The sequence below is a fragment of the Anabaena sp. FACHB-1391 genome (assembly GCF_014696755.1).
Taxonomy (GTDB): Bacteria; Cyanobacteriota; Cyanobacteriia; order Cyanobacteriales; family Nostocaceae; genus Dolichospermum; species Dolichospermum planctonicum.
Genome location: NZ_JACJQS010000015.1, coordinates 57,672 through 106,205 on the forward strand (window position 1 = coordinate 57,672; position 48,534 = coordinate 106,205).

Genomic DNA, 48,534 nt, shown 5'->3' on the forward strand with positions numbered 1-48,534 from the left:
TATTTTTACTGATGGCGGTGTTTGTTCTATATATCCATATAACTTAACAAATGCCTGATATAAAAGATTACTCTCATCAGTTTGTACCTTTTCCGCCTCCACACCAGAAACTTGAATCATTAAGCCATCTACATCGAGAGTAGTAAATTCAAATTGATTGTAAAGCTTTAAAGCTGCACCAATGCAATCAAAACCCGGACCCAAATTTGCAGTCGTGGCGGGAACTTTAACAGTAATGTGAGAAAATACAGCCATTGAGATTAATTCAAAATTCCAATATAAACTACCTCATCTTACAGAAACACTAAGTAAGCGTAAAGCACAGTAACTTTTATCGTGAGGATACACTGCGCTAACGGTATTGACTATGTTCTTTATTCCAGGACTTACGCAACTGGCACGATTCCTAGGTCGCGCTTCCCTATCGCCCAGAAACAGGGAGGCCATCACTATTTAGGGCTTGCTGAATAAGTTGTCTGTGAGGGCAGGGAACTCTTAACTCTTAACTGGGAACAGTTAGTAAGACATAGATTAAGGGATTAAAACCGAGTAATTTAACGTGAGATGCAGTTTTATCGGTTATAAATCAGCTAAATTTAATTTTAGCACCAATAATGGCGTTTTTTTACCTAGCAAAAAGTGGGAATTTTGGAATATTCATTGATATTACATAACTATATAGTTCTAGAAAGCTAGTCCTAAGTTAGCAAACAAATAACTATTGACCTTGAGGGATTTAAACCCGATTTTTTGATCATTTTTTAGCGAACTGCTTGCAGCAGCACTTCACTATGGTTATTTATCTGGACTTAATCCGCAAAAACTGAAACGACCAGATATGGTTCATACAGATGATGGTTAATTTGTACAGTGCGTAAGTCATATATTCCTAACTCCATGACTCCTTGATTTTCCTGTGAAGTATTTAAGTATGGTATTACATAAATACGCATCTGGAGGTAAAGATTGTATGGACAATTTAGGAATTGTCCATACAAGGGTTTTCGGTCACACCGCCTTTGATTTAATTTCTAGAAGATATATAATCTAAAACTGCTCAATGCCAATATTTTTCCAATTCACTTGACTAATATCGATCTATAGGGTTATACTCATTGACGTTCGGTGAAACATCGAAATAAAAAAAGACATCGCTTTTAATTATCCATTAGTCAAATATCGTAATTCATTTTTACATTGATTGCGAGGGGTAAGAGTTTTGAAAACTGTATAGTTTAGTTAATGTTTGGCGGATGACACGCCTCTTACGGGTATCGTATCACGTAGTATCCCCTGTCCGTTCAGGGTATGTTTGTGTCGACGTGCGTAACAGGAAGAAAAAACCAAAATCAGGTGCGTAAATTTATCTAGTTTTTGGGAACTTTTTTCCAGAGAGTATGATTCAATAAAAATGTGGTAAATTCAGTTAGTTAATCTGGGAGTATCTATGACATCATTGGTGGAATTAAAACCAAAGGTATTAAGTGATTCACAATCCAAAGTTGAGGGCGCGCGTTGGCTGATTATTGGTGGTGGAGATCATGCCATCAAATTTGTTCAAATGTTATTAGCTGATAAACCATCACAAGAATTAGTTATTCTCACGGAAAATCCCCATAATATCTCTGATATCTCCAACTTAGAAGAAACCGAAACCCAGATAACTTATGGTGGAAGTCTGAGCGATTTATCTGACTGGGTTCAGCAATCCTGGTCTGGCGTGGTATTGGGGACTCAAACAGGCCTCCATGAAACACAAGTGCAAACTCTGATGCAATTGCGACTGAAAGGTATTCCGGTTTATCGTCTACCCGATATTTGGGAAACCTTATATCAAAAACTCCCTTCTTCCCTACTTGAGGATGAGTGGTTTACCTTTAGTAAAGGCTTTCTACTAGTATCTAGTGATACTAGTAGAAAAATCAAGAGAGTTACAGATACAATAGTCACTATGCTATTATTTGTCTTACTATTTCCGCTCATGGTTTTGGTAGGACTGATGATTAAACTAGATAGTCCAGGTCCGATTTTCTATAGCCAATTGCGAACCGGACTCAACGGTAAACCATTTCGGGTTTACAAGTTCCGTTCCATGTATCAAGATGCTGAAAAACAGGGCGCACAATGGGCAAGCCAACGTGATTCCCGTATTACCAGAGTAGGACATTGGCTACGACTCCTGCGAATTGACGAACTACCCCAGATTTGGAACGTGTTGCGCGGAGAAATGAGCCTGATTGGTCCTCGTCCAGAAAGGCCAGAATTTGATGTCAAGCTCAAAGAAGCGATTCCTTACTACGAACTGCGTTATTTAGTCAAACCAGGAATCACAGGCTGGGCGCAAGTCCTTTATCCTTATGGTGCTTCCATAGAAGATGCCTACGAAAAGCTGTCCTACGACATATACTATATGAAAAACTATTCGCTCTGGTTGGATTTAGTTATCGCTTTTAAAACCATCAAAGTCGTCTTATTAGGTAAAGGCAGATGAATCAAAAAGTCTTGGTGACAGGCGGTGCAGGCTATATCGGTTCTCATGTGGTCCGTCAACTCGGAGAAGCTGGTTATGACGTAGTTGTCTATGACAACTGCTCCACAGGCGTGCCTAATTCCGTACTCCATGGTCAACTAATTATTGGTGATTTAGCAGATATAGACCGCCTTTACCAAGTCTTTGCCAAGCATCAATTTAGTGCAGTACTTCACTTTGCTGCCAGTCTAGTTGTCCCAGAATCGGTTGCGTACCCCCTTGATTATTACGCTAATAACACCCGTAATACCTTAAATCTGCTCCGCTGTTGTAGTGTCATGGGCGTTAACCAATTAATTTTTTCTAGTACGGCCGCAGTTTATGGCGAGCCTCAAGAAAATCCGGTAACGGAAAATACTCCAACCCTACCGATTAACCCCTACGGACGCTCCAAATTGATGAGCGAATTAATGATTCGAGACTACGCCCTAGCGTCTCCTATGCGATATATAATACTGCGTTACTTTAACGTCGCCGGAGCCGACCCTGGGGGAAGAATCGGACAAAACTCACCGAATGCAACTCACTTGATTGCAAATGTTTGTAATGCTGCACTTAAACGCCAATCAGAATTAAAGATATTTGGCACCGATTTCCCCACCCCAGATGGTACAGGAATCCGAGATTATATCCATGTTGAAGACCTGGCCACAGCCCATGTAGATGGTTTACGCTACTTGGAACAGAACGGAGAAAGTCAAATTCTCAACTGTGGCTATGGCAAAGGTTATAGTGTTAGGCAAGTTGTGGAACAGGCGAAAGCTATTTCTGGGGTAGATTTTCCCGTGATTGAATTAGAACGTCGTCCTGGAGATCCAGCCTGCGTAACAGCTTGTGCGGATAAAATTAGGCAGGTATTGAATTGGCAACCCAAGCATAATAATCTGGATGATATCATTTATAGTCATTTAGTTTGGGAAACCAGAAAGCTAAAAGATATAATAGATCCCACGGGTTAGGGCAACAGGTGAGAGGGTTGGGTAGGTGTCAGGTTAACTGTAGTAGAGACGTTCCATGGAACGTCTTTACATAGAGCAGACACTTTTAGAATGAAGCAGGAAGAAAAAACAGGAAGAATGTTAACATTAGTTAGCTTTTTTGGAGCGGATAACCTCTCACATTGACCACAGAAAGAAAAAAAATCTGGTAATTGTTAGCTTATGTTAGCTTTTTTTGCGGAACTTATTTATTCGACAAGATGTCTTGGCTGTAGACTAAATAAGTGATAAAATCAGTATATTTTATGAAATTAATATATGTCTATTAACCAAGAAGACCAGGATTCCATTGATATTCAACAGTATTGGCTGATCTTAAAAAGACGTTGGTTCGTCGCCTCAGTTGTGATGGCCTCCGTTATCTCAGCTACAGCCTTTATGACTTACACACAAAAACCAGTTTACGAATCACAAGGTAAGCTCGTTTTTACGAAAAAAGATGCAGCTTCATCCTTGTCAAGTCTATCAGACAAGATGGGAGAACTGGGCGGACTCACAAACCTCAGCAACCCAGTTGATACCGAGGCCGAAGTCATTCGTTCCAATCCCATTGTCACGAAAACTATTACCGAACTAAAGCTCAAGGGTAGAAAAGGCGCACCCATGACCACGGGTGATTTCCTGAAAATACTCAAGCTCAAAACTATCCGGGGGACGGATGTGATGGAACTTTCCTACAAGAGTACCGATAAACGAGAAGCCGCCAATGTAGTTAATTCCTTGATGAAACATTACCTGGCTAGTAATGTTAGCACTAACCGCGCCGAGGCGATCGCCGCCCGGGAATTTTTGTCCCAGGAGTTGCCAAAGGTAGAAAGACGAGTTACGGAAGCAGAAATAGCCCTACGTCGGTTTAAAGAAAAGAACCGAGTCGTGGCTTTGGATGTAGAAGCCAAAGTGAGTTTGGAATCCTTAGGAAAGCTAACTGAGTCCATTACCCAAAGCCAAGGGGAATTGGCCGCAGCTTATACTCGCTCCGTAGCATTACAAAATGAAATGAAACTGACTACACAACAAGCCGTTGATCTGAGCAGTTTAAGTCAATCCCCTGGGGTACAGCAGGTACTAACAGAATACCAAAAGACACAACACGACCTAGCGATAGCGCGAACCCTTTATACCAATGATAATCCCAAAGTTGTTGATCTATTACTGAAGGAAGCAGCCCAGAAAAAAGAACTAGAAGCGCGAGTTACCGAAACCGTTGGTAATTCCAACTCCTTACCCAAACAAAACTTGCAGATAGGAGAACTCAAACAGGCATTAACTCAGGATCTAGTCAAGTCAGAAGTAGAAAGATTGGCCTTGACAAACCAAGTCGGGGAATTACGGAAGGTATTTATAGTCAATAAAAGCCGTTTAGATAGCTTACCTCGACTCGAACAACAACAGTTACAGCTACAGCGACAGTTGATGGTAGCACAAACCACCTATCAAGAACTGCTGAGGCAATTCCAGTTAGTTCAAGTCATGGAGAATCAGAATGTAGGTAATGCCCGGGTCATTTCGGAGGCTTTAGTGCCTGAGATTGCCGTCTCTCCCAAAAAGCCCCTGAATTTAGCACTAGGTGGCTTTTTGGGACTCCTTCTGGGTGCAGGGACGGCACTCCTGTTAGAATCTATGAACCAAACCCTGAAGAATATTGAAGAAGCCAATCGGTTCTTGGGATTCCCCCTGCTGGGGACAATTCCCCAATATGGTGAAAAAAAGAGGAAAAATACCGTCGTGGAAGGTCTGCTGGAAGTGCCTTTACTGGATCAACCTTATTCACCAGTCAGTACATCCTTGGAAATGCTCAATACTAACCTGGGCTTCACCATTTCTGACAAAGAGTTACAGGTGATTTTGATCACTAGTTCAACATCTGGAGAAGGTAAATCTTTTGTGGCAGCCAATCTGGCGGTAGCCGCATCTCATGTGGGAAAACGCGTGCTGTTAATAGATTGTGATATGCGTCGTCCCCGTCAGCACCGCATTTGGGAAATACCCAACCTGCTGGGACTGAGTAATATCTTAGCCGGTCAAAACGAGGTAAAACCAGCTATCCACACAGTATTCTCTAATGTGGATATGCTACCAGCCGGAAAAATTCCGCCTAACCCAGTGACACTTTTAGATTCCCAGCGTATGGCTGACTTGATTGAGGAAACTCGTCAGGATTATGATTTTGTGATCATTGACTCACCACCCTTGACAGCCGTTACCGATCCTCTGATTATCGGCAAGTTTGCTGATGGGTTATTGCTAGTTGTCCGTCCTGGCCTGGTGGAATATTCAGCGTTGAAGTCCGCGAAATCATTACTCAATCAATCAAAAGTGCCTATTTTGGGCATGGCCGTGAATGGTGTTAGTGAGGAAAGCGGTTATGGTGGTTACTACTATTATAGAGGTTATAGGGGTTATTACCGAGAAACAGAAGAAACCAGTAAGAACAACAAGTCTGTGGAAATTAATCTGAAATAAGGCTTGACTTTATTCCCTGCCCATGCAACAATATAAAAGTGAGATGTGTTATAATTTGTTGGTTTGACACAAAAACAGTTTTTACATCTGTAGGATTAATTGAATGATCACCGTTTTGGGAGTTGAGCTTTGATGGTCTTAGGATCTCAGTTCCTCCCTCGCAACCTGCTCGTAACTGAGAAGGCCAAAGCAGGGGAAAACTATGTCTAATTATGGGATTCTGGTATTTTGATGCGATCGCTAACCAGTTCACAATTCAATAGATATCTCCGACAACAATCAATCCCCTAGCAATACTGCTTTTTAAGGAGCGATTCCTGCGGATCGCTTCCCTATGGCTAATTGCAAAGATACTCAAATTCTACGCTAAAATAATGATCTACTTTGATGAAATTATACTATGAATAATTTATAGGTTTCGCCAGTTCTGAACTATAGGATATAATTCTTGTAAACGATTTCCACAGTCGGCTACCCCAATCATAAAGATATGACCATCAGTGCCGTAAAAGATGTTACAAAAGATATTACATTAGAAAAGTTCTTAATGATGCCGGAGACCAAGCCCGCGTTAGAGTTCTTGGATGGAGATATTATTCAAAAACCTATGCCTAAAGGAAGACACAGCCGACTGCAAGGGAAACTTGGCAGCCAAATTAATTTGGTGAGTGAATCTAAAAAAATTGCCTATGCTTTTCCTGAACTCAGGTGTAGTTTTGGTAATCGTTCAATTGTTCCTGATATAGCAGTTTTTACATGGGAGCATATTACCTTCCTGGCAAATGGAGAAGTCCCAGATAGATTTGAACAGTCTCCAGATTGGGTAATTGAGATTCTCTCTCCTGAACAGAAATCAAATAAAGTAATTGGGAATATCTTACATTGTATGGAGCATGGGTGTAAATTAGGATGGTTTGTTGATCCTGATGATTTAAGTATTCTAGTATTTTTATGCGATCGCCAACCAATACTGTTGGAAAAAACCGATGTTCTGCCTGTATTGTCGGGAATAGAGTTAAAATTAACTGTTGATGATGTATTTGGCTGGTTGAAAATGGCTTAATCAAGCATTACCTTAGAGAAGGTAAGAGTTTTACTAATGAAGTTATCTCCTCGCCACCGATGTCAAATTAGTCCCTATGGGGATGCCATTGCAGGATATATGACTGAATCAACATTGATTGTTTAAACTAAATAACCCACAGATAGATAGTTTACACCAGATTTTGTTAAGCCACCGACACAAGACGAATTACTCTACGATTAATGAACTCTAATAGAATCGAAAAAACTATATAGAATCGAAAAAACTATATTGTTTTTGAGTCTCCTTATTTAATATTAGTAGAAGCTAAAAAAGACAACTTTGAGTAAGGGTGGGGACAATGTTTAGCCGAATTAATTGCCGCTCAGAAGCTAAACAATCAACCGTAACAATTACTATGTGGTATTGTTTTTAATGTTAAAATATGGGAATTTGGACAACTGCGAGAACAAGATTTTACTAAAAATATCTAAGAGTATAGTATATCTAATTTAGATAAATTAGATAAATTATTTGCCGGACTTAACTATGTTTTTGGACAAAGTTAGTTATTTACGCCAAGAAATATGCCCAAAATGAAAATTGGCTCATGCTAAGTAAATTAACTTTCAAAAAAAGTTGTCATTTCTTAAATCAAGTGATAGTATAAGTTTACTTATATAGTAAATGGGTAATTAATACAATTGTTGTTTTATTCCTGACTTTTTCCATTTTGTCCTTGTTGTAAGCTTAAATAGTCCTATTAAATAATAATAATGAGTTTAACTGCTAGTATCATAATTAGAACTTATAATGAGCAACGATATCTTGAAAAACTGCTCAAAGAAATTCAGAACCAGGTGGTAGATGATTTAGTATATGAAGTAATCATTGTTGACTCTGGTTCTACAGATAAAACGCTAGAAATAGCCCATAAATTTAATTCCAAAATTCTAAACATCAAAAAATCCGAATTTTCGTTTGGGCGTTCCTTGAATATTGGTTGTGCCGCAGCTACTGGAGATTACTTAATATTTATTAGTGGACATTGTGTGCCAGTTAATGAGTATTGGCTAATGAGGTTAATCAACCCGTTGATAGTCAAAAATATTGACATTACCTATGGTCGTCAATTAGGTGGAGAAACCACAAAGTTTAGTGAAAATCAGCTTTTTGATAAATTCTTTCCGAAAGATAGTCAAATTCCTCAGAAAAGTTTTTTCTGTAATAACGCTAACTCTGCGATCTTAAAAAGTGTGTGGAAAAAATATAAATTCGACGAATCTCTGACGGGATTAGAAGATATGTACTTAGGTAAACAAGTTGTTGCTGCTGGTGGCTTGATTGGCTATGTTGCCGAAGCAGCTGTTTATCATTATCATGATGAATCTTGGAGTGTGGTAAAAAAGCGTTACGAGCGAGAAGCGATCGCACTGCAAGAAATTATGCCAGAAGTGCAAATTAACTTGGGAGATTTTCTCAGATATTTTATTAGTGCGGTGTTACTAGATGCTGGTAGTGCGTTGCAACAGAAAAAGTTATCCAGTCAAGTTGGTGAAATATTTATGTTTCGGTTAATGCAGTTTTGGGGGTCATATCGCGGTAACCATGAACATAGAAAAATTTCTGCACAAATGAAAGAAATGTATTTCTATCCTCGAAATATTTCTAAGGAAAATTATTCTTAAATTTATTCTTAAATCATTATTCAGACACAACAAAAGCAGCCATCATGTCAAAAACACTAAAAATAGTTGCTCTTTTACCAATGAAAGCCAACAGTGAAAGAGTTAAAGGCAAAAATTTTAAATTTCTGCATAAAAAACCGCTTTTCCAATGGCTATTGGATAGCCTGACTGCAATTCCCGAAATCTCAAAAGTTGTCATCAATACTGATGCTCGTGCTATTTTAGCATCACATCAATTAGTTGATTCAGAAAAAGTACAAATAAGAGACAGAAAGCCAGAGATTTGCGGTGATTTTGTCAGTATGAATCTAGTCATAGGAGATGATATCGCTAATGTCCCAGCCGATGTTTATCTCATGACTCATACAACCAATCCTCTCTTGAGTTCCGCAACTATTCAAAAGGCGCTACAGCGGTTTTTAGATGCCAGGGAAAATGGCAGTGCAGACTCCTTATTTACAGTCAACCGCTTTCAAACACGGTTTTATCGAGAGGATGGTACAGCAATCAATCATGACCCTAATAACTTGATTAGAACTCAAGATTTAGAACCTTGGTATGAAGAAAACTCTAACCTCTACATCTTTACGGCTGAGAGCTTTGCTGCTACAGGTGCTAGAATTGGCAAAAAGCCGATTTTGTTTGAAACACCCCGTTTAGAATCTATAGACATAGATGATCAAACCGACTGGTATTTGGCAGAATCAGTTGCCCAGTTTATGGAATTTCAAACAATAGAAACAGCTTAAAATAATGAAATTAAAATTATGAAAGTTTTAGTTACTTGCCCACCAATGATTGGTTTGATTGACACATTCAAACCCGTGTTTAGTGCCAAGGGAATTGAAGTTGATTGCCCTCATGTTGTCCAAACTCTTTCAGTAGAAGAACTGAAATCTTTAGTTCCTCAGTATGATGGCTGGATAATTGGTGATGATCCAGCAACCAAAGAAGTATTTATGGCTGGTAAGTTGGGTAAACTGAAAGCAGCAGTGAAATGGGGCGTTGGTGTAGATAATGTGGATTTTGTAGCTGCTAAAGAATTGGAGATTCCCATTGCCAATACTCCCCGAATGTTCGGCACTGAAGTAGCAGATATTGCAGTGGGTTACGTTATTGGGTTAGCAAGACAAACGTTCTTCATTGACAGGGGTGTGAGACTGGGAAAATGGTTGAAGCCTTCTGGTATATCTGTGTCCGAAAAAACAGTAGCTTTATTAGGGTTTGGTGACATTGGCAGAAATACAGCCAAACGGTTATTAGCTGCTGATATGCGAGTTATTGCTTATGATCCTTATTTTCAACCAGCAGCGGGATTAGAAACTGTTGAATCTGCCCAGTGGCCTAACCGGCTAGATGAGGCTGATTTTATTGTCTTGACTTGCGCCCTAACTCCAGATAATTGGCATATATTAAATAAGGAAACTTTAGCTTTAGCAAAAAGAGGGCTGCGGATTGTTAATGTAGCACGCGGGCCATTAATTGATGAAGTAGCTTTAGCTGAAGCGTTGGCATCGGGACAGGTATATTCAGTAGCATTGGATGTTTTTGAAGTCGAACCATTGCCTGAAGAATCACCGCTACGACAATTTGAACAGTGTATTTTTGGCTCTCACAACGCCTCAAATACTGTGGATGCGGTTCATCGTGCTAGTGAACGAGCGATCGCACTTTTGTTTGACTTTCTGGGTGTAAGCTGATGCCGAAAAGTGTCCTTGTTACAGGAGCCAATGGTGGTATTGGTAAAGCGCTATGTAAAGTTTTTGCAGATGCTGGCTATTTCGTCATAGCCTCAGATCAAGTTACAGGGGATTGTGCTTGTGATGTTTTCATTCAAGCTAATATTGAAACACTGTGTATTGATCCAGAGTATCGCACCAATATTTTTGCTCAAATGCGCGGATACTTGAGTGAGCAAGGTCTATTTGCTTTAGTCAATAATGCTGCTGTTCAAATATTGGGTAAGACAGAGGAAATTCAAGTAGAACAATGGCGACGGACTTTAGATACAAATTTGATTGCGCCTTTTCTGCTAGTTCAGGGTTTGTTACCAGAATTGAAAAAAGCTAGGGGTTCAGTAGTTAATATTTCTAGTGTTCATGCTATAAGTACAAAGCCAGGATTTGTTTGTTATGCCACGAGCAAAAGTGCTTTAGTGGGGATGACAAAGGCTATGGCAGTAGATTTGGGGGCTGACCTGCGGATTAATGCAATCTGCCCTGGCGCTACTGCTACACCAATGCTATTGGCTGGATTTGAGGGTAAGGAGGAAGAGTTTCAGCAATTATCAAATATGCACCCCTTGGGGAGGATTGCCCAACCAGAGGAAATTGCTAGTGTAGCCTTATTTTTGGTGTCACAAGAAGCAAGTTTTATTACTGGTGCGTCTTTGAGTGTGGATGGAGGAATTGGGAGCAGGTTGCATGATCCTGTTTAAACACAATGTTAATCTCATCAAGGCGGAAATAAATTAAGTTGAAATAGGGCTTGACTTTATTCCCTGCTCATGCAACACTATAAAACTAAGATGTGTTATACCATAACTATACTATATTGGTTAGACACAAAAACAGTTTTCACATCTGTAGGATTAATTGAATTATCACTGTTTTGGGAGTTGATCTTTGATGGTATTTGGATATCAGTTCCTCCCTTGCAACCTGCTAGTGACTGAGAAGGACGGAGTAGGGGAAAGCTACGTCTAATTATAGTATTCTGGTATTTTCATGCGATCGCTAACCAATTCAATACTGATGGAAAAAACCGATATTCTGCCTGTATTGGCAGGAATAGAGTTAAAATTAACTGTTGATGATGTATTTGGCTGGTTGGAAATGGCTTAATCAAGCAACACCTTAGACAAGGTAAGAGTTTTACTAATGAAGTTATCTCCTCGCCACCAATGTTAAATTAGTCCCTATGGGGATGCTATCGCAGGATATATGACTGAGTCAACATTGCCTAAACTAAATAACCCAAAGATAGATAGTTGATCACCAGATTTTGTTAAGCGGCCGACACAAGACGAATTACTTGACGATGATGGGATTCCCATGGAGACTTACCGCCCGCCATAAGCAGAGGGAGCAGAATTATTACTAGCACAAGAACAACAGAGAATGGAGAAGTTGCTCGCACAATTACGGGCAAAGGGAATAAATCCCAATGAACTCTAATAGAATCGAAAGAACTATCAAGAATTTGTCTAAAATCACCATTGCTAAAATCTATAGGACTTACGCAAGTTTTACAACAAAAATCTGTTGTAGGGTGCTTTACTACTGCAAAAATCCTGCAAATAATCAGATTGTTGATATCTGACGCACCCCACCAATGTGCCAGTTGCGTAAATCCTGATCTAGAATGAAATAACCCGGCATACAAACCATACTCCCCAAAGAGCAAAATCATGTCTTATAATCAATACAAAAATATTGCCCAAGTCTTAGGGGACTTTCCTTTAACTTATCAAGAAGAGAATTTCATCCAAGAAAATCCCTTAGAAATTGATAATTACTTTCGTAATCGTTTTGAATTGGTTTTACGGGAAGGAGTTGTATTTAACTCAGAGTATGCTATTTGTGAAGGAGTTATTTTTCCTATTTTAATTGAAATTTGGCAAAAGTATAAGGATAAGTTATTAATATGGAGTCATCAGCCATTAAATTTTGATGAAAGACTATCAGGTATCCCTGATTATATTGTTGCCAAAAGATCACCTAGAGGCAAAATTGTTTTTGAGTCTCCCTATTTAATATTAGTGGAAGCTAAAAAAGACAACTTTGAGGAAGGGTGGGGACAATGTTTAGCCGAATTAATTGCCGCTCAGAAGCTAAACAATCAACCGAAACAATTATTATATGGTATTGTTTCTAATGGTAAAATATGGGAATTTGGACAACTACAAGAACAAGATTTTATTAAAAATATCCAAGAGTATAGTATATCTAATTTAGATAAATTATTTGCCGGACTTAACTTCGTTTTTGGACAAAGTTAGTTTTAGTTAAGTTATTTATGCCAGGAAATATGCCCAAAATGAAAATAGGCTCATGCTAAGTAAATTAAATTTCAAAAAAAAGTTGTCATTTCTTAAATCAAGTGATAGTCTAAGAAAGATTATTGCGAATACAGGTTGGTTATTTGCAGACCGCATCCTGCGCATGGGTGTGGGGTTATTTGTGGGGGTTTGGGTCGCTCGCTACTTAGGAGTACAACAGTTTGGGGTTTTTAACTATGCTACTGCTTTTGTCGCCTTATTTAGTACCCTTTCCACCCTTGGTTTAGATGCCATAGTAGTCCGATCTATAGTCCGAGAGCCTGAGAAGAGAGCGGAAATTTTAGGAACAGCTTTCTGGCTGAAATTGTTTGGTGGTGTTGCCGCTTTAATACTAGCTGTTAGCTCTATTATTGCGGTGCGTCATGATGACCAATTGACGATTTCCCTAGTAGCGATATTGTCATCTGTAGGGATTTTCCAGGCTTTTGATACAATTGACCTTTGGTTTCAATCTCAGGTACAGTCAAAGTATACTGTCATTGCTAAAAATACAGCTTTTGTCATCACTACTTTAGTTAAAGTAGCCTTAATCAGTTTTCATGCTCCATTAATTGCTTTTGCTTGGGCAGGATTAGGAGAGGTAAGTTTAGGTGCAATTGGTTTGATCATATCCTACAGAGTTAGGGGTTATTCACCTTGGTTGTGGCCTTGGAGTTCACCACTTGCTAAGACCCTTCTCAAAGAAAGTTGGCCTTTGATCTTGTCTGGTTTAACCATCATGATTTACATGAAAATTGACCAGATTATGTTAGGAGAAATGATTGGTAATAAATCTGTGGGTATTTACTCTGCCGCAGCGAGGATTTCTGAGGTATGGTATTTTATTCCTGTGGCTATTGCTTCTTCATTTGCTCCTGCGATTTATGCAGCTAAGGAAGTAAGTGAGGATCTATATTATAGACGAATAAAACAGTTGCTTAGACTGTTGGTGTTAATTTCCATTTTAATCGCTGTGCCAATGTCCTTTATCTCTGGTACATTAATCACAACACTTTTTGGTAACAATTATGCCGAAGCCGGAAATATATTAGCAATACATATTTGGTCATCCTTATTTGTATTTATGGGGGTAGGGACTTCATCTTGGTTTATAGCGGAGGGCTTAACAGGGTTTTCCCTGCGGAGAACTCTCATTGGTGCAATTACAAACATTGTGTTAAACTTTCTTTTAATACCTGGTTATGGTGGAGTTGGTGCAGCTATAGCTACTGTAATCTCTCAAGCATTTGCTTCTTTTTTGAGTAATGCCACTCATCCCAAAACTAGAAAAATATTTAATATTCAGGTTAAATCTCTTATACCGTTTAGTTGGTAAATTTGTTGTAATTTATTCATTGAAATAATTGTGAAAACTCCAGTTGCATTTATCATATTTAACCGTCCAGATACGACTAAGATAGTATTTGAAGCCATCCGTCAAGCTAAACCTCCCAATCTCTTGGTCATTGCAGATGGTCATCGTGCAGACCGTCCGGGAGAAGCAGAAAAATGTGCTGCTGCCAGGGCGATTATTGAGGGTGTGGATTGGGAATGTGAGGTATTGACTAATTATTCAGATGTTAATTTAGGATGTGGCAAGCGCGTATCAACAGGTATAGATTGGGTGTTTGATCAGGTGGAGGAGGCTATTATTTTGGAGGATGATTGCTTACCTGACCCTACGTTCTTTGAATTTTGCGAGGTTATACTAGATAAATATCGTGATGATGAAAGAATTATGATGGTTAGCGGGACTAATTATTTAGGAACTTGGAAATCGACTATTCAAAGTTATCATTTTTCTTACTACGGTGGTATTTGGGGTTGGGCATCCTGGAAAAGGGCTTGGAAGCATTACGACTATGAAATGAAATTGTGGGCTGATACTGAAGTAAAAGCTCGCAGTCGTGATGTTCTTGCTAGTGAAAAACAATATGTACATAGAAAAAAAATATGGGAGCAAGTTTCTAATGGCATGATTGATACATGGGATTATCAATGGGGCTTTGCTCGTTTAGTACAGTCTGGCTTATCAATTGTTCCTTCTGTTAACTTAATTTCTAATATTGGTTTTGGCAATGATGCAACCCATACAAAATCAGCTGACTCAGCAGTAGCAAATATTAAATCAACTGAAATAGAGTTTCCTCTGAAAATAAATAAGTTCACAGTTGTGGATAGAGATTATGATCGCAAATTATTTTACAAGCTTATCAAAAACAAAAATATTTTTGATAGGATTAAAAGTAAGTTGTTGAAATTCGGCAATAAATAATACCTTCACTTGTTATTAACATGAAAAAAATTACTATTTTTGATACATCTCTTTGTAGTTCAAATTTGGGTGATCAAGTAATAATGGATGCTGTTGAAAAAATCTTAAATAGCTTATTTAAAAGTGATTTTTTTATAAAAGTCCAGACCCATGATGTCATAGGCAAATCATCCTATAAATGCATACAAAATAGTGATTATGCTATTGTTGGAGGAACAAATCTTTTATCTTCTAATATGAACTCTTATAATCAATGGAAGATTAGTTTATTAGATTCGTTTTTTATTAAAAATGTAATATTAATGGGTGTAGGTTGGTGGCAGTATCAGAAAGCTCCTAATTTATACACAGGAATACTATATCGCAGAGTTTTACATAAAGAATATCTTCACTCTGTGAGAGATAATTATACAAAACAACAATTGGAATCAATAGGATTCAAAAATGTAGTTAATACTGCTTGTCCAACAATGTGGTCATTAACTGAAGAGCATTGTGCGGATATTCCCAGAAGAAAAACAGATTCTGTTTTAGTTACTTTCACAGAGTATAATCAAAATAAAGAATTTGACTTCAAGCTAATAGAAATTCTCAAAGAGAATTACAAAAATATTTATTTTTGGATACAGCAACCAAAAGACTACGATCATATGTATAGTATTTATGGTGATAATGCAATCTATATTAACCCGAGTTTACAAGCATTAGATGAAGTATTAAATCTCGACATTGATTACATTGGTACACGATTACACGCTGGAGTTCGGGCATTACAACGTAAAAAGCGGAGTTTGATTCTGGCGGTTGATAACCGAGCTATCGAAATTTCTAAAGATACTAACTTACCTGTAGTTCATAGAAATGATTGGGAAGGTATAAAAAATTGGATAGATTCAGCCAATGCCACTCAAATCCAATTACCTTGGGATAATATTAATCAGTGGAAAAAACAATTTTAAGTAAACGATTTCAAACGAGTGTTAGAACTCGATATTGAAAAATGCTTCGACAGGATAAACCACACCGCCATTATGGATAGACTCATCGATCCCAAGAGTATAAGACTAGGAATTTTCCGATGGCTTAAAGCCGGAGTTAACCCAGAATTTCCTGAACAAGGAACACCCCAGGGCAGGGTAGTAAGCAGAGGATTTTCATTTTCTAAAATTGCGTGCGATGGACAGAACCTTTTGACAATCAATTTTGACAATCAATATTTGTACTTGTTTTTGATATTAATTAATCATAGGAAAAAAAGTTTTTATTGACCTGTGGGAAAGGGTTTTGGGGAAATGATTTTCGAATTTACCTCCGAGAATGAAAACGCACTGGGGTAGTAAGTCCCCATTTGTTGAGGCACTTAAATTGCTGTAAATCCATACAATAGCTGGCAAATTAAGAGTTTCATGTCTGACTTATATGATGTAATCCATAAATGTTTAATGATTAAACCACTGCTAATTAGCACTAATGATATTAATGGGGGTGCTGCCCGCGCTACTTATCGTTTACATCAAGGCTTAAAAAGTATTGGTGTAGATTCCCAAATGCTTGTACAAAACAAGCAGAGTGATGATTACAAAGTAATTTCTCCAGCAAGCAAACTAGGTAAAGGTATTGGCAAATTAAAACCCACTCTCGATAGTCTACCATTACAAATTTATCCCCAGCGCGATCGCTCTACTTATTCCGTTCAATGGCTACCAGATAACCTAGCCGCAAAAGTAGCTCAAATTAATCCTGATGTGATTAATTTACACTGGATTAATGGTGGCTCTCTAAAAATAGAGACTATTGCTAAATTCAAAAAACCCATAATTTGGACACTGCATGATATGTGGGCATTTACAGGAGGGTGTCACTACAACGGAGATTGTATGAATTACACAAACTCCTGTGGGGCTTGTCCTCAACTACACAGCAATAGGGAAAAAGACTTATCGCGCTGGATTTGGCAACGTAAAGCCAAGGCATGGCAAGACTTAAATTTAACTATAGTTACTCCTAGCCATTGGTTAGCTAAATGTGCTGCTTCTAGTTCCTTACTAAAAAATGTCAGAATTGAGGTTATTCCTAATGGACTGGATACGAAACAGTATAAACCAATCGAAAAATCTGTAGCGCGATCTATTCTCGGTTTACCTGAAGATAAGCAACTTGTTCTGTTTGGAGCTATGAGTGCAACGAGCGATCCTAGAAAAGGTTTTAATTTTCTACAATCAGCTTTACAAAATCTCACCCAATCTGGGTGGGGAGAGCAAGTAGAATTGGTTGTATTTGGATCTTCTCAACCTAAAAACCCTACTGAACTTGGCTTTAAATCACATTATTTAGGTAGATTAAATGATGATATTTCCCTCTCCTTAGTTTATGCAGCGGCGGATGTATTTCTTGCTCCTTCTGTGCAAGATAATTTACCAAACACGGTTATGGAGTCTTTAGCTTGTGGTACTCCTTGCGTGGCTTTTGATATTGGCGGTATGTGTGATATGATAGAACATCAAAAAAATGGTTATTTGGCTAAACCTTTTGATGTAGAAGACTTAGCTAGAGGAATTGCTTGGGTATTGGAGGATGAGGAAAGATTACAGAAGTTAGGCGTTAATGGTCGTGAGAAAGTTGAGAATAACTTTTCTTTAGAAATACAAGCTCAAAATTATCTTGATATATATAAAAATATATACTATAAGTCATAAGAGGAGGTTGATTATACAAATTTATGACTAATCTAGTTTAAACAATCCTGTCGCGCTATCATGATTTTGAGGTAACGACAAAATCATGATTTTAAGATCATCTATGATACTTAGGAGAATTAATTATGATCTTTGTCGAAAGTATAAACCATAAAGTGCCAGGAATGGCTTTACACCAGGTTTTTGCTAAACTTTACCAAGCTAAATATCTCATTCTAGCAACTTCTTTAATTCTCTGGTCTATTATTCCAATAATAGGAACATTCTTTCTTCTACTATATTGTCAAATTAATATCTCTGGAAATAAAATAATAGACAGAAAAATACTTTTCCTCCAAAACTTAATTCCATTAATATTAGTGCTATTTACTATAATTATTTACAATGCTAGCATAACGCCATTTGGTGATACAGATGTATATATTAGGGTTTATAAGTTGCTTTACTATGAGCCATTATTCCATACTGATGATGCCTTTGATACAGACAAAGAACCAGTTGCTTTCATTCTTTCTCAATTTGTTAGTAAACTAACAAGTGGCGATGAGTTCAGTTTTTTGCTGTTTCAATCTGCAACTATCAACACCGCAATAACTATTTATTCAGTGATATTTGTCCCTGAATTGTATCCAATGATAATTTTGATCAATATAATGTCTAATGGCTATTATTATCAGTTATTTTGGATGCCACAGTTTTATTCTTTTATTTTTATCATACCCAGCTTATATATAAGTAACTACATTAAATCCGTATCCCTAATTTGTATTGCTTATTTTACTCACAATTCTTCTTTATCAATAATTGGAGTATTTATTTATGAAAAAATAACTCATTATTTGATTCACTTTTTCAAAGTGTTCAAACTTCCAGATATACTAAATAATAAAAAAAATATTTCATTAATTGCTATACTTATAGTATTACCACTTTCTAGTGTAATTTTCCAAAATTTTGTAGAATTTGCTTTGTCTCAAAATATGTTTACTTCAAAGATCAATAGTTATTCTGGTGCGCAATCTGCTAATTTTAATCAAGATCATTTTAACATTAGGAACCAGCTACGTTCGATACTTGACTACTCAGTTATATCAATATTTTTATTGAATTCTGAATTTAATAAATTTAATTCATTAATATTTTTTAGATGGGTGGGAATTTTCTTTATTATGTTATTTTTTTACGCCGCTGTTTATACTTTTGGGTTTAATATGAGGGCAAGTGCGTTATTTTTTTGCTTACCAGGTTTTTTTTACATTATTCCTATTTATTCTGGTAAACTTGATGGTTCAATAAACATCTATAGTTTTATATTACTAGTATGGATTATTGTAAGATCAATATATTTTGCTATTGCGTTACTTAATGAAAATAATTACCTAACTTTTTTTGAAAATCAAGAACTATCTACAACAATTACAGGATACTTTCAATTATTATTTTCACAATAGACATCTCCGAAAACTGTCAAACTCCTACTATGAGTATTGGAGATTACCCGCTAAATGCAAAGATTCTCATGTTATACGCTAAAAGCTGTGCTTCTTAATGAAATTTGATCTAAACTAGCCATATAATTACTTGTGTTTTTCTGAAATATATTTTTCCTACTACCCTTGAAGTGAAATCATGATAATACAATGCTGTACTGTAAAAGTAAAGAGGTTAAACTGCTATGGATAAAATTAAACTGATTGACTGTACCCTGCGGGATGGAGGATACTACAACGAGTGGGATTTTAATCCCCAACTCATCAAGGAATATCTCCAGGCAATGTCTGCTATTTCTGTTGATTATGTTGAGTTAGGCTTTAGGTCATTTAATCGCAAGGGGTTTAAAGGTGGTTGTGCATACACAATGGAGAACTTCATCAGTCAGTTTGATATTCCAGAAAACCTCAAAATTGGGGTTATGGTTAATGGCAGTGAACTTGTTAAACATCCTGATGGTGTAGTTGGTGGCCTTGGCCATTTGTTTAAGCCAGCATCCAAATCCCTAGTTACTTTAGTGCGAATAGTGAAAAACTTCATGAGAAACAAAAGCCGTGATAATTACAAAAGCTTTCTGTGGAGTGATCCTAGCAAAACAAATGTCTAGTAATAGTGAGATAAAATTTACGTAATTGGAAACATATTTATATGAGTAATTGTCTAATTTCCATAGTAACAATATCAAGAAATGATTTTCAAGGTTTATTGAAAACATTAGATTCAGTCAAAGGGCAAGATTATGAATATATTGAACATATCATTGTAGACGGTGATTCTAATGATGGAACGAGAGAAATTTTGCAGTCTTATCAACATACTAAAAATTTTTCTTATGTTTCAGAACCGGATAATGGTATATCAAGTGCCTTTAATAAAGGTCTAGACAGAAGTACAGGGGATTTAATCTTTTTTTTAAATTCTGGGGACTTGTTTTTTTCAACAAGTGTAGTTTCTGAGGTAGTTAGTAGTTATATAAAATATAAGTGGAAATGTGCGGTTGGTAGTAGAATTGTATTTGTAAAAGGAGAAGAGTTTATGTATAGCCCACCAAAACTACCATCAAATTTTCTCAAATATTTTATGTTTTTGCCTCATCAAGCTTTCTTTTGTGAAACCAATTTACACAAGAATTACAAATTTGATGAATCACTCAAACATTGTATGGACTATGACGTATTTATTAGGATGCTGAGGGGTGTGGAAATATTTTATCTGCCTATAACGGTGGCAAAATCTGCACCGGCTGGTGCTTCAAAGGGAGGTATGCCAGAACAGTCACAAATACGCAGTAAGTACGCTACTAATCCCTTTGATAAGTTGATCATAAATATTATCAACAGACTTTTACTTTTAAAGACATTTTTCAAAATCAGTTCTCCTTTTGCAATCAAGTTCAAATAGGCCGCTGTGAGAAAAATTTGTTCTACGGTAAGTAAGATAAATACTGAATTATAGTGAGACGCAAGAAATGCCTAACTTTTCGTTTTTCGACCTTCATCTTTCCAGCCACACTAGGCATCCAGCATCAATAGCTCATGCTATTGAAAATTTGTGTCCTGGTAATAAATATCAATTTATTTATGACGAAAAAGATGGTGCTTCTGAAAAGGAAATTTTGAAAAAATTACCAGCCAATTCAGAAATTATTTATAGTGGATTCCCAAGTAAAACAAATATTAGTCATAAATTGACTACATTTAAGCCAGATGCTCTAATAGTCATGGCTCAAAGGATTCCTGATTCAGCATATATAAGTCTTGCCAAAACATTGAAGATAAAAACTTTTATGTTCCAGCATGGTCTTTATATTCCATTCCTTAAAAGGGAACCATCACTTTTTTTGAAAAAACTTGTAAAAACTTTACGATATATAATGTATGCATTAACTATAGCTGAAATAGTCGAAGAAGATAAAATAAAATACTTACAATACTACATTAAAAATTTAGTTTTTGGACAAAATATAACTGGTTCAATCGATAAAAACAAAATTAATGTAGATAAAGTTCTAGTATACGGTAATTTTTGGAAAGAATACCATCGACAACAGTTTGGATATTCAGACGAGTCTCAGTACGTAATTGGTTATCCAGATTTAATTAAAGTTAAGGATATTAGTAGTCTTATTCGGGAAAATTCAATTTGTTATATTGCTCAAACCCTAGTAGAAGATGGGAGACTACCTAGAAATGACTTTTTGAATTTTATCAATATTTTGTCTTCTAGCATACCAAATGATAAAAAAATATATATAAAACTGCACCCAAGAAGTGATGTATCCTTATACAAGCAGTTGAAAGAAGTTAATAACGCGGAATTTTGCAATAATAATATTCCTCATTGTAGCCATTATATAGGTCACTATTCAACTGTTTTGGCAGTCATAGCAATGGTAAATACAAATGTGCTGTTGTGGGATTTTGAAGGTCATGAAATACCTTCATATTTTACAGATATTTGCAGAGTAAAAACTGCTGATGTTAAAGAGTTAGTTGATTTTATAAATAACAATTCTATCCTAGAAAACGAGTGTGAAAACAAGTTAAAATCTCAGTTCCAAAACTTTTTCTATTTTGATGGTGAAGATCCATTGCAGAAAACGGCAAAAATTATCTTAAATGCTGTATCTTAAATGTCAGCTTGGTTTTATAGTGTTTATTACACAGAGAAAAAAAGACACAGACATAGAGCAAAATTTTAGGATATGAAATTTTTGAGTTTGATAAACTTATTTCGGATTGGCAAAATTTCTTGTATCTGATAACTTTAGATCACAAGAGAAAGAGAAAATTTTTTCAATCAGAAAAGCCTGTTAAATGGACAGAAATTATGCAGAAATTAATTTTAATTGCTTTCAACGCTAAAATAGGAATGAAACTTATTTTGGACTGTTATCGAATAAATTTTTCCAAATATTTCAATGTTTATGTATTGACTGACAAAGAATATGCTAAAGGTGTTAATGATCCCAAAATATTTGGTATTTCTGAATCTGGTAGCCATATTCGTATGGCTCTAGATGTGTTTAATATATTTAAAATGATTAAGATTATGGCTATAATAGCCAGGGAAAAAAAAGTATTCATATATTTTATATCTGCTCATCCTCTTAACGCTATGACTGCATTTGCAGTAAGAATAATTAATTTATTACCTGATATGGAGTTAAGACTAGTTTCACATATTCATGATGTCACTCCACACGCAAATACGAAAAATGGATTTTTTATAGATGCTTTTCAAACAACTCAGGTGAATTTATCTGATCATATAACTGTTTATGGGGATTACCTCAAATCATCTGCTAAAAGACATTTTTCTCTGCCCGACTCTAAAATATTCTCGTATCTACATGGAGTAAATAGGACTATTAGTAGAGATAATTTACCTCAATCAAAAGTTGGGAAAAAGTTTGTTAGTTTGATAGGTAGAATTGATAAATATAAAGGTATAGACATTTTTCTTGACATAATAGCAACGCTCGAAGATAAAATTGATTGTGAATTTCTGCTGGCTGGTTATGGAGATTTGTCACCCTATACTGAAAAAATTAAGAAATTGAAAAGATTAAATGTGGTCAATCAATTTCTTTCGGATGATGAAATGGATGAGATGTTATTATCTTCTCATGTATTAGTATTGCCATACATTGACGCTTCACAAAGTGGCATGATTCCAGTTGCATATTATAATGCCTGTCCTGTAATAGTTTCCGATGTGGGTGGTTTGCCAGAAATGGTTAAACATGGAGAGACAGGGTTTATAAGTCCAGCTAAAGACGTGAGTGTATTTACAAAATACGTTGAATTACTGGTTACTGATTCAGACCTGAGAAATTCTCTATCAAAAAACAGTTTTGAATTTTATAGACATTGTTTACAATGGGATAAAATTATCAATGATGTTGCTTATTACATAAAGTCTCTATGATATAGTTAGTATCATGATGAGTTGCAAGAATATACAACACTTTGTGTAACAATATTAATTGGTTTAGGGATATTTAAAATATTCAATGCAGTAAATTCGCTATACTGGAACAAAGTTTAAATCTCACCCATGTTTAGTATAACACGAAAATTGCTTGAGTACGGAAGTTTGGTGAAAAGCGATCGCGTCAGTGCTGCACATTAGGCTAATCTTAAACCCTAAAATTATAAGAGAAAACTATTGTATTTGAAGTAACCGAAATACCGTTGTTGCTTGAGTGAGATATAAAAACCACATCTGTTGCCAACCCTCAATATAACCCCTCTCAGCAGTGCTTATGCGAGATGCTTGCAGCAGTACTTTGCGATCGCTCATGTTTTCAAATGTAAATAAGCATGAAGACCGATAAGCTATTTTACCGCATATTTCTCAATCAACCAGGTCTTCTCGCCGAACTCCTCCCTGGAATCCCCCCAGATTGTCAATTCGATTACTCAGCACCAGTCATTAAAGAACAGGAATTTCGCCATGATGGGATTTTAACCCCCGTAGAAAATGACCCCAACCTCCCCCTAGTCTTTCTAGAAGCGCAAATGCAACCAGATACAGACTTTTATGGACGCTACTTTGCAGAAATTTACCTTTATCTTAAACAGTATAAAATTATCAGACCCTGGCGAGGATTGCTAATTCTCAAATCCCGTCGTCATGACCTGGGTTCAGAAATTCCTTACCAATTCCAGTTAGATAAACAAGTCCAAAGACTCTACTTACAAGACCTGCTACATCAAAATCCCCTCAGTCCCAATTTAGCATTACTGCAACTGATTATCCTCCCGAAAACAAAAACCGTTCAAGCCGCTCAAAACCTACTAGAAAGTAGTAAAAGTCAAGCAGAATTTAGACAAAAACTTGATTTAGTTGAAGCTATACTGGTAAACAAATTCCCTAACCTGAGTTTGGAGGAAATATTAAAAATGTTAGACCTAAAAACCGCTGATATTACTCAAACCCGTTTTTATCAAGATGTTTTCCAATTAGGTAGACAAGAAGGTGAGCAAAAAGGTAGACAGGAGGGTGAGCAAAAAGGTAGACAGGAAGGTGAGCAAAAAGGTAGACAGGAAGGGGAAGCGAAACTGATTATCCGTCAGTTAAAACGTCGTTTTGGAGTAATGACCCCAAATCAAGAAACCCAAATTCGCACTTTATCCGTTCCCATGCTGGAAGCATTAGGAGAAGTCCTCCTTGATTTTATCAACCCCACAGACCTAGATACTTGGTTAAGTAACCAGGAGAATCTGAAGTGATAATCGACCTTGCTGAATTGAATAAGGATTTTAACTTGATATAGGCAGGAAACTGATTTCTCCCTCCGAGGTCTATTGAAATCGGGATAATAACTGCTCACGAGATAAACTAGACAACTGCAACAGCAAGGTAGTATATTCGTGAGGTGTTAAATTTAATACAGGCTGAACAACTGCCGCTAATTGCTCGTCTATAAAGCCAAATCGAGCTAAAAGCAGGTTTTCTACTATTTGCCGTCTTTCCTGTTCCTTACCTAGCTCCTTACCTATTTCCTTGCCTATTTCCTTACCGCGCTCTAAACCACGAAGTTCCGTTATCCGTTCCCACTCTAAATAAGCCGGTGTTAAATTCATTATTAACTCCCTATCTTCAACATCAATCTCATTGCTTATTTCCATAGTAATCTTCCAAGTCCCTAACAACTTTAAAATAGTATAGCGTTTTCTATCATCTTCGGGTAAAGCAATTACTTCATTAATTGCAGCTTGTTGAATTATTCCTTTACCTAAAATCCTCAACCAGAGAGTTTCTGGAGTATTCGCTAACTTATCAATCACAATTACTCCAGTCAGCAGTAATGGTGACGGAAAGTAAATACCTGGCAGCCAGTTTTCATCCTCACTGGCCATAAATTTATTCAGCAGTTTATCAGAACAAGAAGTAGCAATAATCCACAATCTTGGTAGTTCATGGTCAGGAATACTTTTTTTATCTCGTTTGGCTTGACGTTGTAAATCTGCTTCTAGGTGGAATAGTTTGGCTAAACAACTGCGGATTTCTCTTTCTGTTGGTTGCTTGCGAAAGGGTTCTAATAAACAACTGGTTACAGCAATTTTATTTAAAATACCGAAATTTTCTGACTGATGCTGTTGAGTCGATGGTGTAAACCAAACGACAAATCTGGGTTCTCCAGGTATTTCATAATTTATTCGCACCTCACCCAAGGAGGATAGAAATTCTGCAAATAACTGTTTGGAAAATTGATCAAAAGGGTTTTTAGTCATTTATGGTGATACACTGACCGCTAAATTAGATCTATTTTATCCGCAATGAGCTAATTTATGGAATTTAATCACCCATTATACTTAGAAATCTTTACCAGAAGACGAGGATTAAAACTGGCTCCTGTCTTTCCTGTAAAAATCCACAAAAGTGATCTCCCACAATCTCGCAACACCCGCACCAAAGATTCTGACCTATCTCCCCATGAAGGTACAGCAAGAGGTGTAACCACAATCCCTTGACTACCAAGGACAATAGTAGCGAACTGCTTGCAGCAGCGCTTCGCTATCGCTTTTGACCTCCTCATATGATAATCTGATGTAATCAAATAAATATGCTGTATCTTCCGAGCAGCAAACTTGTCTACCATAGATGTAAAATTAGTGACTGTATCCGTAGCTCTGCCATCAAACCGCAATTGGCGATTGGGAACACCAAACCGTTGAAAAATGCGGCGATTATAATTTAGGTTATAGTCACAATCAGAAACCCAAATATCTAAATCTTTGTGCGATAGCCAAAGCTGGGCGGCAAATTCCATTCTTTTATAATCACCTCCCAATACAAAAATTGCTTGGGGTACGGCAGTTTGGTGAAAAGCTATCGCTATCCTCACAGGAATTATGGTAGATAAACCAAGGGCGGCGGCTAAAACCAGCCAAGCTAATCTAAACTTCCTTTTCCTTTTCCTTTTCCTTTTCATTCACGAAAGTCACTTACCATATTCTTGACATTAGGCTAGTCTTAAAGCCTAAAATTATCAGTAGGTAATCCAGTTATATCAGTCTGGAGAGCAAATAAATCGCCAGAGTAGAAACTTTTCTGAATTTCTTCCTCACTTAAACCAACCGAAGCTGTCGTAATATAAAGCGTCTGCAAATCCTGACCACCAAAAGTACAACTTGTCGGACGTTGCACAGGTAAGGGTATCCGTAAGGTTTCCTCACCCTGAGAATTAAAACGAATTACGCACCAACCATCCCACATTGCTGACCAAATATTCCCTTCACTATCTACAGTCAGCCCGTCAGGATAAAAAGACTCACCGGCTAAGTCTACCAAAATATGGCGATCGCTAATTCTACCTGTTGCTGCTTCAAAGTTGTAAGCATATATCTTTTGTTGAGCAGAATCGGTTAAATAAAAAATCTTTTCATCTGGACTCCACCCCAAACCATTGGCAATGGTTAATCCTGTCTCCATTAAATGCAATGAACCATCAGGATCATACCAATAAAGGCTACCCTGATTTTTACCTGGACACATAGAACCAAACCAGAAACGACCTTGGCGATCGCATTTACCGTCATTAAAGCGATTGTCTGTCATATCCGCTTCAATTGCAATAAGCGGACTTGTTTTCCCTGTTTTAAGATGCAAAAAGGCTAATCCATGGCGTTGTGCCATAATGAGTCTATCTTGACCTGCGATCGCAATCGAACCGACGACATCTCCCACATCAAAAAAAAGGTTCTCTCCAGTTGTGGGATCAAATTGATTTACCCTATGGTTATATATATCCACCCAATAAAGCAGACCTTTGGTTGAGTCCCAAACTGGTCCTTCTCCCAAACGAGAACGTGCTGCTAAAACATGATTAAGTTGGTATTTTTCAGATTTAAGCCAATCCATCAAAATTTTCACCATTTCCAATTAAGAATCGAACTATTGACACTCCCCTCCTCTCAATTGAGATGATAACATCAAATATAATCAACTTATAACTGGGGAGTAAATCCCCGGCTTAAAAGACATTCATACCTAAAAATTTTTGGGATAATGGGAGTTATGCCCGTTAACCCAGACATGATCGCCAAAACCAGCCAAGCTAATCTAAACTTCCTTTTCATTCACAAAAGTCACTTACGATATTCTTGACATTAGGCTAATAGACCTCTTGCACAATTGTTTCTGTGGTACGATAGGAGGTTTTAGGTTTTATGTATTTTTGGTGTTCTTTGCGATCGCAAATTCAACCATAGCCGTGTAACTCTAACTTTTATCTAAAATTAACACAGCCCTCAATCATAACATAAAATTAATTTTGCAAGAGGTCTAATGTTAAAGCTTAGAATTATAAGAGAAAACTCTTGTATTTACAGTAACCGAAATAGGGTTATCGGTTGAGTGAGATACAAAAACCACAACTGTTACAAACCCTTAATAGAACCCCCCGGCAGCATTGCTTATACGAATCCCTTTTTTACTAAAAGGCAAATAAGCATGAAAAAAAAAGATAAACTATTTTACCATATATTCGGTACTAGTTTTTAAAACTGTACCCACCATACATACCTTATCTAAACTTGCGCCATTTAACTTCACAGCATCTACTTCCGCACAAAGTAAATTCGCTCCAGTTAAATCCGCTCCTGCTAAGTTAGCCCCTCGCAAATCAGCCTCTTCAAGATTCGCTTCAGTCAGTAAAGCTCCTCGCAAATCTGCACCGCTTAAGTCTGCACATTTGAGATTAGCCCCCGTTAAATTAGCACCTCGTAAATCTGCACATCGTAAATCACTACTTTGTAAATTTACACCCATCAAATTAGCACCGCTTAAAAAAGCACCAGCTAAAGACGCATCATTCAGGATTGCTCCCATCAAGTTACTACCCCTCAAATTGCCACCACGTAAATCTGCACCGGTCAAATCAGCTTGCATTAAATTTGCACCAATTAAATTCGCCCGCAAGTCAGTTTGTTGCAGATTTGCACCCATTAAGTTGGCTCCGGCAAAATGGCCACCCTCCAATTGAGAACCACTAAAGTTAGTCCCTACTAAATGCGCCCCTGTTAAATTTATCTTTCTTAGATCTAAGTGAGATAGATCCTCATCCTCTAAATTTGCGCCGGCAAGTTGTTTATTGTTGCTAATCATCCGTAAATTCTCCCTGGTGTGCTGTATACTGAAATCTGCTCACTACTTTTGCTGTGGCTATCCCAACGAGAATCAAGTAACCACAAACCGCCGCCGACTTTCGGTTTGATCACGGATAAATCAAGTCCCTGTTGTAAGCCCATGACTAATAAACTTAAGGTATCTACAAGTTTAGGATCAAAGCGGCTAGATTGTTGTTGCCGACACTGATCTAAAGCTTGAGAAAATATTTCCCCTTCGCTTTTACCTAAATATTTATACTGATTAAGTTGTATAATAAATTCTGCTGCCAGTGACAAAATTCGTGATTCTAAAGGAATATCATCACCAGCTAAACCAGCAGGTTCACCAGTTCCATTCCACCATTCGGTTTGATGGGTGATAATTTGCGCTATTGCCCGTAGTCGTGGCATAATTCGTAATGCTTGCGCTCCTGGTACGAGGGGACAAGCCAGAGGACAACTAGGCGCTTTTTCTGGATAAGCCGTGGTTAAGTGACTAGGAGTAATCAAACTCTCAACGTTTTGCAGTGAACCTATCCGATGTAACAAAGCCGCAAGACGTAATCTTTTAATTTGCCATGCAGGTATATCTAACAGTTGCCCCATTGTTTCTACTACAGATGCTACTTCCGTGGCTACACCATGGTGATTGATATCTGCTAGATCAATCAATTGCGCCATCCGTAAAAATGCTTGGATTTCATTAGATACCAAGTTACGATCCAGAGATTTTCGATGAGATGCTACGGGAATAGATAAGTTGTCCTGTCCTGTTTTCAGGTAATCAACAACACGGGCTACGACAGTAGCCACATCCGCTGATGAAGATATATGTGTATGAATTGCCTCTTTATATTGAGTAAGTTTCAGTGCTAATTCGGGATGATAGTCTTGGATATGCGCGATCGCTAATTCTGCGGTTTCCTGGACTAATTTCGGCTCAAATGTCCATAAACCGTAGAATTTCCGCTCTAAATCTGAACTTGGCAAGCCCTCACTCCCATAATCATCTGGGGATAACTCTTGACAAATTACCATCGCCGTGTAATCTGGTGATAAAATCATCAAATGCCATTCCTGAGCCACAGGATCATCTGTTGCCAATGCTACCAGATTAACATTACTTAACTGACTAGTGGGATGTTCAGCAAAACCAGCGTCAGCAGCGGCCATAATGACAATTTGTTGGCTGTGTTGAGCGATATCTGCATATCTGACCGCTTCTTCTAAATACCATTTACCCTCTTGGAAAGCCGTAATTACCAAAGGAGCATTATTTCTAGTTAAAATATGGTCTTCTAAAGCATGACAGAGGGCAACCAAGGTATTCTTATAGTACACCCCAAAATGAATTGGGCGCGAACTATGACGGTGGGAAGCTTCTAACTGTTGGAGAATTGAACCTTGTAACATGAAATTAGGGTTTTTTGAGTTTTAATAGTCCGCATAGCGGTGATTTCTCATCACCTGAACTTAAATTGACACCAGCTGTTTTTCTGGTATAGGTGCAGAAAGCGCCGTTTCCAAATCAGCGCGACCCAATTTGGCTTCTAAAATATTCATTACTTCCCGTCCAAAGTCGTTGGGATTTTGTCGCCAAGCTTGTAAGCAGACTTCACCAAAGAAAGAACCCAGAGGTTCAGGATTCCATAAAAGCTTTTTAGCAGTCCAAGGCATTAAACTCATCGGATCATAACCCGGTTTCAGAATCTCCTCTTTAAAAGCATATTCCTCTAAATGGGTGTGGGGTTGTAGTCCAATAAAGAAAATAGCGGGTTCAACTTTATCAACCCCAAAAATCCGTTCTAATTCCCTGTGATATGCTATAGTTTGCCGAATAGTTTCGGGACGTTCATCAATGACATTAAAAGAATAATTAACAGAAACTACATCATTAAAACCGGCGGCTTTTAAATCACGACAATTCTGCAAAACAGTTCGTAAATTATAACCCATTCGCATTTTGCGGACTAGTTCTTGAGAACCGCTAGTAATACCGATTTCAAAATAATTCATACCTGTTTTTACCATCAACTCACACAATTGCGGTGTTAAGTTGTCGGCTCTAATGTATGCTGCCCAATGAATATCTGACATCCCGGAATCAACGATTTTCTGGAGTAATTCCACAGCATCATCAATAAACTTGCGTGCGGGTATAAACTGAGCATCTGTAAACCAGAAGTTACGGATACCACGATTGTATAATTCTCGGATTTCCGCCACAATTTCATCACTAGGATTAATGCGGACTTGTTTACCCTCAACTACAGTATAAACACAATAACAGCAATTATGGGGACAACCGCGTTTAGTTTGCACACCAATGTAAAAATCTTGTTCTTGCAGATAATAACTAAATTCCGGCCAAATAGTCTCAATGTAATCGTAATTACAAGCTGTTTTTTCTAGGGGTGTGGGTTGTTCATGAATTAAGCGTGGACGTGGCGCATTTTCTCCCACAACATAACAGCGTTCATTGCGGAAATCTTCACCATTCAGCAGCTTTGTTAAAAGTGTTTCTCCCTCACCCACAGAAATAATTGTTCCCGCAGGTAAACTTTTACCCAACTGTTCATAGAATACACTTACCGCTCCACCACCCAAGACTACACGGGCTTGAGACTGATATTTTTGGGCGCGTTTTAAACCCCGTTTAACCAATCCTAGATTGCGCCATAACTCTACATAATAAGCTATAAAAATTCTTAATCCGCCCAAAGCACCACGTAATTTGATGAATGGGTTTTTAGCGTAGTAAAATTCAAAAGCGTTTTGCAGAGGATTTCCGCCCCGTCCTCCTACTGGCGCGTAAATTTGAATATCTCGCCAAGAAAAGACTAATAGTGTGGGTTTAAATTCATCAATAGACCGATCTAGAGCGGAAGTATAATCTACAGGTGGGATTGTACCTAAGTCAAAAATCCGCTGTTCTACACCGGGAAACAGTTTGTGAACATGATCCGAAAGATAGACAACCCCAATGGGAAAGATAGGGTTACAGGGAAGACGAACATAGAGGATTTTAGTTGGGTTCATACCGGGTTTAACTGCACTGCTTACCGTTGTTGAGGGAAAAATTAGTACCGTTCCAGCGGGAGTCAAGAGTCAAAAGTCAAAAGTTATATGACTTAATCAGGATTGTCCTTGACATTGCAGTTATTTTGTGTTACACAAAAAACTGAAAACTGGACTGCATAAAATTTGCTTATTATAGAAGGCGGTTTATGAACAAAATTTTCATATACATTCACCATAACATTGAGTTGATGAATTGAGGAATGACTTGCTGCTGGGATTCATGGGAGATAGATGTCACAGATATTTACATTTACCAAGGTGGATGAAGATAAGGAAGTAACGGCTGAAATTCTTAGCTAAGAAGAATTGACAGCAGTTTTATTCAGAATAAAAAGCCATATTCTTATTTATGACGGATTTGATCAACAAAAGATAGATTTATTTACAAAAATTTTAGAAACTAGATATAACTTTAGATATGAATAATGCAGAAAATCGCAGATGGTAGTCGCAGTTACAGTAACAGGGGATCATCCAGTGTTAGGTTGACATAACTAAAATAAAATTGTGGCGTAAATCAGCTTACCACCAGTTATGGCTCAGATATTAGATCCTCTACCACCGGAGCATTCGGGGAAAATTCTCTGCTGCTACGTTAATGCCACAAGTAAGATCCAGGTGGCTCGTATCTCCAATATTCCTAACTGGTACTTTGAAAGGGTGGTATTCCCTGGACAAAGACTAGTGTTTGAAGTTCCTAAACAGGCACAAATGGAAATTCACACAGGAATGATGGCAAGTGCTATTATATCAGATACGATTCCCTGCGATCGCCTCATTGTCCATCAACCCAGCAGTGAGGAGGAGCAAAACAACTCATCCCCAGAAATAAATCTTACTAATAGTCATCCAATGGGGTCGGAAATTCATAAAAAAAATGTAGATACGACAAAACCTTTGCAAGTAGTTGAATAGACATCTGGAGGTAAGGAATCAGGACTTATACAAGGATCACAAAAAATTATAATTTTTTGTTGGTAGCAGGCTTAAACCTCGATTTTGTTCGCGTAGGGTCTCGCGGAGAAAACTAAAGTCCTCACTCAGCTGTACTGCATTTAATTTGTATGATTCTAGCGGGCAAGATGCCCGCACCACAACATTTAGCCAGATTAAGATGATCAAATTTAGATGGGTAACAGCTTATTAATAGGATATTCTAAGTGTAGAGTCTCCGTTACATAACGGCTGAAAAGTGTCAAGGTGTTTCTGGGAATGTTTGCACCTGACTATCAGGACTCAGGACAACTCGTATTTTTAGGCTTTGTCCAGATTTATTACTAGAAACAAAAGGTTTACCAATTTCGGGAATACCACTACTATCAATATATTCTCTGGCAGATGGATTTAAAGGTTCAATTCTTTCGATAGTGCCATCAACACCCAATGTTACACTATATTCCAAAGTTTGATCTAGTCCAGTGGGGGGTTGCCAACGCTTATTTAGATATTCTCTCGCTTCTGCGATTTGAGTTGTATCAAATAAAGTCTTACTATTACTAGCTTGTGTCCCCGATGTCCCCAAAGTCGAAGTAGTTTTAGTTGCGGCTCTTAATCTGCTGACTAAATTATTATTATTTTTGGATAGAGAGTCCTGATTTGGAGTAGTAATTCCTACAGTCTCCTGCTTTAATTCCGTAGGATAAGGACTAGGAAGTGTATTAGGAATATTGCTAAAACTCTGGTTAGGAATACTGGCAATAGACGGGGGTAGTGTATAAACACTAGAGGGAATATTATTTTTAGTAGAGGGTAAATTCTTGGGTTTGGTGCTATTAATTCCACTTTTAGCAGTAATACCCGAAGAATTGCCTGGGGGATTAGGTACTATATTGATGGGAACTTGTGGAGTAACCGGATAAGACAAAGTATTAGGTGGTATAGTTAATGCAGGTTGAGGTGATGTTTTTGGTGCGGCTGGGATAGTTCCATTGGGAAAGGAAAGCGGTGCTGAGGGTATGGTAGAATTGGCTAGTGGTGGTATTAGCGGTATTCCAGGTGTGTTTAAATTTACTGGTGGTGTTGGCCAAGTATCTGCAATGGTAGGGGAAAGTTCTTTAACTTTTTCGGGGTCAGTGTGGTTGTTTTTGGCTATTTTCTGCTGATTTGGTGAAATTTTCTGGGCATATTGCCAGGTAAATGGGGCTAAACTGGCAGCTACTACCAAAATTGCGGCTATGGGGACCCATTGAGGTAAACTGGGGCGAGTAGTCTCAGTGCTGATAGTTGGTAATACCATCATATTAGATGAGTATTCATCTATTACCGTTGCCAAATCAAATAGTTGTAGTAAACTTAATTCAATCACAGATCCAGATGTCTGGTTAGCAAGATCACCAAGAAACAGTTTATGAGTTAAATTATAACTAGGTTCTAAATAAACTTTTCCTTTGGTAGTTTGGTCGTGAAGGGATGGTATAATTTGAGCAGGAAGGACAGATGTGAGAACATCTTTTGATTCCAGTGCTAATGTTGTATTACTATTATCGGCGTTTGATAAAGTGACACTAAAATCTGCGGTAGATTCTTGGAGAAGTTTTTGAACGTAACTGGTTACAGTATCACATAAAACTTCTAACTGCCGATGATCACCCTGAATCAGGATTTGAGCGGCTTCTGATAGTCCTGGGTGATCAAATTGTAACCGAAAACTCAAATCTCTAATGACATTTTTTTCCACCCAACGGGACAAAGATGAATTTTGCGCCCAAATTTCCAGGGTACAAGTGGGGGCGGTATAGCGACGAATGACGGAATTTGATGAAGACATAACAAATTGCAAAGGAAAAAATAGGTAATTTCGGATTTTAGGCTGAAAATCGAAAATTAAAGCTTATTTTGTGGAAATGTCTATTAGTGCTAACCACAAACGCCGGTGTCCACCAGCAGCACTATAAAAGAGTAAATTTATTAACAGTTTGAGGGCTAATTTCGTAAGTAAGTCTATTGAGGTTGTCGGCTCTTCTTCCATACGTTCTTGGTAAGTATTACAAAAACCATCTATATAATCTCCTAATAAAGCAGTTTGGTGGGGTTTTTGATTATTTGCTGTCATTTGTTCCAATAAACCTACAGCGCGGCGAATTAATTCTTGATGTTGTTTAGCAAGATAGCAAATAATTAGTACGAGCGATCGCGCTTCCTCAACATCTAACTTTTTTCGTCCCCCTTGGCCTTTGCGAAGAGGATTTGATTGACGTAATCGCCATAAAGCCACTCGATCTGGTATTTTGGATTCTAAATTAAGACTAACTGCGGCGGATAGCATTGCTTCTGAACCAATACCAGTTAGGGTTTCTAGCGCCAGTAACGCCAAGTCTAACTGAGTTTTGATATTTTCCCATTGTATTGTACTTGGGGCTGGGATTTGGCTTAAATCCTCCCAAGGTGATTTTGATATAGCGGAATTAGCGGTTGAGTGCATAACTTTTAGCATATTTTGTCAGTGGTCGGTTGTCAGTTGTCAGTTGTTAGTTGTCATTCAACATCTAAAATAAATTATTATTTACTCCTGCTTCCCCTACTTCCCTTACCTCCTTTACTTCTCCTGCCTCCCCTACCTCCCCCGCTCCCTGTTTTATATATGAGCAATAGTAACACCACTACCGCCGTCAGCTTGTTCGGCTGGTTCGTAGTGAGTAACTCTGGGGTGTTGTTGTAAAAAAGCGTGAACCCCTTGCTTGAGTTTACCAGTGCCGTGTCCATGAATAATCCATAAGGGTCCTGGGGCTTCGGAAATGGCTTTGTCTAAGATATATTCAGCATCAGCTACTCTTTTTCCGCGCAAATCTACAGTATTTTTAGAAGTACGAATGGCTGGGGCTGGTGGTGTTGGTATAATTACAGATGGGGTTATTTTAGGTTTAACTACTGATTCTGGTTTTTCTCCATCTAGTGACTCTATATCTTGCAGTTGTACGGTCATTTTCATCAGACCAAAGCGTACGCTAAAATTGCCTTCAACGTCGGGAATTGTTAACACTTCAGCAGTTTGACCTAATTTGGGAATCCGCACGCGATCGCCCAATTTAGGCATAAAACCAGGTTGGATTTTCGGTGGGGGTGCGGCCTCGTATTTTTGAGCAATTTGATTAATGTTGGCGGTGGCCTGTTGGGCATCTTGGGCGTTGGGTGTCCCTTGTTGTAAGCGGCGGATAACTTGGGCAATTTCCCCTTTGGCTTGGCTAATTGCTTGTTGAACGGCGATTTCTTGGGAAGCACGTAAATCTTTTTCTCTGGCTTCTAAAGCAGCGGCTTTGTCAGAAACTTCTTTATACAAGCGTTCCGCTTGACGTAATAATTTTTGGGCTTCTGCGGCTTTGGTTTCCTGGCTGCGGCGTTGCGCTTCTAAACCCGCAATAACTTGATTGACTTCGTCCGTAGCTTCCCCAACTTGGGTTTTCGCTTCTGCTACCACCTCTGGCTTTAACCCTAACCGTAAAGCAATACTCAGGGCGTTGGAACGGCCGGGAATACCCCACAATAGACGATAAGTCGGTGACAGGGTAGTTTCGTCAAATTCTACGGACGCATTTTCAAACCGAGGATCTTCGTATTTGAGGGCTTTAAGTTCGCCAAAATGCGTACTAGCCATAGTTAGTTGGGTATGATTAGCGAGATATTTGAGTAAAGCGATCGCTAACGCACTTCCCTCCGCTGGATCTGTACCTGCACCCACTTCATCAAGTAATACCAGAGATTGGTAATTAATTGCTAAAGGGGAAAAATCATTTTGTCCGGGTTCTAATGCCTCTAAAATTCGACTAATGCGGCGAATATGTCCAGAAAAAGTAGATAAACTCTGTTGTAATGACTGTTCATCACCAATATCAGCCAAAATTTGCCTAAACCAAGGCATTTCCACCGGTTCACGGGCAGGAATAAATAAACCTACCTTAGCCATGACCGCTGCTAATCCCAAAGTTTTTAAAGTTACCGTTTTTCCCCCAGTATTTGGTCCTGTAATTGTGACTACCCGGATTTGAGGACTAATCAATAAATCTACTGGTACTACTGCATTTCCCTGTTCGTGCTGCTGTTGCCAAACTAACAACGGGTGGCGCAGATTCCGCAAGGTAATAATTTCATTTGCTTGAGGATTGACAAAGCGTGGCGGGTTAGCACCTATCCAAAAACTATAACGTGATTTGGCTACCGCTAGATCTAAAGTGGTGACAATGGCTAATAATCTTTCTAAATCTGGTGTAACTTCTGCTACCTTTTCCGTCAAGGTTCGGCGAATTGCTTCCGCTTCAGTTTGTTCTTTTCTAATAATTTGACGTAGTTGATTACCCAATGGTACAACACTATTAGGTTCTATATATAGAGTTGCGCCACTGGTAGAGGTATCATGAACAATACCGGGGATTGCGTCCTTTTGCGGAGCTTTTACAGGTATAACAAAGCGATCGCCTCTTTGTGTAATTAACTGCTCTTGAACCGCTCCCGATTTTGCTTGGATAATATTTTGCAGTTTTTGGGTAATTTGGCTGCGAACTTTCCGCAATTCCCCCCGAATTTCTCCCATTTTCTGACTAGCACGGTCAGTAACTTGCCCACGTTCGTCAATACAACGGTGAATTTCCTGCTCTAATTCCGGGTAAGTCCGCAATTCTGAGACTAAATCGTTTAAAACCGGGATATTTTCCTGATTATCAATAACACGGCGTAAATTTCTTGCACCTGCTAGGGTAGTAGCGATCGCTAAAAGCTCCTCCCCTGGTAAAATACTTTGCAGTGCAGCCCGTTCTAGGGAATCACCAATATCTTGTATACCCTCAAAAGATAATCCCGGATGTAAACGACTTTCCAATTCATAAACTTCTTTAGTTTGCGCTAATAACTGTTCACTTTCTGCCTGAGTTTCAGGAATGGGCAAGTTACGCGCAACTATAGACCCTAACTTAGTTGCCGCAAAGGTAGAAAGGTGCTGGCACAGTCGAGGCCACTCTAGTAATTCTAAGGTTTCAGATTGAATCAAGGTTTCAACAACTAATCTGAAATTATAGTAACAATTTTAGTTGCTCAAAGACTAGATTTTCCAGGATAAAATTTTTCTGGTTTTTTTGTTACAAAAATCGTAACATTGACTAGGTTTTTCCATTTATCCTGGATAATATGGAGAATACAGTCTCATAGCTACCTTAGTGTCTACCAAGTTCACCAATGAACAGAAAACCATATCTGATAGCAGTTACAGGGCTTGCTGTCTTATCTGTACAGGCTCTAGGATCACCGAATGGGTTGGCTTTGACCCCAGCAAATCACTATTCTCAATCTATCATATCTCAAAATTCAGAAGAACAAACACGAATTAAAGTTTATCAAAAAGCCAGTCCCGCTGTAGTTTACATCAACACTGGTAAAGCTTCTGGAAGTGGTTTTATCGTGAGTCGAGACGGATTAATTATTACCAATGCTCACGTTTTGGAAGATGCACCCGCAACCGTGACTGTAATTTTAGAAGATGGTAAACGACTTCCTGCTGACGTAATTGGCTTTGCTAAAAACGGTCTAGATTTAGCAGCCATTAAAATTCGTCACCAGCGGAATTTACCCACATTATCTTTAGCAAAATCAGCCCAAGTAGGACAGTCCGTATATGCTATTGGTAGTCCCTTTGGCTATGACAATCAAAATAATTTTACTGCTGGTGTTTTGAGCAATCTTGACGAACAAGATGGTATCATTAAACATGATGCTAGAATTAATCCTGGTAATTCTGGTGGTCCACTTCTCAATTCCCAAGCCCAAGTTATTGGCGTAAATACTGCTATTCGACTTGATAGAAATGGCAGTAATACTGGTATTAGTATTGCTATCCTGGTAAATAAAATACAACCTTTCTTAACGGCAATTCGTCAGGGAAATATTTCCCGTTTACGGCGCTAATAGTCTGTTGAGAATTGAGACTGGCATAGGCTTCTAGTCTATTTATTTGCAAGGGCAGGCAAGATGCCCACCCCACAGAAATTAAATTGTCCCTTTCCCAAATGAGGAGATTCTTGTTCCTAGCTTCTAGTTTGTCTATCTGGGCAGGCAAGATGCCCACCCCACAGAAATTAAATTGTCCCTTTCCCAAATGAGGAGATTCTTGTTCCTAGCTTCTAGTTTGTCTATCTGGGCAGGCAGGATGCCCACCCCACAGAAATTAAATGTCCCTTTCCCAAATGAGGAGATTCTTGTTCCTAGCTTCTAGTTTGTCTATCTGGGCAGGCAGGATGCCCACCCCACAGAAATTAATGTCCCTTTCCCAAAGTAGGAGATTTAAGAAATGATGAAATTAACATTATTAACCACACTGTTTTTAACCACCACATTAGCATCTACTCCTGTTTTTGCTCAAGAAGATGCTAATAATCAAATTCGCTTTATCTGTTCTACAAGTCGTTACTCCGAAAATGGAAAGTCTGTTCCTACTACTTTTCTTTGGACACCAAATTTCCAAAAAGCAATGGTAACTTGGACATCTGTATTAGGAGGAGTTAAACCACAACAACGTTGTAAAACAGTTTCTCAGAACTTCCAAACAGCTTTTAATAACGGCAGTCTTAATTACGTTACCAATGCTTTTCAAAACGGTAATAAAGTAATTTGTTCTGTGAGTTCAATAGATGGTGATGGTGGTTGTGATACTGTATTATTTACATTGCGACCTCAGGACAAGTCTCAGAATGTTCTCAGACACTTAAACAAACTCTGGTTTGGTAGTAGTGCTACGACCGGACCTCTTATCCAATATTCTGGAGAACGGAAATTTTACATTGATATTCGCCAATTTCTGAATACACCACCAGCAAATAAAATGCAATAATCAATAACCGTAGGGTGCGTTAGGTGCAAACCGTAACGCACCATAACCTATGACAATGCTTAAAAATCGTGCGTTACGCTGTCGCTAACACACCCTACAAATGAAATTTTTTATCCAAATAATACTGATAAACCAAAATGAAACGCTTATTTTTGACCCTCATTTGTACAGGTAGTTTGTTAATTGTTCCCCAACAATTATTACTAATTCCTGCTACCCAAGTTACCGCACAAGAAACTACAAAAAAAGTATTAAGTTCAGCACAATTACAAGATTTAGCCAAATCTATCACCGTGAAAATATTAACTAAAAATGGCAGTGCTTCAGGAACTTTAATTGCCAAAAATGGTAATAATTACACTATTTTAACTAATGATCATGTGATTAATCCAGGGGAATCTTATCGCATTCAAGCACCAGATGGAAAAATATATCCTGCTACTGTCATTAAAGAAAAACCCCCATCTATAAAAAATCAAGATGCAGCTTTATTCCAGTTTCTATCAACAGTAGAATATACCATAGCTACCTTAGGAACTTCCGCACCTATAGCAGTAAATCAAAAAATTGTCGCGGCTGGATTTGTGAATGATAGTGCTAAATTAGTTTTCACAGAAGGACAAATTTCTCTATTACCAGATAAAAGTTTTCAAAGAGGTTATCGCATTGGTTATAATAACAAAATTCAACCGGGAATGAGTGGCGGACCCATATTAAATTATCAAGGTGAAGTTATTGGCATTAATGCCGTTCATGCCTATCCTATTTCTGATAAAATATATACCTATATTGACAATAGTAAACCCAGCGCAGCCGAACGTCAGCAAATGCGTCAATATAGTTGGGGTTTACCGATTTATAGTGTTGCTAAGATAGTCCCGGAATTTGTGGCTAAATCGCCTATAAAGATTGATAATTCGGGTTTGAGAGTAAAAAAAGGTTTAATCCAAAATATTGACCAAATTGCCCAAGAAATTACGGTTTTAATTCCTAATGCTAACTCCACAGATATGGGTTCTGGGGTAATTATTGCCCAGCAAGGTAATATTTATTATGTGTTGACCGCAGATCATGTTATCTGGAATCGTGATGAAAAAAAATTAAAAAATAAGTTAGAAATAGTCGCACCGGATAATCAAAGATATGCTATAAATGTCAGCAATGCGAAAAGAATGCCTGGAGTTGATTTAGCCGTTGTTCAATTTACCAGTAATCAAAAATATCGAGTTGCAACTTTAGCAAATTATAGTTTAAATACTAAAGATCAAAAAGTGTTTGTTTCTGGTTTTCCTGGTAATAAACAACAAAGTAAAAACAAACCTCATCGGATTTTGACGGCGGGAGTTTTGAGCCAACCAGAATTAATCAGGTTGAATACTTATGTAAGTTTCAATAATCAAAGTTCTCGGATACCTGCGCGAATACAAACTGTTTTAAGTGATGGTTATGATCTACTTTATAGTAATATTACTAAAGGCGGAATGAGTGGCGGTGCAGTTTTAGATACCCAAGGAAGATTAATTGGTATTCATGGCAGAGTGGAAGGTGAAATATCACTCGATTTTGATGGTGAAATCAATTTAGGTAGTAGTTCTGGTGTTCCCATTAGGACATTTTTAAATTTAGTTGAACAAGCAGGAATAGATTCAGATTTAAAAGTCGAAACTACTGCACCAGCTACACTAAAAAAATCGGAAGAGGATGTAATTAGTGAATATTTATTACCATTGGATCAAGTTCCTAAAAATAGTGATGATGAAATATTATGGCTAAATTATGCTAATCAACTATGGCGTTCTCAGAAATATGCAGAAGCAATAAAAGCCGTTGATAAAGCGATTAGCAAAAAACCGAATTTTTATCAAGCTTGGTATTTCAAGGGGATGATATTTAGTAGTGAGAAAAAATACCCAGAATCAATTGCTGCTTTTGATAAAGCTCTTAAAATTAATCCCAACTTTGCTCAAGCTTGGAAAGAGCGAAGTCACTCACTATTGCAATCAGATAAATCTTCAGAAGCATTGGTATCTCTAGACAAAGCCATTGCTCTGAGTCCTAATCAATTTGATCTTTACGCTTGGCGAGGTCGTGTGTTGTTTTTCTTACAGCGCTTTCCTGAAGCGATTGATAGTGTAAATCAATCTATTAAAATTTACCCTCATTTTTCTGCCTATGGGATACGAGCTTTTGCCTACCTTTTCCTAGGTGAATATCAAAATGCTATAGCTGATTATACTGAAGCTATTCGTCTTGCTCCTGACAGTGCCTTCTGCTACAGTCTTCGGGGTCTTGTTTACTCTTTATCAAAAGATTATAAAAAAGCTATAGCTGATTATACTGAAGCTATTCGTCTTGCTCCCAACAATGCCGAATACTACAGCAGTCGGGGTAATGCTTACTCTTTATTAAATGATGAAAACAAAGCTACAGCCGATTACAAAAGAGCCGTTAGCATTGAACCAAAGGATGCTGAAGATTACAAAAATCGAGGTAGTGCTTATTTAGGATTAAAAGACTATAAGAAAGCTATATCTGATTTTACTGAAGCTATTCGCATTGCTCCCAAAAATCTATTATACTTTCAATATTACCAGAGTCGGGCTGAAGCGTACTCTTTATCAAAAGATAATAAAAAAGCTATAGCTGATTTTACTGAAGCTATTCGCTTGTCTAATTACTATCTTGGCAAAGCTTCATTATATCTCCAGCGTGCTTCTCAATATTTTCAATTGAAAGAACAAAAACAAGGTATAGCTGACTTTACTGAAGCTATTCGCATTGCCCCCAATGAAATAATTAGTTTAATGAATGTAGCCATTCAATTTGACCCTAAAAATGCCGACGGCTATTTGTCCAGGGGTTTCTTTTATGCTCTTTTAAACAAGTTTCAAGAAGCCACGGCTGATTACACTCAAGCCATTAAAATTGACCCCAAAAATGCAGCATACTATGTTGTTAGGGGTGCTGTTTATGGCGAATTAAAAAACTACAAACAGGCGGTTGATGATTACACTCAAGCCATTCAACTTGATCCTAAAAATCCAACATACTATCGTGATAGAGGGGATAATTATTATGAATTAAAAGACTACAAACAGGCGATTAATGATTACACTCAAGCCATTAAAATTGATCCTCAATATGCTGATACATATCGGAGTCGGGGTAATGTTTATTTGCAGTTAAAAGAATACAAGCAGGCAATTGATGATTACAGTCAAGCTATTAAACTTGACACTAAAAATGCCAATTACTATGCCCGTCGGGGTCTTACTTACCTTCAATTAAAGGACTATAAACAGGCAATTGATGATTACACTCAAGCCATTAAACTTGACCCTAAAAATGCAGGATACTATGCCCGTAGGGGTTTTGCCTATTTTGAATTAAAAGACTACAAACAAGCAATTAATGATTGGACTCAAGCCATTAAACTTGATCCTAAAAATGCAGGATACTATGGTGCTAGGGGTGATGCTTATTTACAATTGAAAGACTACAAACAAGCAATTAATGATTATACTCAGGCCATTCAACTTGATCCTAAAAATGCAATATACTATGGTGGTAGGGGTCTTGCTTACTTACAATTAAAAGACTATAAACTGGCAATTAATGATTATACTCAAGCCATTCAACTTGATCCTAAAAATGCAATATACTATGGTGGTAGGGGTCTTGCTTACTTACAATTAAAAGACTATAAACTGGCAATTAATGATTACAGTCAAGCCATTAAATTAAAACCAGACTTTACCGAAGCCTACTATGTTCGGGGTATTGCTCACTATTTCTTAAAAGACTACAAACAGGCAATTAATGATTACACTCAAGCCATTAAATTAAAACCCGACTATCCCGAAGCTTACACGAACTTAGGTATAGTTTCCTATGAAATGGGAGAAGTAGAAACAGCAATTAATTATTGGCGAAATGCGATCAAAATCAATAGCAATTTTGCAGAAGCACATTTAGCATTAGGTGTAGCCTTGTATGGAAAAGGTGATCAAGAAGCCGGTTTGAAATCGGCAGAAACGGCATTGAAATTAGATAAACGTTATGGAAAGATTGAGTTTCTCAAAGAAAATGGTTGGGGTGAAAAGTTGATAATTAATACGCAATTATTTCTCCAAAATCCCAGAATTAAAGCTTTGATTTAGACAATAGACATTGAGGTAAAAATAATGTAGAGATGTTCCATATAACGTCTCTACAAAAAACCTCTCTACAGAGTTTTTAATTTCTCGCAAATAATAAGTTCAATCAACTGTCATGAAATATTAATAGAATATTAACAATTTACGAGATGGGAGTAATTATTTCTTTTACTAACACATAAGGTTCAACGATCAGAGCATTAAATCGCTTGTTACGGTGGAAATTCCATTCTCCCACTTGATCTACTGTAGGTTTAGCTAATAATTGTTCATCTATCCAATGTTGTACTGAAAGAATATTATCACTAGCGATCGCTTCTCCCACATCTAATAAGTCTAAATTTTCCGCTACTACAATCACTGCATCTTTTTGAACATGGGGAATTAACCATTCCCATTCTGCTTCATCAAGATTTTGCTGTAATTTTTCTCGTAATTCCGACATAATTTGCCACTTTTTTGGTTACTAGTTTGATTTTACAATATAACAACCCAATTGTATGTGAGGCTGCACAGAATCATAAAATCCATTAATTCATGTGTTTTTATCTGGGTTTGTCTACGGTCAATTATTCTTAAAATCTTATTCTATTTGGTATTACAATCATTTTATTAGCTGCTAGAGAATGTAGTTTCAATTAAATATTCAGTAGGTAGTGAGTTAATAAACTGACTTTTGGACTTAGGTTCATTTTTATAATCTTTGAGAAACCAGGAGATAAATAACTGTTTTTTTGCTCTTGTTAACGCTACATAAAATAACCGCTTTTCCTCCTCTAATTGATTATCCCGTAAACTGAAATAACTGGGAAATTCTTGATCACACATACCCGCAATAAAAATATGATCAAATTCTAAACCTTTGGATTGATGAATTGTGATAATTAAAAGCTGATTATTTTCTTGAGAAATTTGATCTAAATTTTTCGCTAAAGCTGTATATTCGAGAATATTTCTTAACGCTGTATCAGGATGTAATTCTACATTATCCTGTTCTTTGAAAATCTTGACTAATCTTTTCAGATTTTCTAACCTGTGTGGTTGATGATTTTCATAAAAATCATATAAACCAGACTCGATTAAAATATTACCTAATAAATCTGCTGGACGTAATTTTTGGCTGGAATTTTTCCAACTGTGAATATCATTAGCTAAAGCTTCAAATTCCTCTCCATAAAGATAAACTAAAGCTTGACGATAATCAGCACGATGTTTAATTAAAGGTATGAGAATTGTTAATAATTCCACAGTTGTACTGGTATCATCAAGAGCGCGATGACTGGGTAATTGATTGAGGTTTAATTGAGTTGCTAAATTTTCTAAACTATAATTATCTGCTGGGATAAATCGTTTTGCTAAATCCCAGGTATCTCCCCATATAAATTGAGGAGTTGATAAACCCAATTTTTGAGCATCAGCTATAATCATTTTAATATCAAAGCCGAGATTATGTCCCAATAAAAAAGCATCACTAATAAATGCTAAAAACTCTATAAATACATCAAGAGCATTTCTCCCATTTGTGGCTAAAAATTCATCACTATAACCATGTATTTGTTCTGAATCTCCCACGGGTATAGTATTTTTAATATAAGCATGAAATTCAGATTTTATCTGACCATTAATCAATTTAATAGCAGCAATTTCAATTACTTGATCTTTACCGGTTATCAAACCCGTAGTTTCCACATCAAAAACAACAATTGTTCCTGAATCATAAGCAGTAATTAAATTACTAAAAGGATCACCATCAATAAAAGTTTGTGTTGAGGCCATATCAGTTAATTTAAAACCACAAACTTCATTTGCCTTGATGATCTTGATGATATGATTAATAGTAAAATTACCAATTCCCCGACTACGACGTAATAACATTCTTAACAGTGAAGTTTCATCAAAAGGATTAATAATAAAACGTAAATAAGCAAGAGTATCTTTAATTTCTTGAAGAGAAAAAAAATGATGTTGTTCAACTGTGATACAGGGAACATTGAATTTTTCTAAGGTTTGGCTAATTATACCAATACGTTTATGATTTCTCGTTAAAACAGCAACTCGATTATATGGAAAATCAGGATTATTTTTAGCTAAACTTTGAATTTGTTTAGCAATCCATTCTCCTTCATCATATTCATTTTTAGCTGCATAAATTGGAATTAGTTCACCATTTTTACAATTGAGTGCAGGAGTTATTTTTGTATGTCTTGTTGCAAAGGAATCAGCAAAACCAGAGGCGGTATTAAGTAAAGTTCTAGTAGCGCGATAATTCCAAGTTAGAGAATATTCTTGAGGTTGAAACTGTTGTTTAAATTGACTGACAACTTTTTCAGGTTCAGAACCTCTCCATTCATAAATAGTTTGATCTAAATCTCCAATTATGGCAATATTACCAGTTCTAGTAGCTAAAGTTGTGACAAGTTCATATTCTGATAAATGAGTATCTTGAACTTCATCTACTTGAATAAAATCAAAACGATTTTCCCATCTTTGTTTAATTTCCGGATAATAGGAAAACAAAGAACGAATATAAAAGATTAAATCAGCAAAGTCTAAAGCATGACGTTCTTGTAATAAATTTTGGTATTTATTAGCTAATTTTGCCTTATATATTCCTAATGGTGCAAATAATTTTTCTAGAGGGTAATTAGGAGATAGTTGTAAATGACTCGCTTTAGTTTTGCAATCTGCTATTTGTGATAATTTATTTTGAGCTTTTTTATCGTCACGTAGTTTAAAAATCTCTTTAACTATTCCTAAGCAGTCAGTATCATCATAAACTACAAAATCTGTTGGTAAACCAATATTTCTCGCTTCTATTCTCAGGATAGAAGTACATAAACTATGAAAAGTTTTAATTGTGATATGGCGAAATTGTTGAGGACACATTTCTGCTAACCGTTTTTTCATTTCTTTAGCTGCGCGGTTAGTGAAAGTGAGACAGAGTATTTTTTCGGGAGGAATACCTTGTTTAATTGCGTTGACAACTCTTGATGATAAAACGCGGGTTTTACCAGTTCCCACGGGAGCTAATATTAATAATGCTCCTTTGATGTGGTTGATGATTTTTAGTTGTTCAGGGTTGGGTTGAGTTTGTGACATAGGAAATATGATAATTTAAACAGTTAACAACGAAACATCAGATATGTGATATTTATTTTTATCTTCAATATACATTAGTAGAGATTTAGCAACATATTCTGCTAATTTAATGGGTACAGCATTACCAATCATTTGTTCTAAATCTGTTTTTGAACCGACAAAAATAAAATCATCAGGGAAAGTTTGAATATAACTTCTTTCACGAGTAGTTAGAGGACGTAAATCTGGTGTTAATGGTGCAACATCTCCGGGATGTTGTTGATAAGTTTTAGGTATTGGTCTATTTACGCCTCTAATAGTTGGACTTGGTTCATCGATAGTAAAAATGGCTCTTCTTTGATAACTTCTAGGATGACGATAATAATATTCAATCCCCAAACTATTTCCTAAATAATCTCTAATGGTTGTATTTTTTTTAGATAAATTAGCTTCTAGATAAGTCTTTAAATTATCATCTTTACCAGCCAATTCTCCTATACAAAAGAATCTCTTTCTCTTTTGTGGTACACCGCATAGACTAGCATCTAATACTTTTTCTGTTAAACCATAACCAGCAGATTTGAGGATTTGCTTAAATTCTTGATATTTGTGTGATTTTCTAAATAATTGTACATTTTCTAAAACAAACCATTGACTAGAAACATTAGCTACTATTTCAGCAAATGTAATACTTAAATCTCCCCTACCTAAATCTTCATTACGCTTACCAGCGCTGGAAAAGTCTTGACATGGTGGACCACCAATAATTACATCAGGTGAGAATTTTTTAAATATTGAATAATTATTATTTACCTGACTCAAATCATATTCAAAAATTGGATGATGAAAATTTTGCTGATAAACATTTATGGCAGATTTCCAGTTTTCAAAAGCAGCGACAATTTGAAATCCACTATTCTGAAATCCTAGCGATAAACCACCACAACCAGAAAATATATCTATGACCTTTAAGGAAGACGATTTCATTTGTATATTCATTAAATTTCCTTTAGTCTATCATCAAAAATTTCTGGATTGCTGAAAATAATAGCATCAAATCTTCTTTCAGGACTTAAAAAGTTTTGCCCTCCTCCTAAAATGATGTTTTTAATTTCTTCTTTGGTAATTCTGGGTTGAAGCAAATTATCACAAGTCATATAAGGACGAGTATTAGAACCACTTAAAGCAAAGGCTTTATCATTCTTGGTGTTATAGGTTAATGTATCAATCACCAATTTATGATTTATTTTACCGACCAGAGCAAATTCATATAACATCTTTGCCAACCAGACAACAGAACGCATAGGTCTTTGAATGGTTTCTTCTGATTTAGCTAATCTTTTAGTGATATCAAAGAAAAGCCTGGTAAAACCAAAGTTACTCCAGATAAAAATATCTAAACAGTTTTGATAAAGTTTAGAAGTTTTACCTACAGTTTTCCATATCGGTTGCATAACTAAGGGAGATTGAATTGCTATATTCTCACTTATTAAAGTATCTAAACTATCTACAATTTGAGGAATAAAAGGCAATACCTGACGGATACTTAACCAATCTTCAATTTGACTACATACGGGTTGAAGATAATTGAGTAATTTATCTCTTGAATTTTCAAATTTATGAGCAATACTCAAAGCAAGATACACAATAGTATCTGGTCTGGTAACAATTTCACAGCCGTATTCATAATCTGGTAACCGATAAGTAGAACTATCAGGTAATGCAGTTAATTTAATTTCTATACTTCGTAAACAAGCATTATCTCTATTAAGATCATGGGTTACTAAATCAACTCGCGGCAATTTACCAACAACTATTTTTCTATAAGGTATATAGTCACTCTCAAAAGAAAAAAATAAATGGGGAGAAAGAGGATCAATACCAAATATTTGAGAAATATCTATTTCTTGATGCTCAATTTTTAACTGTTTGTCCAAGGTTAAATAATTAAGTTTTAAACCTTTCTGATACATACAGCAGTTTCCGAAGTTATGAGGTACAGTTAGTAATAATAAAGATAATACTGTCATGAAAGCATATTCAGTGGATCTCCGAGAAAAAATAGTTGCAGCCCATATTGAGGAA

General features: G+C 37.1%; 38 protein-coding genes and 1 pseudogene (1 of these 39 cut by a window edge). 24 read left to right on the plus strand and 15 right to left on the minus strand.

Going from position 1 to position 48,534, the window contains the following annotated elements:
- A protein-coding gene (gene thrB / locus H6F62_RS09430; RefSeq protein ID WP_137907483.1) for a homoserine kinase crosses the window boundary here: on the minus strand, positions 1-255 show its start. 660 nt of this gene lie to the left of the window's left edge; the window shows 255 of its 915 coding nt (coding positions 1-255); it begins with the start codon at positions 253-255; its stop codon lies off the left edge, out of view.
- A gap of 1,192 nt (positions 256-1,447) precedes the next feature.
- On the opposite strand from thrB, the gene H6F62_RS09435 reads away from it, so the two are divergent.
- From H6F62_RS09435 to H6F62_RS09520, 19 genes and pseudogenes are all read left to right on the plus strand, one after another.
- On the plus strand, positions 1,448-2,491 hold the full coding sequence (locus H6F62_RS09435; RefSeq protein WP_137907484.1) for a sugar transferase: 1,044 nt from the start codon (positions 1,448-1,450) through the stop codon (positions 2,489-2,491).
- A complete protein-coding gene (galE, locus tag H6F62_RS09440) occupies positions 2,488-3,489 on the plus strand; it encodes a UDP-glucose 4-epimerase GalE (RefSeq protein WP_137907485.1) in 1,002 nt (333 codons plus the stop codon). The genes H6F62_RS09435 and galE overlap by 4 nt, the downstream gene beginning before the upstream one ends.
- A gap of 297 nt (positions 3,490-3,786) precedes the next feature.
- Complete coding sequence (locus tag H6F62_RS09445; RefSeq protein ID WP_190371882.1) at positions 3,787-5,991, plus strand: polysaccharide biosynthesis tyrosine autokinase; 2,205 nt, start codon at positions 3,787-3,789, stop codon at positions 5,989-5,991.
- Positions 5,992-6,481: 490 nt separating this feature from the next.
- Positions 6,482-7,054 (plus strand): Uma2 family endonuclease, encoded by a 573-nt coding sequence (locus tag H6F62_RS09450; RefSeq protein ID WP_190371883.1) that lies wholly within the window; start codon positions 6,482-6,484, stop codon positions 7,052-7,054.
- Between the two features lie 737 nt (positions 7,055-7,791).
- Positions 7,792-8,703, plus strand: a complete 912-nt coding sequence (locus tag H6F62_RS09455; protein ID WP_190371884.1) for a glycosyltransferase — start codon at positions 7,792-7,794, stop codon at positions 8,701-8,703.
- Between the two features lie 44 nt (positions 8,704-8,747).
- Positions 8,748-9,452, plus strand: a complete 705-nt coding sequence (locus H6F62_RS09460; RefSeq protein WP_199306408.1) for an acylneuraminate cytidylyltransferase family protein — start codon at positions 8,748-8,750, stop codon at positions 9,450-9,452.
- Positions 9,453-9,470: 18 nt separating this feature from the next.
- On the plus strand, positions 9,471-10,403 hold the full coding sequence (locus H6F62_RS09465) for a phosphoglycerate dehydrogenase (RefSeq protein ID WP_190371885.1): 933 nt from the start codon (positions 9,471-9,473) through the stop codon (positions 10,401-10,403).
- On the plus strand, positions 10,403-11,140 hold the full coding sequence (locus tag H6F62_RS09470) for an SDR family oxidoreductase (protein ID WP_137907489.1): 738 nt from the start codon (positions 10,403-10,405) through the stop codon (positions 11,138-11,140). Before H6F62_RS09465 ends, H6F62_RS09470 begins: the two co-directional genes overlap by 1 nt.
- A 972-nt stretch (positions 11,141-12,112) precedes the next feature.
- Positions 12,113-12,703, plus strand: coding sequence for a hypothetical protein (locus H6F62_RS09475; RefSeq protein ID WP_137907490.1), 591 nt, complete (start codon positions 12,113-12,115; stop codon positions 12,701-12,703).
- Positions 12,704-12,755: 52 nt separating this feature from the next.
- A complete protein-coding gene (locus H6F62_RS09480) occupies positions 12,756-14,078 on the plus strand; it encodes a flippase (protein ID WP_190371886.1) in 1,323 nt (440 codons plus the stop codon).
- Between the two features lie 30 nt (positions 14,079-14,108).
- Positions 14,109-15,017 carry a glycosyltransferase family 2 protein gene (locus tag H6F62_RS09485; RefSeq protein WP_190371887.1) on the plus strand — a complete coding sequence of 303 codons (909 nt, stop codon included), beginning with the start codon at positions 14,109-14,111 and terminating at the stop codon, positions 15,015-15,017.
- Positions 15,018-15,037: 20 nt separating this feature from the next.
- On the plus strand, positions 15,038-15,976 hold the full coding sequence (locus H6F62_RS09490) for a polysaccharide pyruvyl transferase family protein (RefSeq protein WP_190371888.1): 939 nt from the start codon (positions 15,038-15,040) through the stop codon (positions 15,974-15,976).
- A gap of 12 nt (positions 15,977-15,988) precedes the next feature.
- Positions 15,989-16,162 (plus strand): annotated as a pseudogene (locus tag H6F62_RS20915) (RNA-dependent DNA polymerase); the annotation flags it as partial.
- 300 nt (positions 16,163-16,462) lie between these two features.
- Positions 16,463-17,713 carry a glycosyltransferase family 4 protein gene (locus tag H6F62_RS09495; RefSeq protein WP_137907516.1) on the plus strand — a complete coding sequence of 417 codons (1,251 nt, stop codon included), beginning with the start codon at positions 16,463-16,465 and terminating at the stop codon, positions 17,711-17,713.
- A gap of 125 nt (positions 17,714-17,838) precedes the next feature.
- Complete coding sequence (locus tag H6F62_RS09500) at positions 17,839-19,164, plus strand: EpsG family protein (RefSeq protein ID WP_190371889.1); 1,326 nt, start codon at positions 17,839-17,841, stop codon at positions 19,162-19,164.
- A gap of 224 nt (positions 19,165-19,388) precedes the next feature.
- Positions 19,389-19,811 (plus strand): hypothetical protein, encoded by a 423-nt coding sequence (locus H6F62_RS09505; RefSeq protein ID WP_190371890.1) that lies wholly within the window; start codon positions 19,389-19,391, stop codon positions 19,809-19,811.
- Positions 19,812-19,852: 41 nt separating this feature from the next.
- Positions 19,853-20,605: a glycosyltransferase family 2 protein gene (locus tag H6F62_RS09510; RefSeq protein ID WP_137907497.1), complete on the plus strand. Its 753-nt coding sequence runs from the start codon at positions 19,853-19,855 to the stop codon at positions 20,603-20,605.
- A 67-nt stretch (positions 20,606-20,672) separates the two neighbouring features.
- On the plus strand, positions 20,673-21,836 hold the full coding sequence (locus H6F62_RS09515) for a polysialyltransferase family glycosyltransferase (RefSeq protein WP_137907498.1): 1,164 nt from the start codon (positions 20,673-20,675) through the stop codon (positions 21,834-21,836).
- Between the two features lie 197 nt (positions 21,837-22,033).
- Positions 22,034-23,134 (plus strand): glycosyltransferase family 4 protein, encoded by a 1,101-nt coding sequence (locus H6F62_RS09520; protein ID WP_190371891.1) that lies wholly within the window; start codon positions 22,034-22,036, stop codon positions 23,132-23,134.
- Between the two features lie 237 nt (positions 23,135-23,371).
- On the opposite strand, the gene H6F62_RS09525 is transcribed toward H6F62_RS09520, so the two are convergent.
- Positions 23,372-23,509, minus strand: coding sequence for a hypothetical protein (locus H6F62_RS09525; RefSeq protein ID WP_162501182.1), 138 nt, complete (start codon positions 23,507-23,509; stop codon positions 23,372-23,374).
- A 20-nt stretch (positions 23,510-23,529) separates the two neighbouring features.
- Between H6F62_RS09525 and H6F62_RS09530 the strand changes: the two genes are divergently transcribed.
- Positions 23,530-24,441 carry a DUF2887 domain-containing protein gene (locus tag H6F62_RS09530; RefSeq protein ID WP_190371892.1) on the plus strand — a complete coding sequence of 304 codons (912 nt, stop codon included), beginning with the start codon at positions 23,530-23,532 and terminating at the stop codon, positions 24,439-24,441.
- Positions 24,442-24,513: 72 nt separating this feature from the next.
- Here the strand turns inward: H6F62_RS09530 and H6F62_RS09535 are convergent, their stop codons facing one another.
- The 6 genes from H6F62_RS09535 to H6F62_RS09560 all read right to left on the minus strand — a co-directional run bounded on the left by H6F62_RS09535 (position 24,514) and on the right by H6F62_RS09560 (position 31,362).
- Positions 24,514-25,446: a hypothetical protein gene (locus H6F62_RS09535; RefSeq protein WP_137907501.1), complete on the minus strand. Its 933-nt coding sequence runs from the start codon at positions 25,444-25,446 to the stop codon at positions 24,514-24,516.
- Positions 25,447-25,514: 68 nt separating this feature from the next.
- On the minus strand, positions 25,515-26,147 hold the full coding sequence (locus H6F62_RS09540) for a YdcF family protein (RefSeq protein ID WP_137907502.1): 633 nt from the start codon (positions 26,145-26,147) through the stop codon (positions 25,515-25,517).
- A 41-nt stretch (positions 26,148-26,188) separates the two neighbouring features.
- On the minus strand, positions 26,189-27,076 hold the full coding sequence (locus tag H6F62_RS09545; RefSeq protein WP_137907503.1) for an SMP-30/gluconolactonase/LRE family protein: 888 nt from the start codon (positions 27,074-27,076) through the stop codon (positions 26,189-26,191).
- A gap of 609 nt (positions 27,077-27,685) precedes the next feature.
- Positions 27,686-28,321, minus strand: coding sequence for a pentapeptide repeat-containing protein (locus tag H6F62_RS09550; protein ID WP_137907504.1), 636 nt, complete (start codon positions 28,319-28,321; stop codon positions 27,686-27,688).
- Entirely contained in the window at positions 28,318-29,736 is a 1,419-nt protein-coding gene (locus tag H6F62_RS09555) for a DICT sensory domain-containing protein (RefSeq protein ID WP_137907505.1), read from the minus strand. The genes H6F62_RS09550 and H6F62_RS09555 overlap by 4 nt, the downstream gene beginning before the upstream one ends.
- 60 nt (positions 29,737-29,796) lie before the next feature.
- Positions 29,797-31,362: a photosystem II high light acclimation radical SAM protein gene (locus H6F62_RS09560; RefSeq protein WP_137907517.1), complete on the minus strand. Its 1,566-nt coding sequence runs from the start codon at positions 31,360-31,362 to the stop codon at positions 29,797-29,799.
- Positions 31,363-31,938: 576 nt separating this feature from the next.
- Between H6F62_RS09560 and H6F62_RS09565 the strand changes: the two genes are divergently transcribed.
- On the plus strand, positions 31,939-32,319 hold the full coding sequence (locus H6F62_RS09565) for a DUF1830 domain-containing protein (RefSeq protein ID WP_137907506.1): 381 nt from the start codon (positions 31,939-31,941) through the stop codon (positions 32,317-32,319).
- 280 nt (positions 32,320-32,599) lie between these two features.
- On the opposite strand, the gene H6F62_RS09570 is transcribed toward H6F62_RS09565, so the two are convergent.
- From H6F62_RS09570 to H6F62_RS09580, 3 genes are all read right to left on the minus strand, one after another.
- Positions 32,600-34,171: a DUF4335 domain-containing protein gene (locus H6F62_RS09570; protein ID WP_190371893.1), complete on the minus strand. Its 1,572-nt coding sequence runs from the start codon at positions 34,169-34,171 to the stop codon at positions 32,600-32,602.
- 63 nt (positions 34,172-34,234) lie between these two features.
- The gene (locus tag H6F62_RS09575; RefSeq protein ID WP_190371894.1) at positions 34,235-34,837 is read right to left on the minus strand and encodes a DUF3038 domain-containing protein; all 603 of its coding nucleotides are present in this window, start codon (positions 34,835-34,837) and stop codon (positions 34,235-34,237) included.
- Positions 34,838-34,978: 141 nt separating this feature from the next.
- Entirely contained in the window at positions 34,979-37,381 is a 2,403-nt protein-coding gene (locus H6F62_RS09580) for an endonuclease MutS2 (RefSeq protein WP_190371895.1), read from the minus strand.
- A 185-nt stretch (positions 37,382-37,566) separates the two neighbouring features.
- On the opposite strand from H6F62_RS09580, the gene H6F62_RS09585 reads away from it, so the two are divergent.
- From H6F62_RS09585 to H6F62_RS09595, 3 genes are all read left to right on the plus strand, one after another.
- Positions 37,567-38,292 carry a trypsin-like peptidase domain-containing protein gene (locus tag H6F62_RS09585; RefSeq protein WP_190371896.1) on the plus strand — a complete coding sequence of 242 codons (726 nt, stop codon included), beginning with the start codon at positions 37,567-37,569 and terminating at the stop codon, positions 38,290-38,292.
- A gap of 382 nt (positions 38,293-38,674) precedes the next feature.
- The gene (locus tag H6F62_RS09590) at positions 38,675-39,214 is read left to right on the plus strand and encodes a COP23 domain-containing protein (RefSeq protein ID WP_190371897.1); all 540 of its coding nucleotides are present in this window, start codon (positions 38,675-38,677) and stop codon (positions 39,212-39,214) included.
- Between the two features lie 137 nt (positions 39,215-39,351).
- On the plus strand, positions 39,352-43,374 hold the full coding sequence (locus tag H6F62_RS09595; RefSeq protein ID WP_190371898.1) for a tetratricopeptide repeat protein: 4,023 nt from the start codon (positions 39,352-39,354) through the stop codon (positions 43,372-43,374).
- Between the two features lie 139 nt (positions 43,375-43,513).
- Here H6F62_RS09595 and H6F62_RS09600 read toward each other — a convergent pair whose 3' ends face one another.
- The 4 genes from H6F62_RS09600 to H6F62_RS09615 all read right to left on the minus strand — a co-directional run bounded on the left by H6F62_RS09600 (position 43,514) and on the right by H6F62_RS09615 (position 48,527).
- A complete protein-coding gene (locus tag H6F62_RS09600) occupies positions 43,514-43,816 on the minus strand; it encodes a DUF2288 domain-containing protein (RefSeq protein WP_137906543.1) in 303 nt (100 codons plus the stop codon).
- A 167-nt stretch (positions 43,817-43,983) separates the two neighbouring features.
- Positions 43,984-46,470 (minus strand): ATP-dependent helicase, encoded by a 2,487-nt coding sequence (locus H6F62_RS09605; RefSeq protein ID WP_190371899.1) that lies wholly within the window; start codon positions 46,468-46,470, stop codon positions 43,984-43,986.
- 15 nt (positions 46,471-46,485) lie between these two features.
- On the minus strand, positions 46,486-47,448 hold the full coding sequence (locus H6F62_RS09610; RefSeq protein WP_190371900.1) for a DNA cytosine methyltransferase: 963 nt from the start codon (positions 47,446-47,448) through the stop codon (positions 46,486-46,488).
- Entirely contained in the window at positions 47,448-48,527 is a 1,080-nt protein-coding gene (locus H6F62_RS09615) for a HindVP family restriction endonuclease (RefSeq protein ID WP_347238703.1), read from the minus strand. The genes H6F62_RS09610 and H6F62_RS09615 overlap by 1 nt, the downstream gene beginning before the upstream one ends.
- Between the last annotated feature and the right edge of the window lie 7 nt (positions 48,528-48,534).

What these genes read in the sequence shown, in the direction of transcription:
- H6F62_RS09545 (WP_137907503.1), bottom strand. Translation starts at nt 27,076, where the DNA reads ATGGATTGGCTTAAATCTGAAAAATACCAACTTAATCATGTTTTAGCA.
- H6F62_RS09595 (WP_190371898.1), top strand. Translation starts at nt 39,352, where the DNA reads ATGAAACGCTTATTTTTGACCCTCATTTGTACAGGTAGTTTGTTAATT.
- H6F62_RS09590 (WP_190371897.1), top strand. Translation starts at nt 38,675, where the DNA reads ATGATGAAATTAACATTATTAACCACACTGTTTTTAACCACCACATTA.
- H6F62_RS09560 (WP_137907517.1), bottom strand. Translation starts at nt 31,362, where the DNA reads ATGAACCCAACTAAAATCCTCTATGTTCGTCTTCCCTGTAACCCTATC.
- H6F62_RS09475 (WP_137907490.1), top strand. Translation starts at nt 12,113, where the DNA reads ATGTCTTATAATCAATACAAAAATATTGCCCAAGTCTTAGGGGACTTT.
- galE (WP_137907485.1), top strand. Translation starts at nt 2,488, where the DNA reads ATGAATCAAAAAGTCTTGGTGACAGGCGGTGCAGGCTATATCGGTTCT.
- H6F62_RS09445 (WP_190371882.1), top strand. Translation starts at nt 3,787, where the DNA reads ATGTCTATTAACCAAGAAGACCAGGATTCCATTGATATTCAACAGTAT.
- H6F62_RS09465 (WP_190371885.1), top strand. Translation starts at nt 9,471, where the DNA reads ATGAAAGTTTTAGTTACTTGCCCACCAATGATTGGTTTGATTGACACA.
- H6F62_RS09460 (WP_199306408.1), top strand. Translation starts at nt 8,748, where the DNA reads ATGTCAAAAACACTAAAAATAGTTGCTCTTTTACCAATGAAAGCCAAC.
- H6F62_RS09550 (WP_137907504.1), bottom strand. Translation starts at nt 28,321, where the DNA reads ATGATTAGCAACAATAAACAACTTGCCGGCGCAAATTTAGAGGATGAG.
- H6F62_RS09450 (WP_190371883.1), top strand. Translation starts at nt 6,482, where the DNA reads ATGACCATCAGTGCCGTAAAAGATGTTACAAAAGATATTACATTAGAA.
- H6F62_RS09610 (WP_190371900.1), bottom strand. Translation starts at nt 47,448, where the DNA reads ATGAATATACAAATGAAATCGTCTTCCTTAAAGGTCATAGATATATTT.
- H6F62_RS09585 (WP_190371896.1), top strand. Translation starts at nt 37,567, where the DNA reads ATGAACAGAAAACCATATCTGATAGCAGTTACAGGGCTTGCTGTCTTA.
- H6F62_RS09570 (WP_190371893.1), bottom strand. Translation starts at nt 34,171, where the DNA reads ATGTCTTCATCAAATTCCGTCATTCGTCGCTATACCGCCCCCACTTGT.
- H6F62_RS09515 (WP_137907498.1), top strand. Translation starts at nt 20,673, where the DNA reads ATGCCTAACTTTTCGTTTTTCGACCTTCATCTTTCCAGCCACACTAGG.
- H6F62_RS09540 (WP_137907502.1), bottom strand. Translation starts at nt 26,147, where the DNA reads ATGAAAAGGAAAAGGAAAAGGAAAAGGAAGTTTAGATTAGCTTGGCTG.
- H6F62_RS09535 (WP_137907501.1), bottom strand. Translation starts at nt 25,446, where the DNA reads ATGACTAAAAACCCTTTTGATCAATTTTCCAAACAGTTATTTGCAGAA.
- H6F62_RS09525 (WP_162501182.1), bottom strand. Translation starts at nt 23,509, where the DNA reads ATGAGCGATCGCAAAGTACTGCTGCAAGCATCTCGCATAAGCACTGCT.
- H6F62_RS09565 (WP_137907506.1), top strand. Translation starts at nt 31,939, where the DNA reads ATGGCTCAGATATTAGATCCTCTACCACCGGAGCATTCGGGGAAAATT.
- H6F62_RS09555 (WP_137907505.1), bottom strand. Translation starts at nt 29,736, where the DNA reads ATGTTACAAGGTTCAATTCTCCAACAGTTAGAAGCTTCCCACCGTCAT.
- H6F62_RS09575 (WP_190371894.1), bottom strand. Translation starts at nt 34,837, where the DNA reads ATGCTAAAAGTTATGCACTCAACCGCTAATTCCGCTATATCAAAATCA.
- H6F62_RS09435 (WP_137907484.1), top strand. Translation starts at nt 1,448, where the DNA reads ATGACATCATTGGTGGAATTAAAACCAAAGGTATTAAGTGATTCACAA.
- H6F62_RS09530 (WP_190371892.1), top strand. Translation starts at nt 23,530, where the DNA reads ATGAAGACCGATAAGCTATTTTACCGCATATTTCTCAATCAACCAGGT.
- H6F62_RS09510 (WP_137907497.1), top strand. Translation starts at nt 19,853, where the DNA reads ATGAGTAATTGTCTAATTTCCATAGTAACAATATCAAGAAATGATTTT.
- H6F62_RS09490 (WP_190371888.1), top strand. Translation starts at nt 15,038, where the DNA reads ATGAAAAAAATTACTATTTTTGATACATCTCTTTGTAGTTCAAATTTG.
- H6F62_RS09470 (WP_137907489.1), top strand. Translation starts at nt 10,403, where the DNA reads ATGCCGAAAAGTGTCCTTGTTACAGGAGCCAATGGTGGTATTGGTAAA.
- H6F62_RS09455 (WP_190371884.1), top strand. Translation starts at nt 7,792, where the DNA reads ATGAGTTTAACTGCTAGTATCATAATTAGAACTTATAATGAGCAACGA.
- H6F62_RS09520 (WP_190371891.1), top strand. Translation starts at nt 22,034, where the DNA reads ATGCAGAAATTAATTTTAATTGCTTTCAACGCTAAAATAGGAATGAAA.
- H6F62_RS09600 (WP_137906543.1), bottom strand. Translation starts at nt 43,816, where the DNA reads ATGTCGGAATTACGAGAAAAATTACAGCAAAATCTTGATGAAGCAGAA.
- H6F62_RS09505 (WP_190371890.1), top strand. Translation starts at nt 19,389, where the DNA reads ATGGATAAAATTAAACTGATTGACTGTACCCTGCGGGATGGAGGATAC.
- H6F62_RS09605 (WP_190371899.1), bottom strand. Translation starts at nt 46,470, where the DNA reads ATGTCACAAACTCAACCCAACCCTGAACAACTAAAAATCATCAACCAC.
- H6F62_RS09500 (WP_190371889.1), top strand. Translation starts at nt 17,839, where the DNA reads ATGATCTTTGTCGAAAGTATAAACCATAAAGTGCCAGGAATGGCTTTA.
- H6F62_RS09480 (WP_190371886.1), top strand. Translation starts at nt 12,756, where the DNA reads ATGCTAAGTAAATTAAATTTCAAAAAAAAGTTGTCATTTCTTAAATCA.